Source organism: Paenibacillus zeirhizosphaerae, from assembly GCF_030705605.1.
Classification (GTDB): Bacteria; Bacillota; Bacilli; order Paenibacillales; family Paenibacillaceae; genus Paenibacillus; species Paenibacillus zeirhizosphaerae.
In genome coordinates, this window is the sequence record NZ_JAPCKK010000032.1 from 1 (window position 1) to 57,671 (window position 57,671).

The following is a 57,671-nucleotide window of genomic DNA, read 5'->3' on the forward strand; positions in this document are numbered from 1 at the left end:
CGAGGTAGATAGGCTGGGGGTGGAAGTGCAGCAATGCATGGAGCTGACCAGTACTAATCGGTCGAGGGCTTATCCTAAAGGTTCTAAAAGGCAATGAACGTTTCGGATCCAGTTTTCAGGGCGTAACCGCCTTGAAAGAAAGATGTTGTGAAGCAAGAATGTGGGTCCTTTCTGAGGATTGATATTTTCTTGTAGCGATTTCGAGAAGCGGAAGCTTCGAAAAATCATGTCTGGTGGCGATAGCGGAGGGGTTCCACACGTACCCATCCCGAACACGACCGTTAAGCCCTCCAGCGCCGATGGTACTTGGACCGAAGGGTCCTGGGAGAGTAGGACGTTGCCAGGCACGAAAAAAAACCACTATCATTTAACGATGGTGGTTTTTTTGTTTAAGACATACAATTTTTAGCTTACATTTTGGAGGTAACATTTTTGTTACGGAAAAGCTTGCTAAAACAGCTATAATTTACTGTGATTCAATTTGTTAACCACATTAGACGGTCAGTAATTTCGAACGTGAGAGAAAAATTGCTTGTTTAGTCAGGCCGAGAAGGAGGGAAGATCATGCGGCGGAATAGATGGCTTTTGATAACGATGCTATTGAGTGTCGCTGTAGCGATTCTTACCGGTTGTGGCTCAAACGAACCTTCTTGGACGGCATTTGAAGGTGCAGCTAATGCTAAGACATTCCCGGTACCCAAAGAAGCAAATAAAACAGAACGTGCGAGCAAAAGCTCTGAAATAGATTATGTTCGCTATACCCTTCCGGGTATTAAAGAGAACGATGATATTCCGGGACCTTATTTGCAGGAGATTGCCGCTTGGGGATGGAAGGAAGAGGCCTCCCAGTCCTCGGGGAGCCAGAAGGTGTTTTTAAGAGACGGTCAGATTGTTCAACTGTCAGTGCATGATGATTTTTTTACGGTATTGGTTCCAAAGGATAAAAAGTCTACCGTCAATGTGAAGACGATCGATACTGAATAATGCAAAGTCACTATTTTCACACAGGCAAATATATAAAAGAGAGCTTCTAATTAGGAGCTCTCTTTTATATATTTGTGTTGGGACAAGGGCACCCCATATCCATCGAGGCTTATTACTGCTGGTAGTAGGACATGTCCCGCTGATTAAATTTGATCATTCCATCTTTGCGTTCCCGCTTCAGCAGATACAGAGTCCACAAACGCGGTGTTGCCAGCCAAAGGTGCCAGAACAGCAAGGAGAAGGTAAAGACCGGAGGAGAAAAGAACAGAAAAACAATTGTAAAGCAAAAACCGATCCACATATTATGAAATTGTATACTGCTGAACGTAGGGTACCCAATGTACTGCTCCGGCATATAGCCCTGCCAAGGCAGCTTCCAACTATAGGCCCAGCGCTTACGGAATGGAGAGCCCTTAATCATGAGGAAAGAACGTGTAATCACAAAGTGAGTCCACATCATCACGGGAAGAGCAAGGGCAAAGAGAAAAATGCTTGTCCAGTGCAAAGCGACCGTTAGAAAAATAAGCATGATTATAGGCAGTGATAGATAGCTCCACAGCATGGGGCGGTGAATACTTACCTTTTTAATTAATTTGTAATGATAGTACGTGGCTTTAACATCGTTGTCTTCCGGCATTGGAAATAGTCATTCCCTTCGTTCTAGTTCAAGAGGTTCCTCTAGACGCTTTTCTTCTATTATCGGAAAAATTATGTTTTTTTTAAATGCCTTACGAGTACAAACACCTATTTAATCGTTACTGAATAAAGTATAGAAACAATGTGACTGCAGCTATGAAAAGGTATAAAATAATAGAAACTGCATCATACTGATAGTAAAGACTGATAGTAAATGATCAAGGTGGGATTCGATATGCATGAGGAACAGGGGCATCGGTGTATTATTTGTGGGCATCACAAGGCAGAAGGTATATTAATCTTGTCTGAATATATATGTGATGCTTGTGAGGCGGAGATGGTGCAGACGGATGCAACAGACGCCAAATATCATTTTTTTATTCATCAGCTAAAGCAGATTTGGATTGAGAAAAACGCTTAACAGAGGCCTTCTAAGGCCTTTTTTTATTGGATGTATTCCACAGTGGAATAGGATTTGCTCAAGGTATGCGTTAAAATGGGAGGCAGTACAACACTGTACAATCTGTTTATAGGCGGAAGGAATGCACGATGTCTAAATTCAATACACAATCAGCGCCGCTGATGGAGGCACTTATCCAATATAGGGAGCAGAGAAAGAAATCGTTTCATGTTCCTGGACATAAAAATGGTCATTTATATGCACAAACGGATATTGCGGGTTTATTGGCCAATGTTATGTCGATTGACGCTACGGAAATCTCAGGACTGGATGATCTCCATCATCCGGAAGGCGTAATTCGGCAGGCTCAGGAGCTGGCTGCGGATTGCTTCGGAGCCGAGGAAAGCTTTTTTCTCGTGGGTGGCAGCACCAGTGGAAATCTGGCCTTGATTTTGTCGGTATGTACAGAACCAGGCGATATTTTGCTTGTACAAAGAAATGTTCATAAATCCGTGTTGCATGGGTTAATGCTGGCGGCTGCGGATGCTGTTTTTCTTGAGCCTTATGTAGACGAGACAAGCGGATTATCCACGCTGCCTTCAGCAGAGACAGTAGCTGCTGCAATAGCTGCTTATCCGCAAGCCAAGGGCTTGCTCGTCACTTCACCGAACTATTACGGGATGGGAACTGATCTGGTACCGCTCGCTGAATTATGCCATCATGCCGGCATTCCACTTCTGGTGGATGAAGCCCATGGCGCACATTTCGGTCAGCATCCTGATCTTCCGCCTTCGGCGTTATCTTGCGGTGCGGATGGGGTCGTACAATCTACACATAAAATGTTATCCGCCATGACCATGGGGGCTATGCTGCATATTCAGGGGAAGCTCTTGCATCGGGAGGTTGTCCGTCAACGGCTCGCGATGATTCAAAGCTCCAGCCCATCCTATCCTATAATGGCATCGCTGGATCTTGCACGTCGTCATCTTCATATGAATGGTCCCTCCGCTTTTACAGAGGGTCTGGCGGCTGTTCAAGCCTTTAAGGAGGGGATCAGCAGGATATCAAGGTTTCAGCTTCTTCAGCCGGATGCCGGGCGGATCAATGAAGGTTACATCATACAGGATCCGTTTAAAATAGTTATTTATGATCGTTACGGTCGTTTAAGCGGATATGAGCTGCAGCGTCAGCTTGAGCAGCAGGGATGTGTGCCGGAGATGAGCGATGAACGATATGTTATCCTATTATTTACACTCGCTACGACTCAAGCGGATGCTATTCACCTGGTGCAGGCACTTGTGCATATACATAAACAGGAGATGAATCCGCTAATACCTAGTTCCTTTCCTGAAGTGCATTCCTTTGGAAAAGAGATTTCCACGTGGAACAATGCCCCAGTATTGGCAGTTTCAAAGCCTGTATCGTTCCGTTTGAAACCTGCATCTGCAGAAATAATAAAAACTATTCCAATAGAAGCTTGTGCAGGGTATATGGCTGCTGAAATGGTAATTCCTTATCCTCCGGGCATTCCGCTACTGTATCCAGGGGAGAAGATCGGGGAAGAAGTCGCGTTACGGCTTCAATTGTTGCGTGATCAGGGGGCCAAATGCCAAGGGGCAGCGGATGAAAAGTTGAACACAATCCGGGTATATCTGATGTAAGAGGAGACAGATGTGTACTATAATAAGAGCAAGCATGTCGCATTCTAAAAATGAACCGTAAGCAAAGCAGTACGGGGAGTGCTTTAGAGTTAAGTCAACTGAGATAAGGCCGAATAGATAAAGAAAGCAGGGAACATATGAAGGGCAGAGGCAGATTTATCACATTGGAAGGAGGCGAAGGCTCCGGAAAGACAACGATGATCCGACATCTTGACAAGTATCTGGAAAGTCGCGGACTGACTCATATGACGACAAGAGAACCGGGAGGTATTGAAATCGCTGAGAAAATCCGGTCTGTCATTCTAGACAAAGCACATACCTCCATGGATGCTCGCACTGAAGCACTGCTCTATGCGGCAGCCCGCCGTCAGCATCTGGTAGAGAAAGTCGCGCCTGCCATTGAAGCCGGAATGCTGGTGCTGTGTGACCGCTTTGTAGATAGCAGTCTGGTATACCAGGGTTACGCCCGGGGACTGGGCATGGAAGAGGTCGGTTCCATAAATCGTTTTGCCGTAGATTCCTGGCAGCCTGATTTGACATTTTACTTGGATATAGAACCGGAACAGGGGCTGGCCAGAATAGCCGCTCATCGGGAAAATGAAGTGAACCGGCTCGATATGGAGGACATATCGTTCCACCATAAAGTCAGAGAAGGTTATCTGCATTTGGTTCATCAGCATCCGGAACGCATCGTTGTGATTGACGCAGCACAGCAGCCTGAACAGGTCTTGCAGCAGATGATAGAGATTCTTGCGAAAAGGGTTTTGGAGGATTATTGAGTCTCATTGTTTAATATATAGATATAAGGGACAACATGCGGCTGATTCGTTCCTTTCAACGATATTAAGGAGGAAAACAGGATGAAACTGATCATTGCGATTGTACAGGATAAAGACAGCAACAGACTGTCCAGTGGACTGGTTAAAGCGAACTTCCGCGCGACCAAGCTGGCCAGCACCGGCGGCTTTCTGCGAGCTGGGAATACTACATTCATGATCGGGGTAGACGACAGCCAAGTCGAGGCTGTTATGGAGGTCATCCGCACTAGCTGTAAGGTTCGTGAGCAGCTTGTGACACCAGTGACGCCGATGAGCGGAACAACGGACTCCTATCTGCCGCTTCCTGTAGAAGTTCAGGTCGGAGGGGCCACTGTATTCGTTATGCCGGTGGATCGGTTCGAACATTTCTAATTTTTAAATTTATAGCTGTTACGCCGATAGGCTATCCATACAGCGTTATATGTATCCCGAGGCTGTTGATGCGGCTTCATTTTCAACTTTACATTGTTGATGCCCCATGAACGAAGCAAGGAGAAAGCAGGTCAATGATTATGAAGATCAATCCAGGTTACCGTCCATTGCAGAGCAGCCTGTCATCCAGCGACTCGATGTCCAAGCCTGTACAGAGCAAAAGATTTTCCGACATGATGCACCAGAATGGGGAGCAGGCCACGCAAGAAGAATTGAACCGGCGGTTCAAGGAAATACAGATGCAGGGCGACCGATTAGTCCGGTCTATGACGGTACGTGAACTGAAGGCATACAAGATGCTCGTCAAACGCTTTCTGGAGGATACGGTTCGGCGCGGCGTAGCGATGAAGGACACGCGTGGGTGGGACCGGCGCGGGCGCAGCAAGCGCTACAAATTGATTGATGAGGTTGACTCCATTTTATTACGTATGGCGGAAGAATTATTAGAGACGGAGCAAGGGAAAATTGATCTATTGCAGGGAGTCGGAGAAATTCGCGGGCTGCTGATTAATCTGGCCTTTTAGATTGAGGACTGGATTTTTCATCTGCATACGAGGTTAACTACTGCAATCTGCTTGCCTGATAGGTCAGCAGATTATTTTTTGCCGAGCATACCGGATCAGCGAATCTGTGCGCGGAAAGCGAGGAAATATGTCTTTTCAACAAATTGTCGGACAAGATGTGCCCAAACGGCTTTTGCAAAATGCCCTCCGCAGCGGGAAGGTGAGCCATGCCTATCTGTTCAGCGGTCTGCCGGGGAGCGGACAGATGCAGACAGCGGTTACCTTCGCTCAAGCTTTATTTTGCCAGGAGATCAAGGACGATGCTTGTGGGAAATGTCTGGAATGCAGGAAGGTTGAGCATGGTAATCATCCTGACCTTCATGTCGTAGAACCTGATGGTGCGAGCATAAAAATAGATCAGATACGTGAGCTTCAGCGGCTGTTCTCTTACCGTTCCGAGGCTAAAAATCCAAAGGTCTATATTATCCGTCAGGCGGATACGATGACCGTTCAGGCTGCCAACAGTCTGCTCAAATTCCTGGAGGAGCCTCAAGTGCCAGCGGTCGGTATTCTGATTTCAGATAATGGACAGGCTCTGCTTCCTACGATTCAATCGAGAACGCAGCGCGTGCCGTTTGCACCGCTGTCACCTGAAGTGCTAATGCAGGAGCTTACCCGGGAGGGGCATTCTGCAACGTTGGTGCGCAGTGCGGTGCATCTCGCTTCAGGAATGGATTCCTGCAGGGAGGTTATCCAACAGAATTGGTTTGCAGAAATTAGAAATGTAGTGTTACAATTAGTGAAGGAGTCCATGAGCAGAGGAGATTCAGCGATAATACTCGCTCAACAGAAAATTTTTAAAACAGGACTCTCCGAGCATCTGGACGCGTTTTTTCAGTTGGTTCATTTGCTATTCAAGGACATGCTGCACTTTCGGTACGGAAGGCATGAAAGCATTGTTTTCATAGATCACTTGGAGAGCATCTCCAAGTTGGCAATTACCCGCAGCACCGAACAATGGGTCTCGTATATGGATTTGGCAGCGGAATGCAGGAAGAAGCTCCGCTTCAATGTGAACGGTCAGTTGTGCGTAGAGCAGCTTCTGATCGGGATGTCGGATTCAGGCGGTACGATTACTGCCTAGAGACAGCGGACTCTTCGATGTATGTGACGGAGCTGGTTTATAAGGCATCGTTAAACTTTCCATGGCGGCCATTACGTTACGGCTTCAGATAAGGTTCTAGTGGCATACAAGGAGGTTTATTTTTGTATAGTGTAGTGGGCGTCCGCTTTAAAAAAGCGGGTAAGACGTATTATTTCGATCCGCTGGAGCTTCCTTTGGAAAAGGATAACTGTGTGATCGTAGAGACGGCACGCGGTATCGAATATGGTAAGGTGGTTGTAGGCAAGAAGGAAGTGAATGATTCAGACGTAGTGTTGCCACTCAAGAAAGTAATTCGTATTGCCGGAGAAGCAGATGCGCTGATCGTTGAAGAAAATAAACGAGCGGCACAGGAAGCATTCGGTATATGTTTAAATAAAATTAAAGACCATGGCCTTAAAATGAAGCTTGTTGACGTTGAATTTACATTTGACCGTAATAAGATCATCTTTTACTTTACAGCGGAGGGAAGAGTTGATTTCCGCGAGCTTGTGAAGGATTTAGCCAGCATTTTCCGTACGCGTATTGAACTTAGGCAGATCGGTGTTCGGGATGAGGCCAAGATGCTCGGAGGCATAGGCCCCTGTGGGCGCATTCTATGCTGCTCCTCCTGGTTGGGTGATTTTGAGCCCGTGTCTATAAAGATGGCTAAGGATCAGAGTTTGTCTCTGAATCCGACCAAAATTTCCGGCTTGTGTGGAAGGCTCATGTGCTGTCTCAAGTTTGAGCATGATAACTATGAGAGCGCGAAGGAAGAGCTGCCACAGGTTGGAAGGTTCGTCGTCACTTCGTTAGGAGAGGGCAAGGTTGTCGCTATCAATGCAGAACATCGTACGGTACACGTACAACTGTTCGAAATCAGCAAGGTCAAGGAACTTCCAATGGACGACGTTGTCGTCAAGTAAACCATTAGGTTGCTTCGGGGTGGAATCTTGGATAAAAAACTAAATGTTTTTGCGCGTATTCACGAAATGGAAACGCAAATGGGACAAATGCATAGCGATCTGGGCGAGCTAAAGCTTGCAATTAAGGAACTGCTGGAAGAAAATCAGCGACTTACGATTGAAAACGAACAGCTTCGCAAAATGCTCATTCGCGATAATGTAAGAGCGGATGAGCCGGAAACAGAGCCCGCACCCCTTTCCGCAAAGACCAAGGAGACAGAGCAGCCCGGGACAGGAGAGGTAGTAGGTGAAGGCTACGACAATCTGGCAAGGCTGTATCATGAAGGATTTCATATATGCAATGTGTATTACGGACATTTACGGACAGAGGGCGACTGCCTGTTTTGCTTATCATTTTTGAATAAATAAACACAAAGCCGTAGGAGCACGTGCCTGCGGCTTTTTTTTAGATTATAGAATGTTCTAGCATTAAGTTCAAAAGGATGGATAAACCAGAAATGATGGAAAAACAGTATGAATCCGAAAGGATCGATGATCTTTTAACCCACAATCTGCGCATTATACAAAGTGATGAAGTGTTCAGCTTTTCAATGGATGCTGTGCTCCTGGCCAGATTTGCAGGCATACCCGTGCGCGGCAAAATCCTTGATCTATGTACAGGCAATGGCGTGGTGCCTCTTCTGCTGACGACGAGAACCCGGGCTGCGATAGACGGAATTGAAATTCAACCCCGTCTGGCGGACATGGCGCGCCGCAGCGTAGCGATGAACGAATTGGAGGACAGGATTACGATCCGCGAAGGGGATCTGAGAAGCCTGTTTGAAGTGATCGGACATGGGGTATATGATGCGATAACGGTCAACCCGCCTTATATGCCCCTGAACGGCAGTGACATCAAGCTGAACCCGCATCAGGCTATAGCACGGCATGAATTGAACTGTACACTGGAAGAGGTAATTCTCGCCTGTACCCGCCTGATCCGGACCGGAGGCAAGGTTTCCATGGTGCACCGTCCGCAGCGCCTTGGCGAGATTATATCCCTTATGCGTTTGCACAGACTGGAGCCTAAACGCATTCGTTTTGTACATCCGCGCGCTCATCTGGAGGCCAATATGGTTCTTATTGAAGCTATTCGGGACGCTAAGCCGGATGTGCGGCTGCTGCCGCCGCTAATTGTATACGAAGGCGATGGACGGAATCAATACACGGCTGAAATGCAAGAGATATACTTTGGCACGGATGCTCTGACGCAAGCAGAAAATGAACCGGATGTTGAAGTGTAAGGCTGTCTCATTAATACATGGCAAGGAGAAGTGGATATGAAATTCGCTGTACAAAAAAGCTACTCGGACCGTACGAACGGATATGGAACATTGTATCTGGTAGGTACGCCGATTGGCAATCTGGAGGATATGACCTTCCGTGCGGTAAGAACGCTGCAGGAGTGCAGCATTATCGCCGCTGAGGATACTAGGCAGACCCGCAAATTGCTCACCCATTTCGACATTATGCCGGAGAAGCTCTTCAGCTACCATGAGCACAATAAGGCGGCAAGCGGGCCGGAATTGATACGCTATATAATGGAAGGAAAAAATTTGGCGCTGGTCAGCGACGCTGGCTTGCCGGCGATTTCAGACCCGGGGGCCGACCTCGTCCGGCTTGCGCTGGATGCAGGGGTTGCAGTAATTCCTATACCAGGAGCTAATGCGGCTCTGTCCGCGCTCATTGCCTCCGGGTTGAGTACGGAACGGTTCACTTTTGCAGGTTTTCCGCCAAGGGAACGCAAGGAGTTGCTTTCTCTTTTACATACCTTTGAAGCCTCGCACGGTACACTGTTGTTTTATGAATCCCCACACCGGATTGTCAAAACACTGACCGTCATTCAGGAGGCCTATGGAACTCGCCCAATTGTGCTTGCCAGGGAACTCACCAAGCTTCATGAGGAATGGGTGAGAGGAAGCGTCGAGGAGTGTCTGGCCTGGCTAGAGGAGCACCCCCCCCTTGGTGAATACTGCTTGTTAGTTGAAGGGAAAAGCGTACAGGAAGAAGCCGAAGAAAGACAAGCGTGGTGGAAATCCCTAACACTGGAAGAGCATGTGCAGCATTATGAGTCGGAGGGCCTCGGCAGGAAAGAGGCTATGAAACGCACGGCCGCTGATCGCTCGCTTTCAAAGCGGGATGTATATAATGCATTGTTGTCTTCTAATGACCAATAAATTCCATACATGTTATACAAAAAAAGGCCTTCCGACGGTAGGGATCAACCGCGGAAGGCAACAAGGAGATATGAAAAGGTTAGAATTAACAGTTGGTTTATTATTATTATATACTATAAATCTTATTTTGTCACAGGTGTTGGAATTTCGGAAATACATTCGTTGCAAACAATTTTACCTTTGAAATAAGTAACGTTTTCCGCATTGCCACAAAAGATGCAGGCAGGCTCGTATTTTTTGAGCATAATGCGCTCACCGTCAACGTAAATTTCAAGAGCGTCCTTCTCGCCAATGCCCAACGTGCGACGCAGCTCGATCGGAATAACTACACGTCCAAGCTCATCGACTTTTCTTACGATACCAGTAGATTTCATCATAATAAATCAGGCTCCTCTCGCCGTATAGAAAGTTTCAATTGTCATCATTCGACATTATTTTCTGTTTTCTGAATTTAACTATACCAACGATTCCCAAATCAGTCAACCTAAAAGTTAGGCATGAAACCTAATTTTTCAAAATATAGCCTACAATATGACGAGGAATCAACAATTATTATCAAAAAAATCGATTTAAATAGATTTGTCGATTTGGAAATCTATTAACCGTTTTAAATCGACTTATTTCGACAATTTGTGTCGAACGGTGTGCGATTATGCTCGATTACATATATAATTTTATCAAGGAGCTGAAGCCAGATGAATTACATGCAGCAGCCGCTTACCGAAGAAAAGGTATTTAAAGACCCAGTGCACAATTACATTCACGTTCAGGATGTGGTTATCTGGCGGTTGATTAATACTCCTGAATTTCAAAGACTGCGTCGGATTCGCCAGCTTGGAACTTCCTATTTAACATTTCATGGTGCTGAGCACAGTCGCTTCTCCCATTCCCTGGGGGTCTATGAGATTACACGGCGTATCATTTCCCAGTTTGAACGCGGTGAATATACGGACTGGCCCAAGGAAGAGAAATTAGTCGCTTTGTGTGCCGCCCTGCTGCATGATTTGGGACATGGCCCGTTCTCACATTCCATTGAAGAAGCCTTTGGCATGAATCATGAGGATTGGACCTGCCGCATTATTTTAGGAGACACGGAGATCAATACGGTCCTTCGTCAGGTTGAACGGGGATTTCCAGAGAAGGTTGCCGCGGTTATTTCTAAAACCTACGACAAACCGATTGTCGTCAACTTGGTAACGAGCCCGCTTGATGCGGACAGAATGGACTATCTGCTGCGGGATGCTTACCAAACGGGTGTTAATTACGGAACCATCGACCTTGACCGCATTTTACGTTTGCTCCGCCCTCATCAGGGCCGTATCGTCGTAAAGGATTCGGGTATGCATGCAGTGGAAGACTATTTGATGTCCCGCTACCAGATGTACTGGCAAATTTATTTTCATCCGGTGACACGCAGCTCGGAAATTATACTGCGGCTTATCTTCCGAAGAGCCAAGGAGCTTATGAACCAAGGTTATCGATTCGAATTTCTGCTGGATCCCCTCCCGGATTTAATCCAGGGTGACTTGACGGTCAGTCAGTATCTGATGTTGGACGAGTCATTGATACAAACTGTATTCAATCAATGGAAAAAGGAAGCAGACCCGATTTTGAGTGATCTGTGCTCGCGTTTTATGGATCGCAGGTTATATAAATATGTGCAAATTGATTCCATGGATATGGGCATGATTGATGATTTGCGGACTGCACTTGCCCAGGCCGGGCTTCACCCCGATTATGATCTGGAAATTGATTTTCCAACAGACCTTCCTTATGATGTGTTCCGGAAGGACGGATCGACAGAGAACCAGATTTTGCTGCTTGGGCGGGAAGGCAGTGTGCGTGAAATTTCCGAAGTATCGGATATCGTCCGTTCAATCAGCGGCATTCACCGTGGAAAGTATCATCTATATTACCCGCAAAATAAATTGGAAGAAATTAAGGATAAGCTTCCTGCCGATATCCAAAAATTGTTTGTGAAATAATGATGATTAGCTATACGTTTAAGTCTTAAACACCATCATATAAAAGGTTGCAAAAATAAGAAATTACCAAAAAAAATAATCTAAATAACACCATTTAAGGAGGAACAATCCTTGGAATTATTCGATACACATACCCATCTCGATTCGCCACAATTCAATGAGGACAGGGAACAAATCATAGCAAACGCCGTCGAAGCGGGAGTTACGAGAATGATCAATGTCGGCTTTAATAGAGAGACTATTCCTAGTACGATGGAGCTTGCCGAAACCTATGATTTTATTTATGCGGCCGTTGGATGGCACCCGGTGGATGCCATCACCATGCAGGATGGGGACTTAGAATGGATTGCATCGCTTTGCGAGCATGAAAAGGTCGTGGCTATCGGGGAAATCGGACTGGATTACCATTGGGATACTTCACCGAAAGATGTGCAACAGCGGGTGCTGCGCCGCCAAATCGGACTTGCCCGGGAGCTCGGGATGCCGATTGTAATTCATAACCGGGATGCACATGAAGACATCGTAAAAATTTTGCGTGAAGAGAAGGCGCATGAGGTTGGGGGGGTCATGCATTCGTTTTCAGGTAGCTGGGAGATTGCTAAATTATGTATTAATATGGGATTCCATTTATCTTTTGGAGGCCCGATTACGTTCAAAAATGCACGTCAGCCGAAAGAGGTGCTGGCACAGGTGCCAATGGACCGTTTACTGATTGAAACGGATTCGCCTTATTTGACTCCTCATCCCTTCAGAGGCAAACGAAACGAGTCAGCCTATGTAAAATTAGTGGCAGAGGCGGCTGCACAGATCAAGGGGATTTCCGTGGAGGAATTGGCGGCAATTACGACCCAAAATGGCCTGGAACGATTTTACATTAAGAGCAAACGGGAGATAAAACCTTAAAAAATCGAGGTAAGCGGAGTTAATCATAAAAATGTTGCGGAAAAATCGTGAATATTACATTTTTTTAACCGATTATTTAGGAAAAAGCACTTGAAACCTGCTTTACAACATGCATATAAACAGGATATCATCGTCTCAGTGAATTATTGATGCCGTGTAAAAGGGCAAAAAAATCAATAACTCATCTCATGAACCAGTCTCGCTTAATCTCCGAATGGAGAACGGGGGAACCGATATGGTGGCAGGCCGAAAGGGAGCCGCAATGGAAAGCGTACCAATGTAGACGCGCTGCCTTGTGTATGTTCCTTGGGTGCATCCGGGCACCATAGTTCGATTTCTTTTCTGGGTCTTAGGGGTGAATGTGAGGGCAGCCGCCATGAGCGGGTGACCGGAACTAGGGCGACTCTCTACGTCCGAACCCGACAGCTAACCCCGTAAGCGTATCAAGAGAGAAGCTACCTCGTGCATGGATTTTCCGCATATGTCATTGACGGAAGCCACGGAAGAGCTCTCTTAACTCTTTCCTGGCTTTTTGTGTTTGTGAATATGAGGGGATTCGCCCACATACTGTTACATAACAGAAGTTATGAACAATTAGGGGGGCACCATGCTGCGAAGACGGGAACATGATGCAGGGCAGGCTGCAGTTTGGCTTGTCTTGTAGAAAATCTGGTATAGTCGCGTCAATTTCAATCATGTATTACTCTAGACGGCGAGGCTATGAAGGAGGACGGAGAAGTGGGAATTTTCCAACAAGGGGAGACCCATGAGTCACGCTCATCCAGCATGTCTTACGCGTTGCGATGGAAGCATGAAAAATTGCGTCACGTATCATTGGTCGCTATTTTTCTAATCGCACTAACAATCATAATCTCTATACTGGTGTACACACAGCAGAAGAAACAAGTGTTTCTGGTTATCGATGGTCAGAGCAAGGCAATAGAGACCCGCGGAGAAAATTTACAGGATATCTTGGAAGAGCATTCCATTACACTGGCACCTCACGATACGATTTCTATGCCGGTGAGTGGAGCCATACAGGATGGTGACCGTGTAGTCATTAAACGGGCTACGCAAGTGAATGTATCTGCAGGCCATGAAACCAAGAAACTGTACACCACCGAAAATACAGTAGAAGACGCTATTCGAACCTTGGGATACGCATTGTCACCGGAAGACAAGGTTTCCCCCGCATTGGACACTGAGATCTCTTCTAGCATGGATATAAAAATTGTCCGTGTAACCAAACAGCAGGTTCAGCAAAAAGAAGAAATCCCTTACAGAGTCGTCAAGACGGCTGATCCAAGCCTGTACAAGGGGGATAACCGGGTACTGGTAAGCGGTAAGGACGGAGTCATGGTCCAAAATGTCGAGAAGGTGTATCATGATGGGAAGCTGGTTTCCAAGCGCATGGTAGACAAAGAGGTCGCCACAAACCGCGTTGATAAGGTTATTGCGGTAGGCACGAAGAAGAAGCCTGTTGTACTGGCGGCATCCATCGGACCTTCCGATTCCGCAACTACGGTCAGTGCCAATACGATTAGCCGGGCAGGAATAGATTTTAATTATAAAAAAGTATTAAGTAATGTATCCATGACGGCCTACTCCGCACAGCAGCCTGGCATTGGAACCCGGACTTCCTCCGGCACACGCGTAACCGAAGGACGGACGATTGCTGTGGATCCTGATGTTATTCCAATCGGCTGGTGGGTATATATTGAAGGCTTGGGCTTCCGCCGTGCGGAAGATACCGGAGGCGCCATCAAAGGCAACAAAATCGATGTGTATTATGAAACATTAAGCAAGGCAATGAACTTTGGCCGTAAATCAGGGATGACGGTGTATGTCATCGGACCGGTCAAACCCGAATTGAACTAACCGTCATCTAAATGTTGAAGGTTGTATTTCAGTCGCTGATTAGGATAGTATTAAGAACATAATGATGCATGCTAAGAAGAGGATGATGATCCTCTTCTTATTTTTTGTTTAGGAAGGAAGAACCATTCATGATTAAGGAAGTCATCGTAGTGGAGGGCCGTGATGATACGGTAGCTATCAAAAGGGCGGTTGACGCCGATACGATTGAGACCGGCGGATCGGCCATCAATGCCATGACGATTCGTAAGATTGCATTGGCGCAGAAACGGCGTGGTGTTATTATACTGACCGACCCGGACCATGCCGGGGAACGGATACGCAAAATCATTGCCTCTAAGGTACCAGGCTGCAAGCAAGCCTTTATTCCGGAGGCGGAAGCGACCCATAAAGGGGATATCGGTGTGGAGAATGCTTCTCCTGAGGCAATTCGTCACGCACTTGCCAGGGTTCATACTACGGTAGAGGGAGCTGTTCCTCTGCTCGACTGGGAAGACCTTATTAACGCGGGATTGATTACGCATCCCAGGGCGGCTTCCCGCAGGATGGCCGTTGGTAACATACTGGGTATTGGCTACTGCAACGGCAAGCAGCTTCATAAGCGTCTGACGATGTTCCAGATCAGCCGTGAGGAATTCGCGGAAGCATTACAGCAAATTGAAAGCGAAGGATTGTGATGGGCATGAAGGGTCTTGAAGATATTGCGACGCCTCGCCGTACCAAGGAGATTATTCAAAGGCACGGTTTTTCGTTCAAGAAGAGCCTGGGTCAGAATTTTCTGATTGATCAAAATATACTGCAAAAAATCGTATCTGCCGCCGGATTGGACGAGACCAAGGGGGCGCTTGAGATCGGTCCGGGTATCGGAGCACTGACGGAGCGGCTTGCCCGCACGGCTAAATGTGTGACGGCTGTCGAGATCGATCAGCGGCTCCTTCCCATTCTGGGGGAAGTACTGGCGCCGTACGAGCGGGTACGGGTGCGTCATGGAGATGTGCTGAAGCTGGATCTGAAGGAAGTGTTTGCAGAGGATTTCGCGGATGTGGAAAAGGTCAGCGTAGTAGCCAATTTGCCTTATTACGTGACAACCCCTATCTTGATGAAGCTGCTGGAGGACAAGCTGCCTTTGGAGAATATCGTTGTTATGATTCAAAAAGAGGTGGCTGAGCGAATGGCTGCATCACCGGGCTCCAAGGATTATGGCAGCTTAAGCATAGCGGTGCAGTATTACAGTGAACCAGAGCTGGTATGCATCGTGCCGCACACGGTCTTCATTCCGCAGCCTAATGTGGCATCGGCCGTCATCCGGCTGCGTGTAAGAACGGAGCCGCCGGTCCATGTACCGGACGAAAAGCATTTCTTTGAAGTCGTGCAGGCATCCTTTGCACAGCGTCGCAAAACGATCGCCAATAATCTGAAAAGCCGCTTTTTTACTAAAGAGAATAAGGATGCGTTAGAGCCGCTTTTGCAGTCCGCAGGCATTGAACCATCAAGAAGGGGAGAGACGCTCAGTATCGAGGAGTTCGCTCGTCTGAGCACCCTGTTGCTCGAAGCTGGTTATATATAAAATCAATCCTGCTGTACTTGATTCCAGACGGACGGAACCAAACCGGGGTATTGCCCATACGATGAAGTAGGGGTGATACACATTGATGATCATTGGAGACTTGGTCGTTCGTAAATCGTACGGCAGGGACGTGACATTTCGCGTAGAGGATGTCTGGCGCAATAATGCCATTATTAAAGGGATAGAGTTCCGGCTGCTCGCAGATTCCCCTATGAGCGATCTGGTCAAAGTGCCGGCTGATCCGATGAACGGTATAACCAAGCAGGCGCAAATTAAAGCTTATCAATCGCTTTCTTCCCTGAAGCAGGATCGGCTGCAGCAGGCGGAACGGGGGCATGCGCTGCTGGACCAAAGCAATGCTTCGAATGCATCCTATTTTGAAGTGCCTGGCAAGGTGCTCCATTTGGACGGAGATGTCAATTATCTGCATAAAAGCCTGAGGCTCTATGAACAGCTCAGGGTTCCGGCTGAGGGGTATTATATTCATGAGTCCGCGATGGCGGACTCTCTACGGAAGCTGCTGCCGCGCGTGCGCCCGGATATTCTCGTCATCACCGGGCATGACGGTGTGCTCAAAAATCGCCAGCCTTATGATCTGTACAGTCTGTCCAGCTATAAAAACTCGCAAAACTTCGTCTCTGCCATTCAAGTGGCCAGACAATACGAGAGGAATCTGGACTCGCTTACGATCGTGGCAGGGGCATGCCAGTCCCATTTTGAGGCCTTGCTCCGTGCAGGTGCTAATTTTGCCAGTTCTCCGGGCCGTATCTTGATCCATGCGCTGGATCCGGTGTATGTTGCTGCCAAGGCCTCCTTTACGTCCATCAAGGACACGGTCAGTATGGGGGATATATTTAATAATACGATCAGTGGAAGCCAGGGAGTCGGGGGGATTGAGACGCGGGGGAGCTATCGTATGGGTCTGCCGCGGCTGGAAAACCTTTCGACATTAAAAGTAACTCCATCCGCAATATAACAAGCGCACATACTGAAATGGCGTATGGCAGCCCCTGCTTGCAGGGGCTTTTTTGTGCATTAATTTCCGTGAAAAATTAAATTGACAACGCAATTTGACTGCTGATATAATATTTGTCTTTAATTTGACAATGATCACCAAATCCGCTATAATGGACAAGGAAAGAGGTGGTCGTTACAATGGCTAAAAATACGCTGTTGGATATCAAACGCAGTCTCGATGCACACGTAGGGCAAAAAATTTTGCTGAAGGCTAACGGCGGTCGCCGCAAGACCGTTGAACGAACTGGTGTATTGGAGGAAACGTACCCTTCTGTTTTTATTGTGAAGCTTGACCAAGAGCAGCAAAGCTGTAAGCGAGTTTCTTACAGTTATGCCGACATCCTTACGGAATCCGTGGAAGTTACCATTTATGATGCCGATGGCCCGATGGCTGTCGAGTATCAGTAATGTAGCGTTCCATATATGCTTTAATTTCACAAGCAAGCGGCGTGTCTACAACAGGCATCGCCGCTTTTTACTGTCCGCATGCTCAGGATAGGATATAGCAGCAGAGCACATACTATGACCGGAAATACTCACCCTGTTTCCATTCTCAAGGAGGCGTTAACGAATGAGCCGAAGAAGAAGAGGAGTCATGTCGGAGGAGCTGAAATATGAGCTCGCCAAGGATTTGGGATTCTACGACACCGTGCGCGAGGAAGGCTGGGGCGGTATTAAAGCCAAGGATGCCGGCAACATGGTGAAAAGAGCAATCCAATTGGCAGAACAGGCAGCTTCACGCAATCCGCAGCAGTAACAGAACAGCAGGCTCCTGAAGCGGGGGGATTTGGCAAATTGCCGGATTCCCCCGCTTTTTACCCGTTTCTATGCTTGACACGCTTGGTCTGATATAATATGTTAAATTGTCTTGAGCGACAGAGTAAGGATGGGTGAACTCCTTGAGAATATACGAGAAGGCTCCGGCTAAAATTAATTTAATGCTTGATGTGCTGCGTAAACGCCCAGACGGGTATCATGAGGTGGAAATGATCATGACCATGGTCGATCTTGCGGACAGGCTGGAAATGTCCGAGCTGCCACGTGATACCATTATCATATCAAGCCAGGTAGGTTATATACCGTTGGATGAGAAGAACCTGGCCTTTCAGGCTGCCCAATTGATTAAAGACCGATATAACGTAAATAAAGGTGTCTATATTCATCTTGATAAGAAAATCCCCGTTGCTGCGGGACTTGCAGGGGGCAGCAGCGATGCGGCTGCCACGCTGCGCGGGTTGAACCGTTTATGGAAGCTCGGCATTTCCGACGAAGAGCTGCGTGATCTTGGTGCCGAGCTGGGATCGGATGTACCTTTCTGTGTGACAGGAGGCACGGCGCTGGCGACCGGACGGGGTGAAGTGCTAACCCCGCTGCCTAATCCGCCACAATGCTGGGTTATCCTGGCCAAGCCCCCTATAAACGTATCCACTGCGGGTGTCTACGGAAGAGTACGAGCTGACAGGATACAGCAGCATCCCTCCGCTAAAAGAATGGAGGAGGCGATACGTGAGAACTCATTTGCGGGTGTCTGCAGAGAGCTCGGCAATGTGCTTGAGGACGTGACCTTGAAGCTGCATCCGGAAGTGCAGCGGTTAAAGGAGGCCATGATCCGTCTCGGAGCGGATGGTGTGCTGATGTCGGGAAGCGGCCCTACCGTTTTTGGATTGGTCTCGAAGGAGGCCAAAATTCCGCGCATCTACAACGGGCTACGCGGTTTTTGCAAAGAAGTGTATGCCATACGACTTTTAACATAACTAAAGCGGACCATAAGGTTTTATCTGGATCAACCTTGTGTATATACGTACAAAAATGGTATATTTTTTTGTAAATATTCGGTTTTTGGACGTAACAGATAGCGAGGAATTTGCCGTGAAAAAATTAAAACGAAGCGCACGCCTTGTCGAGATGACCCAATTTTTACTGGCAAGGCCGCATACACTTGTGCCCCTTACTTATTTCGCTGACCGTTATGGGGCTGCCAAATCTTCCATCAGCGAGGACTTGTCCATTATCAAGGAAGTATTTGAGGAAGACGGAACCGGAGAGCTGCAGACGCTGGCCGGAGCGGCCGGCGGGGTAAAGCTGATTCCCAGACTGTCCAAGGAGCATGCGCTGGCATTTGCCCAATCACTCTGCAAGCAACTGGAGCAGCCTGACCGGATTTTGCCGGGCGGGTATTTGTACATGTCCGACTTGCTCGGACAGCCTGCTACGATGAATGAAGCAGGCAAAATTTTTGCCACTGTTTTTGCGGATCGTGCCATTGATGTGGTCATGACAGTGGAAACCAAAGGAATCCCGCTGGCTTACGCAACAGGGGCACAGTTGAATCTTCCTGTCGTTCTGGTACGCCGCGATCATCAGGTGACAGAGGGCTCTGCGGTAAGCATTAATTATGTATCTGGATCACAGAAGAGCCTTCATACCATGTCGCTCTCCAGAAGGGCGCTTCCGGAGAAATCAAGAGTTCTGATCGTGGATGACTTCATGAAAGCGGGAGGAACTATCCAGGGGATGGTCGATTTACTCATCGAATTTAATGCGACTGTGGCAGGAGTAGGGGTGCTTGTGGAGTCTGGAGAGATTGACACAAATGAAAGGCTTTTGCATGATTATGTATCCCTTGCGAATTTAACTGCAGTCGACTCCAAAAGCAAACAGATTAAAGTCAAACTTGGGAACTACTTCGGCTGACAATAAGTTGTTTTATTTGAAAAAACCGCATGAATAAAGCAAAAATAATGGGTATTGAAAAATTTACCTTAATTCAGGATACAAATTGTACAAAAAAAGAAGGATTTTGATTTGTTGTGTGGAATTATACACCAAGTCCTCAATGGAAAAAGGTGGTGAATACACACATGCAGATTACGGATGTCCGACTCCGCCGAGTAAACTCCGAAGGGAGAATGAAGGCGATAGCCTCCATTACCATTGATAACGAATTTGTCGTACACGACATACGAGTGATCGATGGTAATAATGGAATGTTCGTAGCAATGCCGAGCAAGCGTACTCCGGATGGAGAGTTCCGCGACATTGCTCATCCGATTTCTTCAGGAACACGTGAGAAAATCCAGGATGCCGTACTCGCTGAGTACGAACGGGCTGCCGTTGAAGAAGAAGTGATTGAAGAAGGCGCTTAAGAGAGATCTTGGGACGCGATTGGGGTTTTAAAGAAAAGAGAGCCACTAACTGTGGCTCTCTTTTCTTTTTGTCTAGAATAAGATATATTCTTAATGGAGTTGTAAACTCTAATGTAAATTTCAATTATGCTGCAAGGCAGTGACGACATAGTGCCGCTGGCATCGAACAACGACACCGGCGGAAACGACAGCAGTCCGGCACATCAATGCGATTTCTTATTTAGCAGGAAGTCCAGCACAAAGCTGGTCTGAAAACGAGGCGTGCGCTGAACAAGAGATGCCGGTTGTTTTCAGAATAGGAGGGTAAGTCTTTTGAAAAGGTTGGCTGTGATTCTTGCCGCAGGGCAGGGAAAGCGTATGAAATCCAAACTCTACAAAGTGCTGCATCCGGTATGCGGCAAACCAATGGTAGGCCATGTCAGCGATACAATTCGTCAAGTGGGTGTATCCCGCAGTATTGCCGTTGTAGGCCATGGGGCGGAGGCCGTTCAGACTTATTTGGGTAATGCGGCCGAGTATGTTTTGCAAACAGAGCAGTTGGGGACCGGCCATGCAGTGAAGATGGCGAAAGACCTGTTGGCGCAGGAAAACGGAACGACGATCGTGATTTGCGGAGATACGCCGCTTGTAACGGCGGAGACACTGGAAAGCCTTATCCGTCTGCATGAGGAGCGCGGTGCCGCGGCAACGATTTTAACCGCACACCTGGATGCTCCTCAAGGCTATGGTCGGGTTATCCGTGATGCGGCCGGTTCGGTTACTAAAATTGTAGAGCAGAAGGACTGCTCTCCTGAAGAGGACCTCGTTCAGGAGATTAACACAGGAACCTACTGTTTCGACAATGCGAAGCTGTTCAGCGCCTTGGATCGAATCACCAACCAAAATGCACAGCAGGAATACTATCTGACCGATGTCATCGGCATTATGCGCGGCGATGGAGATAACGTCGAAGCTCATATGACGAATGACCCTGCAGAATCCATTGGTGTGAACGACCGGATTGCTCTCTCTGAAGCGGAGCGGTTAATGAAGGAACGCATCGTGCGCCGTCATATGCTGAACGGGGTAACCGTGATCGATCCGTCATCGACCTATATTGGTAGTGATGTAATCATCGGTTCGGATACCGTGCTCTATCCCGGAACGGTACTGGCGGGACATACGGAAATCGATGGGGACTGCAAAATTGGACCTAATGCGGAGCTTACGGACACGATTGTACACAGCGGAGCCGAGATCAAATACTCTGTTCTGCTGGAGGCTGAAGTCGGTGAAAACACCTCTGTGGGTCCCTTTGCGTATTTGCGTCCGGGAGCTAAGCTTGGAAATGATGTGAAGATCGGTGATTTTGTAGAAGTGAAAAACGCCACGATTGACGATCACTCCAAAGTTTCCCATTTAAGCTATATCGGTGATGCCAGAGTGGGTAAAAACGTGAATATAGGATGTGGAGCAATAACGGTCAATTATGATGGTTATAATAAATCCATTACCGAAATAGAGGACAATGCGTTTGTAGGCAGTAATGTGAATCTCATTGCGCCTGTCAAAATTGGTCAGGGAGCGTACGTCGTTGCAGGCTCAACCATCACAAACGATGTTCCTGACAACGACCTGGCGATTGCAAGACCCCGTCAGGAGAACAAGACGGGGTATGCCGACAAGATCAGGGCACGAGCCAAGGCGAAGAAGGATAGGCTGAACGGTAAGTAAGCTTAACATGAATCTTATCCATTTTATTCCCCCGGATTTCCCGGATATGCCGTCCACGAAGCGGTAATTAGGTTCCCATGGACGAACCAGCACGGAGGGTTTCTATTAATGACTTATTGTGATTCCAAACTCAAGATTTTCACCTGTAACTCTAATCCGAAATTAGCCCACCAGATTGCGGACTATATCGGAATCCCGATGGGGGAATCCCATACTACGTCGTTCAGCGACGGTGAAATTCAGGTTAAGCTGTCAGAGAGTGTGCGGGGCTGTCACGTATACATTATTCAGTCCACCTGCCTTCCGGTTAACGACAACCTGATGGAGCTTCTGGTTATGGTGGATGCGCTGAAGCGTGCATCCGCCAAAAGCATCAACGTAGTCATCCCGTATTATGGGTATGCGCGGCAGGACCGTAAAGCCCGCAGCCGTGACCCGATCACAGCTAAGCTGGTAGCGAACCTGATCGAGAAAGCAGGCGCGCACCGGGTCATTACAATGGATCTGCATGCGATGCAGATTCAGGGCTTTTTTGATATTCCCGTGGATCATCTGCTGGGGGTTCCGATTCTGGCTCAGTATTTCCGTTCCAAGCAGATCGAAAACCCAGTTGTTGTATCTCCTGACCACGGTGGTGTGGTACGCGCGCGGAAGCTGGCGGATTTCCTAAATGCGCCGCTGGCGATTATCGATAAGCGTCGTCCAGAGCCAAACGTCAGTGAAGTGATGAACATCATCGGTCACATTGAAGGCAAAACAGCGATCCTTATTGACGATATTATTGATACGGCAGGGACCATCGTGCTGGGTGCCAATGCATTGAAGGAAGGCGGCGTGAAGGAAGTATACGCATGCTGTACGCATCCTGTATTGTCAGGGCCAGCCATGGAACGCTTGGAGAAAGCGCCGTTGAAAGAGGTCGTTGTTACCGATACGATTCCTATCGTACACCCTAACCCGACCAGCAAGCTGAAGGTGCTGTCCGTAGCGCCTTTGATGGGTGAAGCAATCATTCGCGTCCATGAAGAACTGTCTATCAGCAAATTGTTTGAAATAGAATAACCAACCGGCCAACACGTAAAGAGGGGTTACCTTTTCCTTGAAGGAAAAAGTAACCCCTGTCGGCATGTCCGGCCTTCAATATCCCGGACGTGATACGAAGGTGAAGCGGAGTCGATTGTACAAGGTAGTATCGATTTCGACAAAATGCTCATTAAAACGGGCAACAAGCCCAATACCGACGTGCGCACCGGCCGGATCGTACACCTGCACAGGAACGGTCTCTTTTAAATGGTATAAAAAGTGGCTGTCGTAGATTAGTATATCTCCCTGATCATGCATAGATCGGTTTCACCTTCCTTGTTTCAGAACAGCGGCCATAGTTAGAGTGTCATTTTAATCATTATTTTAACAAAAAAATCAAAACTGCACAGAGAGGTGAAACCGTGATGAAATGGATTGTCGGTCTAGGCAACCCTGGTCCCCAGTATGAGAAGACGAGACATAATGTCGGATTTATGGCTCTCGATCAATTGGCTGCACGGCACGGGATTACCATCAATCAGAGCAAATGCAAGGCTTTGATCGGTGAAGGTGTCATTGGTGGTGTGAAAACAGTGCTGATTAAGCCGATGACCTTTATGAATTTATCGGGTGAATCGGTTCGCGCGTACATGGATTATTACAAAGCGGATTTAAATGATCTGATTGTAGTATATGATGATTTGGATACGGAAGTCGGGAAAATTCGTCTTCGCTATCAGGGCAGCGCCGGCGGTCACAATGGGATCAAATCGATTATTCAACATACAGGAACCCAGCAATTCAACCGGATTCGCATGGGGATATCCAGGCCTGAGCCCGGATACGCCATCGTGGACTATGTGCTGGGAGCTTTCCCGAAAATCGAGAAGGAAGCCCTGGAGAGCATGATTAGCGAAACATGTGATGCTTTGGAGTACAGTCTGGGACATACATTTGAAAGAACGATGGCCAAGTTTAATAAGTGATAGACTTCCTCCCGGACAGAATCTTCTCGGTAAAGGGCTAAATGCGTCTGATAGGGGCATACTGAGAGGAATAGAACACTTTCGGGAGGCATATAGATGGCAGTAAATTATGTGTGCAGGCACTGTCGGACCTTCATTGGCCGGATCGATTCAGATCAGATTAGCGAGGAAAAGCTCGGTTTTCATTTCTTGACCCCTGCCGAGCGGCGGGATATAATAGCCTATAATTCAGGTGGAGAGATTACGGTCCGGATCACTTGTGATTATTGCACGGAGGCGCTGGAGTCTCATCCGGAGCTCAGCCTGCTGGCAAATCCGCTTCAGTAAGCGAAGGCGGTAAATAGCGATATGGTTGGCCTTGTGGAGCCTTGGCAGCGTTGCTGAGGCTTCTTTTGCAGTTTGCACATAGAATAGCTTGAGCTGGATTTAATGGCGGCTGACATCTGTCATACGAAATCAAGAATGCAAAAGGGGTGCCTTTTTTTGTTACAAGCACTTATTCAAGAATTTTCCAAGGATGCGGATTTCGGTTCGATCACAGCGGGAATCGCATCGGGTATGAAGGAGCAGCTCATCTCAGGTTTGTCCGGTTCGGCACGTCAGATATTGATGGCCGCAATGGTAGAGCAGATGCAGCGGCCGCTCCTGGTGTTAACGCATAATATGTTTGCTGCCCAGAAAATAGCGGATGACTTGCAGGAAGCGCTTTCTTCGGATCGGGTGCTGCTCTATCCTGCGAATGAGCTGGTCGCCGCAGAGGCGGCGGTGTCCAGTCCTGAAACGCTGTCCCAGCGCATAGAGGTGCTGATCAAATGCGCACAGGGCTTTCGCGGCATCGTGGTTGCACCTTTTTCGGGTGTGCGACGTTATTTGCCGGACCCCCAAGTATTTGTTGACGGCCAGATTCGTCTGGAGACAGGGAAAACGATAGAGACAGAGCCCTTTTTGTTCCGTATGATCGAAATGGGCTATCAGCGGGTGGAGCGGGTCGAGTCCAGGGGGGAAATGAGCGTACGAGGCGGTATTATCGATTTCTACCCAATGACGACAGATCTTGCTTACCGTGTAGAGCTGTTTGACGACGAAATTGACTCCATCCGCACCTTTGATCCAGCGGATCAGCGTTCGGTTGAGAAGGTTACGGAGATTACAGTGACTCCTTGCAAGGAGCTGATTGCAGACAGCAGCCGTATGGATAAGGCGGCCGACGCGGCGGTCCAACTGCTGGAGGAACAGATCGCGAAGACTACCGATCGGCAGGCCAAGCTGCGGCTGAAGGAAGAAATTCAGCGTGAGATCGAAATGCTGCGCGAGCATGTTTATTTTGATGAGATCTATAAATATATCGGACTTTTATATCCTGAAGGCAGAACGTTAATGAACTACATGGCCGAGGATACGATTCTCGTCATCGACGAGCCTGCGCGGATGCAGGAGACGGCCAAGCAGCTTGAACGGGATGAATCGGAGTGGAATCTGCATCTCCTGCAGAACGGGAAAACACTGCCTCAGCTTATGCTTTCGGCCGATTCGGAGCAGATCCTGTATCAGCGTCCTTTTCAGACGTTATTTATGTCCCTTTTCCTGCGTCAGGTGCCCCATACTCAGCCGCAAAATATCCTGAATTTCATCAGCAGGGGAATGCAGGATTTTCACGGACAGATGAATGTGTTGAAATCGGAGATGGAGAGATGGGCCAAGGCTGGAACCAGGGTTATTATGCTGGCCAGCGGGGAAGAACGGCTTGATCGCATGCGGAGAGTTTTGCAGGACTACGATATTCCTGAGCCGACGATGATGATCGGCGGCCTGCAGGGCGGCTTCGAGCTGCCGTCTATTCATCTTGCCGTCATTACCGAAGGGGAGATGTTCTCGCAGAAGCAGCGCAGAACCCGCAAACAGGGACGGCATGTGGACAATGCGGAGCGGATCAAGAGCTATACGGAGCTCAAAGTCGGGGATTATGTCGTTCACCAGAATCATGGTATCGGCAAGTACATGGGGATCGGCACGCTTGAAGTGGCGGGAATCCATAAAGATTATATGCATATTTTGTATGCGGGTGGCGACAAGCTGTCTGTACCGATCGAACAAATTGATTTGATCCAGAAATATGTAGGCTCGGAAGAGAAGGAGCCGAAAATTTACAAGCTGGGTGGCAATGAATGGACGCGGGTGAAGAACAAGGTCCGCAGCTCGGTTCAGGATATTGCCGATGATTTGATCAAGCTCTATGCTGAGCGCCAATCCACACCTGGATTTAAATTTGAAAAGGACACCCCTGAGCAGTTGGAGTTTGAAGGGATGTTTCCTTATGAAGAAACGAGAGACCAGGTCCGTGCGATTGAAGAAATTAAGAAGGACATGGAAATGGCCCGTCCCATGGACCGTCTGCTCTGCGGAGACGTCGGGTACGGAAAGACAGAGGTTGCCATTCGCGCGGCGTTTAAGGCCGCTATCGAGGGCAAGCAGGTGGCTGTACTTGTTCCGACCACCATTTTGGCGCAGCAGCATTATGAGACGTTCCGTGAGCGATTTGCGGGGTATCCGTTCAACATCCAGGTATTAAGCCGTTTCCGCTCACGCAAGGAACAGAATGAAACCGCAAAGGGTCTCAAGCAGGGGACGGTCGATATCGTCATCGGTACCCATCGATTGCTGTCACAGGACCTGATTTTCAAGGATCTCGGTCTGCTGATTGTAGATGAAGAGCAGCGCTTTGGTGTTACTCATAAGGAAAAGCTAAAAAGGCTGAAAACGAATGTGGATGTGCTCACCCTGACGGCAACCCCGATTCCGCGCACGTTGCATATGTCCATGCTGGGTGTACGCGACCTGTCCGTGATCGAGACGCCGCCGGAAAACCGTTTTCCTGTGCAGACCTATGTCGTGGAGCACAGCCAAGCTCTTGTCAGAGAGGCGATTGAGCGGGAAATGGCGCGTGGAGGACAGGTATACTATTTATACAACAAGGTGCAGGGAATTCAGGAAATGGCGGCTGAAATCAACGGGCTTGTCCCTGATGCGAAGGTGGGTATCGGACACGGACAGATGACGGAATCGGAGCTAGAGAAGACGATTCTTGATTTTCTGGATGGCGAATACGATGTGCTTGTCAGCACCAGTATTATAGAAACTGGTGTGGATATTCCCAATGTCAACACGCTAATCGTTCATGACGCTGATAAAATGGGACTGTCCCAGTTGTATCAGCTACGTGGAAGGGTGGGGCGTTCCAACCGTATCGCTTATGCCTATTTCACGTATCAGCGGGATAAGGTATTGACCGAGGTGGCGGAGAAGCGTCTGCAATCCATTAAGGAATTTACGGAGCTGGGCTCCGGCTTCAAGATTGCAATGCGCGATTTGTCCATTCGCGGGGCGGGTAACCTGCTCGGTGCCGAACAGCACGGATTTATCGCTTCTGTCGGATTTGACCTGTATTCGCAAATGCTGGCCGAGGAGATCAACAAGCGGAAGATTACGATGTTTGGTGAAGGGGCGGTACCAGCTCAGCATTGGAAAACAACCATTGATATTAATTTTGACGCTTATCTTCCAGCAGATTACATCTATGACAGCATTCAAAAAATTGAAATTTATAAAAAGGTGGCATCTACCGGCTCTTTTGAAGAAGCAGCGGAGCTGGAGGAGGAGCTGATCGACCGATTCGGCGATCTTCCGGAGGCGGTGCGTAATCTGATGGCTGTGGCCCGGATGAAAGTATATGGTAAAATGTACGGAATCGAGTCGATCACCCAGCGCAAGGATGAAGTCATCATCCGCTTTTATGAAGGGCGGCAGCAGGCAGTGCAAATTTCCAAGCTCGCCCAGATTGGCAATCGTTTCGAAAGACGTGTACAATTTGAACAAGGGACACCAATAACAGCCCGTATCCAGGGTCGGGGTCTTCAAGATGCTCAGTTGGTGGAATTGCTTGAGCAATTCCTGGATGCATTGAAGGATGCTTTTAAATCGAAGGAGGAACTTCAGGATGTTGCCAAATAAAGCCGGGTCTTGGAAAACACTGCTGCTGAGCTTGGTGGTTGTGCTGACCGTATCTCTGCTCGCAGCGTGCGGCAAGGACGGCGAACAATCTGCGGACAAGACGCCAAAGGACACCAGCAAGGTGGTGGCCACTTATAACGGCGGAGAAATTACAGAAAATGAATTCAATCGGGAGATCAGCATGATGAAGCTCCTGTATCCTGACTATGCGCAAATGTTGGATACGAATGATGTCAGACAAACCATTGTGAAGCAGGAAATCGCATATGAATACCTGGCTTCCAAGGCGGATGAGAATGCCAAGACGGCAGGCGCGAAGAGCGGGCAGGAACAATTTGACCAGTTCAAAGGCTCAGTCGGGGCCGACCAGTTCAAAACGATGCTGGATGCACAAAAGCTGACGGAAGCCAACGTTAAGGATTACCTGACCAATATCATGACGGTTACGGAAAGTGAAAAGGCAAAAATAACGGACGAGCAGTTGAAATCTGAATTCGCGAAAAACGAGGATCAGTTTACGACGGCTTCGGTCCGTCACGTCCTGATCAACTTTACAGATCCGAAAACCAATAAAGAACGGACTAAGGAAGCAACGCTGAAGCTGGCGAAAGAGGTGCAGGCCAAGCTGAAGGACGGGGCGGACTTTGCTGAGATTGCCAAGAAATATTCCGAGGATCCGGGTTCTGCCGAGAATGGCGGTCTGTATGAAAATACCCCTGTCGGCCAATGGGTGGAAGCTTTTAAAGAGGCAGCCAAGACACAGCCGCTGAATGAAGTCGGTGATCCGATCGAAACCGAATACGGATATCATATTATTAAAGTGGAATCCCGTACGATGGCGGATTATGCGAAGCTGACAGCGGAGCAAAAGGATTCCCTGGTAAGTTCAGTCGTCTCCGAGAAGGTTTCGAATTTCATGACGAAAGATCTGGATGCCCTGATTACTAAAATCGAGCTTCCGGCGGCACCGACTGCACCGGCAGCACCGGCGGCCGAAAATGGCACGGATTCCGGTAAGGATGCATCAACCGGATCGACGGACCCTGCTAAAAGCGGTTCGGAAGGCGGCAGCACCGGCACAACGGACGGAAAATAATCTGTGATCACCGCACCAGGGAAGGGCGCCGATAGCGGCGCCTTTTTTTGGATCGTTCCCTGAAATGGATCTTTTGTAATATTAAGGAATTAACTTGTCCCAAAATCTCCCCGTTTTATGAATAAGGAACTGGCAGACGATGAATACTATGGACAGAAATCACAACTTGGTCTTGAGCAATACGTCCTTTTCCTCCATTGGAGGGCGGAACCATACTTCTTACCGGCGTTTATTTTACGGTCATAATACTCGCCGTTTTACGGTATATGGATGAAGCGAGTCCTTTCAATGACGCTGAGATGTATAGACCGGCTGGCGTTTTAAAGGGCTTTAGGAAGGATGTAATGGCTACAGAATCAGTAGTTTACCAAATCTTCCAGAGAAAGTGGGGCAACTTGTGCAATGAAAGCTACTGGTATTGTTCGCCGTATTGACGATCTTGGTCGCGTGGTTATCCCTAAAGAAATTCGCCGTACATTACGGATTCGTGAGGGAGATCCGCTGGAGATTTTTGTGGATCGGGATGGCGAGGTCATCTTGAAGAAATATTCGCCGATTGGCGAGTTGGGCGATTTTGCAAAGGAATATGCAGAATCCTTATTTGAAGGCACAGGCCATATTACGATGATTTCTGACCGCGATACCTTTATCGCGGTGGCCGGGGGCTCCAAAAAGGAATATCTCGACAAATCCATCGGCATGTTGATTGAGAGTTGTATGGACAACCGTAAAACGATCCTGGAGCCCAACAGCGGAAGTTATGAAATTACAAAGGATCATGCCGAGACGATCTCATCCTTTGTCTCTGCACCAATTATTTCGGGAGGAGACCCCATCGGCGCGGTCGTTCTTTTCAGCAAGGATGATCAGGTAACCATGTCTGAGCTGGAAACGAAAATGGCGGAAACCGCCGCTGCTTTCCTCGGTAAGCAAATGGAACAATAAGAAGTAAGTCCGCTCCTGGAGCGTCTGCAATGTGCTGAAAGCACGCAGGTGCCCGGGAGTTTTCTCGTCTCAGGGGACCGGTATAATAGGATAGGTTATAATGAACTGGACGGCCGGAAGAGAGGAAGATGGTCCGGTTTCGTACATACAGATAGGAAATCAGGTGGTTATTATAACAGACAGGGATACGGCAGGTAGGCTGCTGAAGGGTGCATTGATATTAAGCGCAGCCGCCGTCATCTCCAAGCTGATCGGCACATTGCAGAAAATTCCGATGCAGAACATTGGAGGAGACGGTGTATTCGGCATATATAACACCGTGTACCCTTTTTATACTGTACTTATTACCATTGCAGCAGCAGGTTTTCCCGTAGCGATTTCCAAATTTGTGGCAGAGTATGAAGCCGCAGGAGACCGGGAGGGGGGCCAAAGGGTCATTAGACTGTCCTCGCTGCTGCTTGGGGTCTTTGGTTTGCTGGTCGGTCTGCTTACTTACACAGGAGCACCGTTGCTGGGTAGCCTGATTGACAATACTCACGTGATTCCGTCCATTCGGGCCGCCGCCGCCGCTTTTTTGTTTGTTCCGGTGATGTCGGCGCTGCGCGGTTATTTTCAGGGACTGCAAAATATGGTGCCGACCGCTGTCTCTCAGGTATTGGAGCAGACGGTCAGGGTAGCGGTGATGATCATTCTGCTGTTGATGATGGTTAGGCAGGGCTGGGGGCCTGAGCGGATTGCGGCTGGAGCCATCCTTGGCTCGGCGGCTGGGGGAGCGGCTGGCCTGGTGGTGATGCTGATTTACTGGAAGCGTCATATCAGGACAGCAGGTCGAATGTCGGTCAATATCCATCAGGCGGCCGCATCCAGAGGAGGGTCTGTTGTAACACGGGCAGAAAAGGCAGACGCACTGGGGGAGATCCAGGCAGGGCAATTCGAGTCGGAATACAGCGCGCGTTCGCGTCTGCAGGGCCGCCGGCAGCTCGCCGCCGCTCTGCTCCGCTACGCGCTCCCGGTCTGCCTCAGCGCTTTGGCGGTACCGCTGATTAATCTGGTCGATACCTTTACCGTTCCTCGTCTTTTAAAGCGGGAAGGGCTGGATGAGGCGGGAGTTATGATTGTGTTCGGCATATACAACCGCGGCTTGCCTTTGGTGCAGTTGATCATGATGTTTGCGATGACACTGTCGGCGCTCTTTATCCCTTCGCTGGCGGAAGCCAAGCTCAAGGGAGAAACCGAGCTGGTCCGGAAGCAATGCGGGCTATCCTTGCGCTGGTTCTGGCTGCTTGGACTGGCGTCTGCGGTTGGGCTTGCCGTCCTGGCCGAGCCCATTAATATTATGCTCTACACCGACAATCGCGGCAGCACGGTGATGAGCTGGATGGCGCTGACCGCCGTAGGCGGCTCGGTCAGCATCATCTCGGCGGCGCTCCTGCAAGGGCTCGGCGCCGTCCGTGCGCCGGCGGTGCATATGCTCGCCGCCGCCGCAGCGAAAGCGGCGCTCAACTGGCTGCTCGTGCCCTCGCTGGGCACGACCGGCGCCGCCATCGCGGGCGCAGCCGCCTATCTGCTGGCGGCTGCGCTCAACATCGCGCTGCTCGCCCGCCTGGCGGGGCTGCGCCTCACCTGGAGCGCCGTCGTGCTGAAGCCGGCGCTCGCTCTCGCCGCCATGGCTGTGGCGGCGGCAGGCACGGCCTGGGGCACCGGCGCAACGCTCGGTGCCCTGGGGGCTGCGGACGGCGGGCGTACGTCCGCAGCGGCGGCCAGCCTGCTTGGCGTTGCCGCAGGGGCCGCTGTGTTCATGCTCGCAGCCATTAAGGCGCGGCTGCTCACGGAGGCGGAGCTGGCCGCCCTGCCGAAGCTGGGGCCGCCATTGGTGCGGCTGCTGCGCAGTATGCGCGTGCTGCGCTAGCGTCTCTTCCAGGCTCGACGCTCGGCCCCATTCGTTTAAAATTTTTCAATGTGTTATAGTAAAGCCGATGAACAGGCGGCGGATGAGCCGCAGAACGGAGGATACAGGATGAGTGCGTCCCTGACAGTGGTCGGTCTCGGTTCGGGAGATCCCGACCAGCTTACAGTCGGTATTTTAAATAAACTGCGGAGGGCAGATACGCTGTATTTGCGCACGAAGGAGCACCCGGTGCTCGCTATGCTGGAGGAGTACGGTGTAGAGGCCCGTTCCTTTGATGAAATCTATGAGGCCAAGGATTCCTTTCCTGAGGTGTATCAGGAGATCGCCGCTCGCCTGGTGGCTACGGCTTCGGCTGGACAACCTGGGCAGGAGATCGTTTATGCGGTCCCCGGGCACCCGATGGTGGCTGAAGCTACGGTAGGGCTGCTGAAGAAGCAGTGCAGCGAGCGGAGTATTCCCTTGAACATTCTGGGTGGAGAGAGCTTTCTTGATGAAGCGTTCGTCCGGCTCGGTTTTGACCCCATTGAAGGCTTTCAGTTGCTGGATGCTGGAGATATGCAGGCGGACTGGCTTCAGCCACAGCTTCATACGTTAATCGGTCAGGTATACGACAGCTTTACAGCCTCTGATGTGAAGCTCTGCCTGATGGAGCGTTACCCGGACGATTACGAGGTGATTGTAGGCCACGCCTTGGGCGTAGCCGGTGAAGAAGCTATCCATAAGGTGCCGCTGTACGAGCTGGATCGTGTCAAAGGCTATGGCAATCTCTCGCTGGTGTATGTCCCGCGAAGCGAGGACGAGCGGCTGCGCAGGCATTCATTCGCCCGTTTGCATGAGATCGTAGCGATTCTGCGCAGTCCGGAGGGCTGTCCCTGGGATCGTGAGCAGACGCATCAGTCGATCCGCAAAAACCTGATCGAAGAGACCTATGAAGTGCTTGAGACGATTGATGATGACGATCCGGACCACATGAAGGAGGAGCTCGGGGATTTACTTCTGCAAATTCTGCTCCATGCCCAAATGGAGGAGGAACTCGGCACCTTCAGTGTGTATGACATCATTGCAGGGTTGAATGACAAGCTCATTTTCCGGCATCCTCATGTCTTCGGGAACGAGCAAGCCGGAGATGCGGAAGCGGCTCTGCAAAATTGGGAGCAAATGAAGGCGGAGGAAAAGCGGCTCAAAGGGATTGAGCCTTCCATGCAATCGGCGCTGGATGGTGTACCGCGTGATCTGCCAGCCCTCATGAAGGCATATAAGCTGCAAAGGAAAGCGGCCAAGACGGGCTTTGACTGGGACAGCATTGACGGCGTTTTTGACAAAATTCGTGAGGAGCTGGATGAGCTGCAGGAGGCAGTACGGGAAGGGCATTCTACCGAGGAGCAAGTATTGGAGCTCGGAGATTTGCTGTTTGCTTCTGTGAATGCGGCCCGCTTCATCGGTGCTGATCCCGAAGAAGCGCTGACGCTGACCAACCGCAAATTTACGGGAAGGTTCCATTACATTGAGGATCGCTTGAGAGAGCAGGGGCGGGAGCTGGTGGACAGCAATCTTGATGAGATGGAGTCGTATTGGCAGGAGGCCAAAAAGGCGTTAGGGGATAATTGGAAGTGATGTCCGGGCCAGCGGCCGCCTTAGGATGTACCTTCTCCAAAAATATTTTATCTACCGCAGGTTTGAAATATTTACAACTGTATATGCTGTAAATAAGAGAAAAAGACCGTTTCTATTCTCTCAATTGCAAAAAAAGTATGGAATTTAGCAGGATTTTGTACAGACAGCAAGAATACAAGATTAATGATTTCGAATCATACCCCTTATGCTGAAGCAGCATGGCGGATATGGATCTAATCATTGCCCTTTAAGCTGCAGTGCCACAACTGAGCGCCAGCAGCACAGGTTGGACGGTGCATGTCGTTCCGCAAAACCTTATTTTTTGAATTCTAGGAGGCTTTTAATTTATGAACAAGACAGATCTGATCAACAACATTTCCAGCAAGAGCGGCCTGAGCAAGCGCGACGTGGAGAACGTGTTGAATGGTTTCATCGGTGAAATCACAGATGCTCTGGCCGGTGGAGACAAGGTTCAACTGATCGGCTTTGGCACATTCGAAACACGCAAGCGTTCCAGCCGTACAGGACGTAACCCGCAAACCGGCAACACCATTGAAATTCCGGAATCTACAGTACCGGCATTCAAAGCCGGCAACAAACTTAAAGAAGCCGTTAATTAATGCGTCTCGATAAATTTTTGAAAGTATCACGACTAATTAAGCGGCGTACGGTGGCCAAGGATGTTTCCGAGCAGGGAAGAGTCGTGGTCAATGGCCGTGAAGCCAAACCTAGCAGTACGGTTAAAGTGGGCGATGAAATTACAGTTCAGTTTGGTCAGAAGCTGGTAACGGTGCGGGTTGAGAAGCTTGCGGATACGACCCGGAAAGATGAGGCGGCAGGCATGTACACGCTTATCAAGGAAGAACCGATTCCCAAGGACAACGGGCTTGGGTGGTAAGACCTGTCCCTGAGCTATCATCCAAAGGGCATTCCTTCATTCCGGTGAAGGGATGCCCTTTTGAAGATTTATGTACTACTAATTGCTCCTCCCTTCATAAGCTAACTAACAGAAGGAGGGGTACATGCCATGACGGACTATGGGAAGCCGAAGCAGCATGATCTGCGCATGCAAAATCGCAAGCAATTGGATCTTAGCGGAGTCATCAATGTAGAGAGTTTCGACAGTGAAGAGTTTCTGCTGCAGACAGAGCTCGGTCATCTGACGATTCGCGGACAGAACTTACATATTAAAAATCTAAGTCTGGAAGAGGGGCTGCTTTCAATTGAAGGGGTAGTCGGCTCTCTTATTTATCTGGATCCCGGATCCCAGACCAAAAGCGGTAAAGGTCTACTGGGCAAGCTATTTAAATGAGTCCCAACAGCCAGTGGTTTACGCTGATGTACATGCTGTTCTCCGGGGCGGCTATGGGGGCGGTGTTTGACAGTTACCGGGTGCTGTCCTACCGTTTTCGGTTGACTCGTTGGTCCATCCATCTCATTGATCTGTTATATTGGGTACTTTCGGCGGTATTTATTTTCCGTATGTTATATGCCAGCAATCGCGGTGAGTTGCGGTTTTATGTATTTTTGGGGCTGGTTTTGGGAGCATTGCTCTATTTTTGGACTCTAAGTGTTACAGTACAGCTATTTGTGGTAAAGTTAATAGAGCTTGTACGTAAATTAACAACTATTGTTTATCATATATTCAGAGTTTTGGTCCTGCTGCCGCTCCTCGGGCTCTACCGCTTCATCTCCGCCATCCTTGTCGGAATCGGAACGGTTCTATTATATTTGGGGAAGATGGTCCTCGCCCTGTTAAAACCATTTGGCAGATTGATCCTGTGGATGCTCAGGCCAATCACCTCGCGTTGGAGAACACCCGCATGGGCTATTCGTACAGGAGCCTTTATCAAAGAAATTATGAAACGCTGGTTTGTAAGGAGGTAAATCATGCGATACTCGTCTGCAAAACACTCATCGGTCTCTTCATCGTCTAATCCGCAAGCCGGCGGGCGAAGACGGGTCATGATTTGGCTTATCATTGTGCTGTTGTTTTCCATCTGGTCCATTATCACCTTTTTCACACAGGCGACCAGTATGGCGGCACAGAATAAAGTACTTGCCGAAAAGGAAAAGGAAAGGCAAGCGGCTGATCAATCTCACAAGCAGCTTCAATACGAAGTCAGCCGTCTGCAGGATCCCGAGTATATCGGCGAGATGGCCCGCAGTAAATATGGACTCTACCTGCCGGAAGAAACACCAATTATTAGTGGTGATGAATAAAGCGGAATAGGGCATTTGGTTAGTTGACCTTATTTGCGCCTTTCTGTATAATCAAATCACCACAACGGGTTTTTTTGCAAAAAAATCGGGTTGTATATTTTTAAGGGAGGATCATTTTATTCTATGGCAATTGAAGTGGGCACCAAGTTAGAGGGCAAAGTGACAGGCATCACGCATTTTGGAGCATTTGTGGATTTGTCTGGAGGTGTCACGGGTCTCGTTCACATCTCGGAAATCGCCGATAATTACGTTAAAGATGTTAACGACCACCTGAAGATTAATGATGTAGTTACGGTTAAGGTCATTAATGTCGATAAAGACGGAAAGATTGGTCTTTCGATTAAGCAGGCTGTAGACAGACCGGCTTCGGAGGCTGCGGCACCACCGAGAGCACCACGGCCGGATCGCGGAGGAGAACGTTTTGGCAGCGGAGGTCCTAGCCAAGGACGCGGCGGATTTAACCGTGATCGTGGGGGTAGACCATTTAAGCCTGCAGCAAGTAAACCTTCATTTGAGGATAAAATGTCACGCTTCCTGAAAGATAGTGAGGAACGTATTTCTTCACTGAAGAAGAATACGGAAGGCAAACGTGGAGGCAGAGGTGCCAAACGCGTCTAAGCCCTTACAGATGTACTTTGTAACGGATGGTCGTCTTCTGTAACAAGGTGTCCCGATGAATATATAATGAAGAACCGCAGCGCCGAAAGGTAGCTGCGGTTTTTTTGTCGTGCTGTCTATTTCGTCCGACAACTTCCAACTGAATTCCAGTTAACTTGGGGCCAATCGCTAGCAATTATGATTTAAGAGAATCAGAGGATGGCCCATCGTTGTTTTGTTTTTATGAATGCTAGGCGTGATGAACACGGCAGCAGCAGTGCTTCGCCACGCTTTCTTCCTTGTTTCGCACACGCTGCTTTTTTGTCGGAATATTTTTGCTTGTGGCTACGGGGTTCTGACAAACTTTCTCAGTAAGGCAGGGTAAGATAGGAACCATCAAATTATATGAATGGGGTGCCTAACGATGGATAAGTGGAATGTCGTACAATTTCCCGGAATCAAATCGGACAAGCGTAAAGTGGGACATCGCGGAAGCGGATGGCTGAGCCGATTATCAGAGCGCATGAAATCCAATAAAGCGGTACAAGCAGTATACGCACAAAGATGGGTTTTCATGTTCTCTGTCATGGGATTTCTTCTCGGCAGAGCCACCATTTTGAATGAATTGGCCCCTTTTGCGGCTGCTTATTTTGGCGTCATTGCTTTTCTGCGCCGTGATCTTATGCTTCCCGTTGCGGCTTCTGTGCTGTTGGGTAGTGTATTTGCCCCGTACCCTGCCCTTTTTGTTATTGGAGGCGAGCTGCTGCTCTTTGCTCTGATTCATCGGGCGTTAAGCACCTACGGCAAGCTTGAGCTGTCCTATACACCTCTTATGGTGTTTGTCTCCGTATTTATAGTGAACTTGTTCCGGTTGGCGATCGGTCCGTCTTTTACCTGGTATTCCGTCCTGATGATGACCACCGATGCGGTGCTGAGCTTTATGCTTGCCCTGGTGTTCATTCAAGCCATCCCACTGCTTACGCATTCGAAGCGGTCGGGTCAGTTGAAGAACGAAGAGATTTTGTGCCTGATCATCCTGCTGGCCTCGATGATGACAGGGGCAGTGGGATGGACCCTCCAAGGCTTATCCGTAGATCATGTCCTGTCACGGTATCTCATTCTCGTATTTGCGCTTGTGGGAGGAGCGACGCTTGGTGCATCTGTTGGCGTCATTACCGGGCTTATTCTAAGCCTCGCCGACATGGGCGCCGTGGTGCAGATGAGCTTGCTGGCATTTTCCGGATTGCTGTCCGGCATGCTGCGTGACGGTCGTAAGCCTGCGGTGGCACTCGGGATGCTTCTTGGCTCATCCATTCTTTCCATTTATTTGGATGGAAGTGGGGACGTCATGCGATCCACCTGGGAGAGCTGTGCCGCAATCCTACTATTTCTGCTGACGCCTAAAAGTCTGTTTCACTGGATTGGAAGATTCATTCCGGGTACACAGGAGCATGCCCGTTCCCAGCATGAATATGCGAAGCGGATCCGGGATCTGACGGCCGAGCGTGTAAGCCGCTTTTCGGAGGTATTCCGGCAGTTGTCACGCAGCTTTCAACAGGTCTCGGCCAGAGAGGGTACTGCCGGTGACGGGGAAATGGGACATTTTATGAATGCTGTGGCGGAAAGCACCTGTGCCTCCTGCTTCAAGAGAGAGCAGTGCTGGGATAAAAAATTTATGCAAACCTATCAGTATATGACCGAAATGATGAGCTCCATCGAAGAAAACCCTGATCTTGAGCCGAAGGACATGCCCGCGCATTGGAGCAAGACCTGTGCCAAAACAGATGCGGTGCTGCATGTCATGAGGCAGCAGTACGGACTGCATCAGCATAATAACCAATGGAAGCGTCAGATTTATGACAGCCGTTTGCTGGTGGCGGAGCAGCTATCGGGCGTTTCTCAGGTAATGGACGACCTGGCCAGGGAAATTAAACGGGAGAACCGTGCCATGCACCGCCAAGAGGATCAGATTCGGGAAGCGCTCGAACGGCTCGGGCTGTCTATTTGCGGCATTGAAATTGTGAATCTTGACTCCGGTCAAGTAGAAATAGAGATTGTCCATGCTTATACGAAAGGATATGACGAATGCCGCAAGATTATAGCACCGCTGCTGTCAGATATTTTGGAGGAGCATATTACCGTCCTTCATGAAACGGCGACCGATTCGCGGCAAGGACTTGCGACGGTAACGTTCGGTTCAGCCAAAACCTATGAAATAAGCACCGGTGTATCTTATACCGCCAAAGGAGGGGATTTGCTATCCGGGGACAGCTTTAGTACGGTCGAGCTTGGAAACGGTACCTTTGCCGTATCCCTCAGCGACGGAATGGGAAATGGGGAACGGGCCCGGCAGGAGAGCAGCACTGCGCTCAATATATTAGAGCAGCTTCTTCAGTCTGGAATGGATGAGCGGCTTGCGATCAAATCCGTTAATTCCGTGCTGCTGCTGCGTTCGCCGGAAGAAATGTATGCCACCGTTGATATGGCCCTGATAGACCAGTATTCAGCGAAAACCACGTTTATGAAAATAGGCTCCACACCAAGCTTCATCAAGCGAGGGAATGAGGTGATACCGATATCGGCCAGCAACCTTCCGATCGGAATCATTCAGGATATCGATATTGATTTAATTACGATTCAACTTCAGCCGGGAGATATCCTGATTATGATGACGGATGGTGTATTTGATGCACCTGGACATGCTGTAAATAAAGAGCTGTGGATGAAGCGTTTGATTCTGGAGCTGGATGAGGATAGTCCGCAGGAAATGGCAGATGCCTTGCTGGAGAAGGTGCTTCGGGAGCAGCAGCATCAAATTCACGATGACATGACCGTGGTGGTGAGTCAGGTGGATCATTTCTTGCCAGAGTGGACAACCCTTCATATGCCAGGCCTCCAGCGGATGGAAAGACCGCGGACGGTAAGCTGACCTCCCCCGTCATCTTATGCCATTACCCGGGAAATGGTGAGCAGCCCGTTTGAAATCAGTTCAATCAGGCAATGATAGAATCATAGAGACAGAATTGAGCTCAAACGGGAGGCTGATCTGTATGAAACAGATATTAATTATCACTGATGGGTGCTCCAATGTGGGTACAAGTCCTGTGACAGCGGCGGCGCAGGCGTTTCAACAGGGCATCACGGTGAATGTGGCCGGTGTTATTGACTATGGAACGATCGGTGAATGGGGGAGCCGGGAAATCGAGGACATCGCCAAGGCGGGAGGCGGCTTCAGCCGCATTGTCGGCACACGTCAGTTGGCGCACACAATGCAGATGATGACACGGAAAACGGTGGTTCATACTATCCAGCAGGCGGTAAACAAAGAGCTAAAGAATATCCTTGGTAGCGATGGCGCGGGCACAATCGAAGAGCTTCCACCCCACGACCGGGCACGGGTGGTGGAAGCGGTTGACGAACTGACGGAGACCAGCGAATTGGACGTGGCGCTTGTCATAGATGCCAGTGCGAGCATGAGACCCAAGCTGCCTGCAGTGGAGGAGGCGATTAGGGATTTAATGCTTAGCCTACAAGCACGGACAGGACCGAGCCGTATTGCGGTATTTCATTTTCCAGGCTCCCCTAATGGAGAGGGCGCAGTCTGTGATCTAGAGTGGACAAATGATGTGGGGAAAATAAAATCCCTGTTCGGCAGGCTCCCTATGAGAGGGGCTACGCCAACAGGGCCCGCGATTTTGGAAGTGATTGATCATTTCCGATATGTTACACTAGAAAGAGAACAAAGATTGGCAGAAACTTATGGCAAAGGAGAAGGGATATCCGGTGACTACGTCGTCTGATCCCGGCCTGGCTCCCGGCACAGTCATTACGGGCAAATGGAAGCGGGGAAGCTATGTGATTCAGCGGCTGCTGGGACGCGGAGCCAACGGAACCGTATATCTGGTAAGGGATGCCGGACAAGGCCGGCAGTATGCGCTCAAGCTGGGGAAAGATGCCATCGATCTTCAATCTGAAATCAATGTGCTGACCACATTGCAGACACAAGGGAAGCAGGCTGCTTTTCGTACCAACGGAGTACCGTCCTATCTTTTTGAAGTTGACGATTTCAGGTTGAAGGACAAGGATGTACCTTTTTATGTAATGAAATATGTCAAAGGAGAACCACTCCATCTTTTTATCGCGCGAAATGGTATGCGGTGGTATGGCGTGGCCGGTCTTGCTGTTCTGAACCGGTTGGCGGAGCTTCATGAGAGCGACTGGGTGTTTGGAGACCTGAAACCGCAAAATATCATGGTGGCTTCTCTTGGCGAAACAGAGCTGATCGATTACGGAGGAGTTACAAAAAGGGGCTCCAGTGTAAAGCAATTTACAGAGTGGTATGACCGCGGGTATTGGAATGCGGGCGGGCGCAGCGCCGACCCTCAATATGACCTTTTCTCTTTCGCCTTGCTTACGATTCATATTCTTGAAGGCGATGCATTGAAGGCTGCAGCCGCCAAACTCCCGCAGTTGCGCAGCATCTCGGAATTGACGGGCATCATTGCCCGCAGCCGCGCCTTACGGCCTTACGCAGGCTGGCTGGTCTCAGCCTTGCGCGGTGAACATAAGAATACCCGGCGTGCTGCTCTGGCTTGGTCACATCTAGCCGAATCCGGAGGAGGGAAGGACACGGGGCGTAAGCATAAGTCGCGCTGGCTTGGCTACGCATTTACAGCTTCTCTGGTCATGCTCGCCGGGGCCATCTGGATGGCGCTGCGCTGACAGCGCTGAATACATAACCGATTGACAGAAATGAGGATTTAGGAATGGAAGGACGATCGTGGTACGGCATCATCGAGCATATGCTGAATACCTCAGCAGAGCATGTGATGTGGGCTCCTGGGGACAGCATCGTAGTCGCAGTTTCCGGCGGGCCGGATTCTGTGGCTCTTTTGTATGCCATGGAGGAAATCTCCCGGCTGCATACGCCGCTTCGTCTCATCTGCGCTCATGTCCATCATGGCTTCAGGCCGGAAGAATCGGACGCGGAGGCTGATCTGGTCCGGGATCTGGCTGCGAGGCTGAGCCTTCCATTTGAAATGGCACGTGTGGATGTTCCCCGCTATATGGAGGAAAGCGGCAAAGGACCGCAGGAAGCGGCGCGGGAGCTCAGGTACCGCTTTTTGCACGAGATCGCAGCACGCTACGAAGCCCGAAGCATCGCCCTTGCGCATCATGCGGATGATCAGGCGGAAACGGTGATGCTTCATCTGCTGCGGGGCAGTGGACCGGGAGGGCTGTCAGGCATGCGTTTTGTACGGCGTGAAAAAAAGGTGCAACTCATCCGGCCGCTGCTGCGTATGTACAAGACGGATTTGGTCCGGGCCTGTGAAGAGAAGCGGTTCCCCTATGCAATCGACAGCACTAACGACCAGCGGAAATATAGACGTAATGCGGTCCGTCTGGATGTACTCCCTTTTTTGGGGCAATATAATGAACAGTTGGTGTCTTCCCTAAACCGTATGGCTGAGATCCTGAGTGCAGAAGACGAACACATGGATGCCGAGGCCCATAAGACCTATGAAGAGCTTGTTCACAGAGAGGAAGGCCGTTCCGTAATCAAGGTACCAGCATTCCGGGAGTTAACCGTCGCTTTACAACGGAGGTTGATTAAACTAATATTAAACTACCTGCCTTCGGACAGTGAAAATGTGGATTTTCACAAGATTGAAGCGGTGAGGCGAGGGTTGATTCAGCATCACCCGACGACATGGAATCTTGATTTGGGAGGCACGACCGCAGCGGTAAGGGAATATGATACGGCGAGTTTTTTTACCCGGGAGAGAGAGCACCCCTCGATGGCTTCGGCCGGTTATCATCATGAAATCCATTGTTCTCTGGACAGTGGTTTCATCAGATTTCCTGAAGCCAAGGGCGCGATTTCCTGGAAGAAGCTCACAGACTTATCCGAAATCCGTATCCCTGCGGGTCCAGATGTGGCCTTGCTGGATGAAGAACATCTTACATTTCCGCTGATCGTACGAACGCGCACGCCGGGGGACATGATGCAATTGATGGGATTAAACGGCAGCAAAAAGGTGAAAGATATTTTTATTGATGACAAAATACCTCCCTCCCTGAGGCCATTTATCCCTTTGGTATGTGACGGTTCCGGAGCTGTATTGTGGATTCCGGGTATCCGGCGCTCGTCTCATGCCGCCGTGCAAGCAGACACATCTTCGGTTATATATATGTCATGGCATACCGATGGTGGGACGGTGACCGGTGATTGAGCGGTTGCGGATTTCATAGTATACACTTAGGAGGTTCACTCAGTTGGACAACGATATTCAGGAAATTCTAATCAGTGAGGAAGAAATACAGAGTAAAATCAAGGAGCTGGGCGTTGAACTCAGCAAACGGTACGAGGGCAAAAATCCTTTGGTCATTTGCGTGCTTAAAGGTGCGTTTATTTTCATGGCTGATTTGGTTAAAACCATTACTGTACCCCTTGAACTCGACTTTATGGCTGTGTCCAGCTATGGGGCTTCGACCAAATCATCGGGCGTCGTCAAAATCATCAAGGACCTGGATCAATCCGTTGAAGGACGCGATGTTTTGATTGTTGAAGATATTATCGATAGCGGGCTGACCCTTAGCCACTTGATCGAGCTGCTGAAGAACCGCAATGCCAGCTCGGTGACGGTGGTCACACTGTTTGACAAACCGGCCCGTCGGACGGTTCATTTGGAGGCTGACTTTACCGGATTCACCCTTCCGGATGCGTTTGTGGTCGGCTATGGGCTGGACTACAGCGAGAAATACCGTAACCTGCCCTACATAGGGGTTTTGAAACCGGAGATTTATAGCAGCTAAGCTAATCCCAGTCTGAGGTCCTAGGACCGGCAGGGAGTGTTTGTTGAGAAGCCCTGACAGGCTATGGTAAAATAACTTGAGCGCTTGAGAGGAGGTAGGGGATGAATCGGTTCATCCGGAATTCTGGTTTTTATTTAATTCTTTTTTTAGTCGTGGTGGGCATCGTACATTTTGTCAGCAATGGTAACGAAGCTGCCGATCTCCCTAGATATGACGAACTGCGGCAAGAGATTAAAGATAAGAACGTCAAGAGTGTCACAGTTCAATTTGACGGCAATGCCTATCTCGTAACCGGTACGTATAAACAAAAGCCGGCTGATGCTCCTTCCGAAAACTTTTCGGTATATATTCCTCCTACCGAAGCGGCAGTCAACGAAATGATTAGTTTGAGTGAACAAAACGACTTTAGTTTTGTGATGAAGCCGATGGAAGGACAGAGTATCTGGCTGACCTTTTTGACATCTATCATTCCGCTTATCATTATGTTCCTTCTCTTCTTTTTCCTGTTTAATCAGGCCCAGGGCGGCGGCGGCAAGGTCATGAATTTCGGCAAGAGCCGTGCCCGTCTGTATAACGAAGAGAAGAAAAAGATAACGTTCGAGGATGTTGCTGGAGCAGACGAAGAGAAGCAGGAGCTTGTCGAAGTCGTGGAGTTTCTGAAAGATCCGCGCAAATTCGCTGCGGTGGGTGCACGCATTCCGAAGGGCGTTCTGCTTGTGGGCCCTCCGGGTACCGGTAAAACGCTCCTTGCAAGAGCGGTTGCAGGTGAAGCGGGCGTACCTTTCTTCAGCATTTCGGGTTCTGACTTTGTCGAAATGTTTGTCGGTGTCGGCGCTTCACGTGTGCGTGACCTGTTCGAGAACGCCAAGAAGAACGCACCATGTATTATTTTTATTGACGAGATTGACGCTGTCGGACGCCAGCGGGGCGCAGGCCTCGGCGGCGGTCATGACGAGCGTGAACAGACGTTGAACCAGTTGCTTGTCGAAATGGATGGATTCGGAGCGAACGAGGGCATCATCATCGTTGCTGCTACCAACCGTCCTGACATTCTGGACCCTGCTTTGCTGCGTCCGGGACGTTTTGACCGTCAAATTACAGTGGACCGTCCGGATGTTAAGGGACGCGAAGCTGTATTGAAGGTTCATGCACGCAATAAACCGCTGACCAAAGACGTCAAGCTGGATGTCATTGCGAAGCGCACTACCGGCTTTACCGGAGCCGATCTGGAGAACCTTCTTAACGAAGCTGCGCTGCTGGCAGCCCGCCGTAACCGCAAGGATATCTCCATGATTGAAGTGGATGAAGCCATTGACCGTGTAATCGTTGGTACGGAGAAACGCAGCCGTGTCATCAGCGACCGCGAGAAACGGATTGTCGCTTATCACGAAGCGGGTCATACCATCGTCGGTTACTTCCTGGAGCATGCCGATATGGTACACAAAGTAACCATTATTCCACGTGGACGTGCCGGAGGATATGTCATTATGCTTCCGAAGGAAGACCGCATGCTGACAACGAAGCAGGAGTTGCTGGATAAGGTTACCGGACTCCTCGGCGGACGTGTATCCGAAGAGCTGTTCATCGGTGAAATCGGAACTGGCGCGTACAGCGACTTTCAGCAGGCAACCGCCATTGTCCGCAGCATGATTGTGGAATATGGTATGAGTGAGAAGCTCGGCCCGATGCAGTTCGGTACATCCCAAGGTCAGGTATTCCTGGGGCGGGATATCGGTCACGAGCAGAACTACAGTGATCAGATCGCTTATCAGATCGATCAGGAAATGAATCGTTTCGTTACGGAATCTTATGACCGCGCCAAAGAATTGCTGACTAAGCATTCCAAAGAGGTTCATTTGATTGCCCAGACCCTGCTTGAGCAAGAAACGCTGGAACTGGATCAAATCAAGCAACTGATTGAGACAGGTTCCCTGAACGGAAATGCAGATGCGGGTGGAACACCTGAGAGTGGGCAGCCAACCATCGACAGCATCGGAGATGTTCGTGTACGGATTCAAGGCCAGGATGACAAGGCCGAAGGAAATACGAACGACATCCTGAATGATCTGCCTAACCGTCAGGATCCTGACAACAACGGTAATTCGGGTGGCGGAACACCACCAACCAACGCATAAGACCAGGCTGTTTGGCCTGACGAACGAAGGGGGAGTCCCACAAGGTCCATTGACCTAGGGCTCCCCTTTTTTCTATTCTAAGGCGCTCTGAGAACAGAGCATTCTTTTCAATTGCTGTTGCCCCCCTGGGCCATCTCCAATCAAAAGGAAACTTATTGAGAACTGTAAAATTGACAGAGTTCGTAACGTTGTGTAAATTTGAAGGATGTTCAGGTTTGGATTTCTGAAATAGCATATAAATACTGTGGATAGAACGGGAAGAAAGAAGGGTGAGCCCTATTGATTCTTGTAGTTGATGTAGGAAATACCAATATCGTATTGGGTGTATATCGCGGCCGTGAGCTGCTCCATCATTATCGGATTAGTACGTCCAGACAATCAACGGAGGACGAGTACGGTGTGCTGATCTATAATTTGTTCCACATGAAGGGCATATCGGTCCACCAGATTGAAGGGGTTATTATTTCGTCCGTAGTGCCTCCATTGGTACGGGTGCTGGAACAAATGTGCGCAAAGTATATCGGAAAAAAACCGATTTTGGTGGGGCCCGGCATCAAGACAGGCCTGAATCTTCGGTACGAGAATCCTCGCGAGGTGGGTGCTGACCGGATTGTGAATGCGGTGGCGGCGGTGGACCAATTCAAGGGGCCACTCGTGGTCGTTGATTTCGGTACAGCAACAACCTTTGACTGTATTGACGGTCAGAGCAATTATTTGGGCGGAGTCATTGTTCCAGGCATTGGAATTTCCACCGAGGCGCTGTACCAGCGTGCATCGAAGCTGCCGCGCATTGAGCTGGAAAAGCCGAAGAAGGTGATCGGCCGTAATACTGTGCATGCTATGCAGGCTGGAATTATTTTCGGTTATGCTGGTCAGGTAGACGGCATCGTAGAGCGGATCAAGCAGGAAATGGGAGCAGAACTGAAGGTCATCGCGACCGGCGGGCTGGCCGAGTTGATCGCAGGCGAAACGAAATCCATACAGGAAATATGTCCGCTGCTGACCTTGGAAGGATTGCGCATCATTTACGAACGGAATCAGGATTAGTGCTGATGACAAGAAAGCGGGTGCCGCTCAAGCCTGCCGGCCTGTGTCCGGTTTGGATTGGCGGCGCTTTTCGTCTATAATTGGAAAAAGAACAAAAACACCCAAAAGTCTGATACGACTTTTCTAAGATTATAAAAGGAGCTGTAACACCTAATGGAGAAAAAACAAGACCGGTTGATCCGGGGCATAGCGATGGAAGGCCGTGTCAGAGCATTCGCGATCCGCACCACGGAACTGGTTGAAGAGCTGCGCCGAAGACACGATACATACCCTACGGCGACTGCCGCGATGGGCCGGACGCTGACGGCGGCTGCCATGATGGGAGCGATGCTGAAAGGCGAAGAGAAGCTGACGGTGCAGGTCAAAGGTGACGGTCCCATCGGCCAGATCGTAGCGGATGCGAATGCCAAGGGGGAAGTCCGCGGATATGTAACGGAGCCTCATGTGCATCTGCCTAGCAATAGTATGGGCAAGCTGGATGTTGCAGGCGCCGTGGGCACCAGTGGCTTCATCCATATCACGAAGGATTTGGGACTGAAGGAGCCTTACCGGGGCAGCATTCCTATTATCTCGGGTGAGCTTGGGGAAGATTTCACTTATTATTTTGCGAAATCGGAACAAACACCGTCTGCTGTAGGGCTTGGTGTTCTTGTGGATACCGACAACTCCGTGATTGTTGCTGGCGGATTTATCCTTCAGCTACTGCCGGGACTGAGTGATGATGAGATTACGGCAATTGAGAATGCAGTAGGAGCTATTCCCCCGGTAACTTCCCTGCTTGAACAGGGATTGGATCTGGAAGAAATGCTGCGCTGGATGCTGCCTGACGTTCAGATTATGGATAGCATAGATATTCGTTTCCAATGTCAGTGCTCTGAAGAACGGGTGGAGAAAACACTGATTAGTCTGGGGCAGCAAGAGCTGGAACAACTGATTGCTGAAGACGAAGAGGTGGAGGTTATTTGCCATTTCTGCAATGAGGCCTATCGTTTTAATAAAGATCATTTGCAGCGTCTTTTGGATCAAGCAACATCGTAAAAGTATAATAACTCGGGGAAGAGTGAGCGATTGGGATGACAAGACAGGAGAAGGGTTTATTGGCGGCTGTCGTTGTCTTGACCATCAGCGTTCTGGTGTTGGGCGGATTAATAGGTTACAGAGGACTGCAGCCCGCCCGGGATAACGGGGAGACTGGCGCGGATTCCACAGATGAGGAATCGCGTGCTGCTGCCATCATCGGTGACGACACGATATCTGAGCAGGAATGGGTCGAAGAACTGAAGAAGCGGTATGGAAAAAACACGCTTCTGGAGATGCTAAACCGCAAAGCAATCGCTTTGGAAGCCAAGTCTCGAGGAATTCAGGTTACACAACAAGAAATTCAGGAAAGATTGAAGAAACAGATGGAAGGGTACGTGTCGGAAGAAGCCTATTATGAAGAAATGCAAAACCAGTTTGGCCTTTCCCGGGACGATTTAATCGTTGAAGCCATGTACCGGATCAGCCTGGAGAAGATTGCGGTTCTGGGGATCAGCATCGATGATAAACAGGTGGACAGGTATATCAAGGAACATCTGGATGAGTACAACTCTCTTAAGCAAATGGATCTGGCGTGGATCACCGTTGATAACAAGTCTGAAGCCGAAGACATACTGGATCGCTTGGAAAGTGGCGGAGATTTCGCAGAACTGGCACACACCTATTCAACGGATGAATTCACCAGGGATAACGGAGGCTCTCTCGGATGGACAGACGAGAGTGATCCATTCCTCCCCGACACGGTTATGGAGACGGCCAGAACGTTAAATGTCGGCGAAAGCGCCGGACCTGTAGAAGTGCCCGATGGATATGTCATTGTGTATGTTCGCGATATACGAACGGAGAATACCGAGTCTCCGCAGGAAATCCGTCAAGAGGTGCGGAGAGAGCTTGCTCTGCAGCAAGCAGGGCCGCTTGATGATCTGGAGCAGAGCCTTCGATCCAAGTACGGAGCCCAGATCACCACGGATTTTCCGTCGTCCTGACTAATACATACTGCGGCAGGTTCAATACTGCTTGCAGTATGTTTTTTTAGCAGTAAGGTTGACAAAAACGGGTTGGGTTGATATGATTACGAGTAAAACCTACCTAATTACTCGGAAATCAGAAATGAAAATATAGCCATCTGCCAAGGAGGTACGTAACATGCCTAAAGTTGTCAATAACGTTACAGAACTTATCGGAGGAACGCCGCTTGTCCGTCTGAACCGCATCGTGCCGGAAGACAGTGCGGAAATTTATGTGAAGCTGGAATATCAGAACCCTGGATCCAGCGTAAAGGACCGTATCGCTCTCAGCATGGTCGATGAAGCGGAGAAGGAAGGGGTCCTGAAGCCCGGAGGAACGATTATTGAGGCAACCAGCGGCAATACGGGAATCGGCCTGGCGATGGTAGCAGCAGCTAGAGGGTATAAAGCTATTATTGTTATGCCTGAAACCATGAGCTTGGAACGTCGTAACCTGCTGCGTGCTTACGGGGCAGAGCTTGTATTGACTCCGGGATCTGAAGGCATGAATGGTGCGGTTAAGAAAGCGGAAGAGATTCTGCAGGAGAATCCGGACTACTTCGCCGCAGAGCAGTTCAAAAACAAGGCAAACGTAAAAATCCACCGGGAAACGACAGGTCCTGAAATTGTGGAGGCCATTCAATCCATCGGTGGGACACTGGATGCTTTTGTCGCTGGTATCGGAACTGGCGGTACGATTTCTGGTGCTGGCGAAGTGTTGAAGCAGGAATTTCCTAACATTAAAATTGTAGCGGTTGAGCCTGCGGCTTCTCCAATTCTGGCTGGCGGCAAACCGGGACCTCATAAGATCCAGGGAATCGGAGCGAACTTCATCCCTGAAATTCTGAATCAGGACATCTATAATGAAATTATTCATGTTGAGAATGAGGAAGCCTTTGAAATGGCTCGTAAAGTTGCCAAAGAGGAAGGGATCCTGTCCGGCATCTCCTCTGGGGCTGCGATTCACGCAGGCTTAAAGGTAGCAAAAGAACTCGGCAAAGGCAAACGTGTCGTTGTCATTGTACCAAGTAACGGCGAACGGTACCTCAGCACTCCTCTATATAATTTTGAAGCATAATCAGCATATACTATGGGCATCCCTCACTCCTGCAGGGCAGGGGAGAGGGATTTTTTTCGTAATAAGAATAATCAGAAGTAATGTAGAATAGGGGATTTATCTGAATGACAAAAAAAATAACCATTTCCATAACCGATTGGCAGGCTTGGCTGCAGGAAGGCTGGACCCAGCTTCCCCTGATTGCGGAAATCGATTGGCAGGAAGGGCTTCCCACGGAATGGACGGAGGCCTGGCAGACCGCTTCCCCATATTCTTTTGTGCTCGAAAGCGGCAAAGAGGGGCGTTACACTTATTTGGGCTTGAGCCCGGCGGCGGTTCTGACCGGTAAGGACGAGGAAGGGAAATGGAACGAGCTGGACAGTGGAACGGAAGGTACGCTGACGGGTCCACCTTTGGAGGTTCTTGAGGCATGGATGGCCTCTTTCAAAGCTCCACGTTTGCAGCAATTTCCGTTTTTTCATGGCGGCTTCGCAGGCTTTCTCGCCTACGATGTAGCCCGCTCCTTGGAGCGTCTGCCTGTATCCGCAGCGGACGATACTGGCTTGCCGGATTATTTGTGGCTGCGGATGGACGAGGTATGGATTTATGATCACGAAGAGCGGAAACTTTACTGTGCCATTCATATCCCGGTCTCGGACGACCTGCAGGAGAATCAGCAAGCAGTGCAGGGTTTGCTCCCGGTATTGTTTCACGAGGCGGAGCAGCATGCTGAACGGATGCTGAAATTGTGGACGGACCTATTCCAAAGCCCAAGCGGGGATCTGCGCAAAGCAATTCGTCTTGATCGGCTTCGCAGTGACCGGGATGCCGGTGGCCATGCCGGGCCGGAGGATTGGGAAGCGGCCTTTCCGCAGGATCAGTTTGAACGGGCGGTGCAGCGCATCCGGGAATACATCGGTCAGGGTGATGTATTCCAGGTGAATCTGTCGCTTCGCCAGCAGCGCAGGCTGATGGCCGCTCCCGAAGACGTGTACGAGTGGCTGCGTCTGCTGAACCCGTCTCCTTATATGGGGCTGCTGCGAACGCCCGCTTTCACACTGGCCAGCGGTTCGCCTGAGCTGTTGGTGAAGCTGGACGGAGGCCGGGTCACGGCCCGCCCGATTGCGGGAACAAGAAGGCGAGGGCGGACGCCTGCTGAGGATCGGGCGATGGCGGAGGAGCTGCTGAGCAGCGAGAAGGAGCGGGCCGAGCATATTATGCTCGTTGATCTGGAACGCAACGATATTGGGCGGATTGCCGAGTATGGCACAGTGCATGTTCCTGAACTGATGACCGTAGAATATTATTCACATGTCATGCATCTCGTTTCACAGGTGGAGGGACGGCTTGCGCAGGGTCGCAATGCGATAGATGTCATAGCGGCTGTGTTCCCGGGGGGAACCATTACGGGGGCCCCTAAGGTCCGCACGATGGAAATTATTGAAGAACTGGAGCCGGTCCGTCGCGGTCCGTATACTGGATCTATGGGATGGATTGACTATAACGGCGATATGGAATTAAATATTATTATTAGAACACTCGCCGTCAAGGACGGCATGTCTTATATACAAGCCGGCGCAGGGATTGTTATCGATTCTGATCCATACCGGGAATACAAGGAATCGCGCAATAAAGCCAAAGCCGTCATGAAGGCTGTACAGTACTGTGAAGAAGAAACCGCCTTAAGCAAGCGGAACGAACAGGAGGAGGACGGAACATGATATTGGTGATCGACAATTACGATTCCTTTACGTACAATCTGGTGCAGTATCTGGGTGAGCTGGGCGAGGAAGTTACTGTAAAACGCAACGATGAGATCGATCTGCAGGGGATTGAGGAAATGGCCCCAGATCATATTCTGCTGTCTCCGGGACCGTGTACGCCTAATGAGGCGGGGATTACGCTGGATGTCATTTCGCACTTTAAAGGCAAAATCCCAATCTTTGGCGTATGCCTTGGACACCAGGCCATTGGACAGGCATTTGGCGGTAATGTCATCCGGGCGGAACGGCTTATGCACGGCAAGACCTCTCCCATTGTGCATAAGGGCGTCTCCGTATTCGAAGGCCTTCCGTCTCCGTTTACCGCTACTCGTTACCACTCACTGCTGGTGGAAAGAAGCAGCCTGCCGGATTGTCTGGAGATCACTGCCGAAACGGCTGAAGGTGAGATTATGGGCTTGCGGCATAAAGAATATGAGGTGGAAGGCGTGCAATTCCACCCGGAATCGATCATTACCGATTACGGCCATCATATTCTGCGCAATTTCCTGAAGCGTAAAGTGGGCGCTTGAATGAAATATATCGGGATGAATGGCGTTTTGACCGATGCTGCTGCTGCCGTGGTTCACGTAAGTGATCACGGTTTTTTATACGGTATGGGCCTGTTCGAAACCTTCCGTACCTATAACGGCCTGCCTTTTCTGCTCGATCGGCATCTGCGCAGAATGTCCGAAGGCTGCAGAATGCTGGGCATTCCTTTTCAAATGAATGAAGAGGAATGGACAGAGTTGATCAGCCGCCTGATGGAGGCTAACGGATTGAAGGAGGCCTATATAAGGTATACTGTCTCTGCGGGCGAGGAGGCATTTGGCCTGCCTGTGGGGGGTTACAGCCGCCCTAATCACGTTCTGTTCGCCAGGGCGCTGCCCACGCTTTCTCCTGACCCGGCCAAGCGCAGCAAAGCGCTGTACCTGCTTCATACCCGCCGTAGTACCCCGGAAAGTGGTGTTCGGTTGAAATCGCTGCATTATATGAATAATATTGTGGCCAAAAGAGAGCTTGCCGGATATGAGGAGGCCTCGCCGCTCCCGGCGGAGGGTCTGATGCTCACCAGCGACGGATACATATGTGAAGGAATCGTAAGCAACGTCTTTTTTGTCAAAGATGGAGTATTGCATACACCGGATCTATCGACAGGAGCACTTGGCGGCATCACCCGCGAATTCGTTATGGAGCTGTCGCGCGGCCTGGGAATCCGTGCTTTGGAGGGAATGTATACGTGGAACGATCTCAAGCAGGCCGATGAAGTGTTTTTGACAGGCTCCGTTCAGGAAATTACCCCCGTGACAAGGCTGATTGAACCAGATAGACAATCCCGGAGGGTCGGAAGCGGGTCCCATGGTCCGGTTACGGAGCGGCTTCTTAGGCTCTATCATCAGAAAGCAGGGGTTAAAGAATGAATCCAATTGTGTACAAGCGTAACTATGTATGTGGTGAAATTCAGTTGCCATTAGGTGATTCAACATTGATTATGGGCATTCTCAACGTCACGCCGGACTCTTTTTCCGACGGGGGGCGCCACAATACTGTAGAACTGGCAGTTCAGCATGCGTTACAGTTGATGGAAGACGGGGCTGATCTGATTGATATTGGAGGTGAATCGACGCGTCCGGGACATGAATCGGTCAGTCTGGACGAGGAGTTGTCGCGCGTTATTCCTGTCGTGGAGGCTCTACGTCGCGAAGCGCCGCATATTCCGCTGTCCATCGATACCTATAAAGCGGAAGTGGCCAGGCAGTCGCTTGAAGCGGGGGCACATATCATTAATGATGTATGGGGCTTTAAAGCGGATCCTGATATGGCGGGAGTGGCTGCTGCCCATGATTGCCCGGTCATTTTGATGCATAATCGCAGCAATCGGGATTACATAGATTTAATGGCCGACATTCAATCCGACCTGCTGGAGAGTGTCCGCATCGCAGTGGAAGCTGGGGTACGGCAAGAACAGATTATTCTGGACCCGGGAATCGGATTTGCTAAAGATCACGCCGAGAATCTGCAGACGATGGCTTCTCTTCATAAGCTGGGCGGGATGGGATACCCGTTGCTGCTGGGGACATCCCGTAAAAGATTTATCCGTACCGTTCTGGATCTCCCAGTTGATGATGTCGTTGAAGGAACAGCCGCCACGGTCGCCTTCGGCATTGCACAAGGCTGCCAGATCGTCAGAGTACATGATGTGCGTCTGATCCGGCGTACGGCCCGGATGTGTGATGCGATGCTGTACGCGTCTCCTGACCTGCAGAGAAGATAGCATGAAATCCGTATTTACGATCATGATGGAGGTATTGTTATGGATAAGATGATATTGCAAGGCATGGAATATTACGGCTACCACGGTGTGTTCCCCGAAGAACGGAAATTGGGTCAACGTTTTTATATTGATTTAGAGCTGAGCTTGGATCTGCGGGAAGCAGGTGAGCATGACGATCTGAACAAAACCGTGAACTATGCCGAAGTGCATGAGTTGGTCAAAGGAATCGTGGAAAATCAATCGTTCCAATTAATTGAAGCCCTAGGAGAACGTATTGCATCTTCCCTATTGGACACTTATACTAGTGTCAATGCACTGACAGTTAGAGTCACGAAGCCTCATCCGCCTTTTGATATTCATTTCAAGGGTGTAACTGTGGAGCTCCATCGAACAAGAAAGTGAAGGTGGACGACATGAACGCTCATTCGACCTCTGAGTCATCAGAGGCTTATATTGCTTTGGGGGCCAATTTAGGAGATCGGGAGCATACCCTGCTCGAAGCGATCAGTCGCCTAGATGCCCATCCGGATACCCAGGTGCTGAGATGCTCCGATCTTTATGAGACGGAACCAGTAGGGTATGTAGATCAACCACCTTTTGTAAATATGGCCATTGCCGTAAGGACCACCTTAAGCCCGCTGGAGTTGCTCCATTACATGCTGCATATCGAGCAGGAGCTAGGCCGTGTGCGCAGCATTCGCTGGGGTCCCCGGACAATTGACCTGGATCTGCTGTTTATGGAGGGTGTGGCACTTCAGACCCCGGAGCTGGAGCTGCCACATCCCCGTATGGAGGAGCGGGCCTTTGTCCTGCTCCCTTTGTCCGATATTTTGATTGAGAACGATCTGTCTGGTTTAACAGATATCGTACAGTCAGCATTGAGAAAACTGGATGGAAAGGACGGCATACAGCGTTGGAAAACATGCAATTGGCGCAGCGCCTCCGCGCCTTCCGGAAGCTGAAAGGCTATACCCAGCAGGATTTGGCTCACAAAACAGGCATCTCCCTAGCAGTGCTGGGGTCCATTGAGCGCGGTAACCGGACGGCAGGACAAGATATATTAAATACGATTGCACGGGCTCTGGGAGTGACTGCCCAGGAGCTTCAACCTCATACAGACTATGAGAAAAGGAGTGAATATTGAATCATGTTGAAGATCGGCGATGTAGAAATGAAAAATCAAGTCGTGCTTGCACCGATGGCGGGTGTATGCAACCCGGCCTTCCGCCTGATCGCCAAGGAATTCGGAGCCGGTCTTGTTTGCGCAGAGATGGTGAGCGACAAGGCTATCGTTCATGGCAACAAGCGGACCCGCGAGATGTTGTTCGTGGATGAGCGGGAAAAACCGCTTAGCCTGCAAATTTTCGGCGGAGACCGGGAGTCGCTTGTGGAAGCGGCCAAAGTGGTTGATCAGGAGACCAATGCTGATATTATCGATATTAATATGGGCTGCCCTGTTCCCAAGGTTACTAAATGTGATGCAGGTGCGCGTTGGCTTCTGGACCCGAATAAAATTTACGAAATGGTATCCGCAGTAGTGGATGCCGTTGATAAGCCCGTATCCGTTAAAATGCGGATTGGCTGGGATAGCGAGCATATTTATGTGGTGGACAATGCCAAAGCGGTAGAGCGTGCGGGCGGAAAGGCTGTCAGTGTGCATGGGCGTACCCGTGAGCAGCTATACACTGGACATGCGGATTGGAGCTATATCAAGCAGGTGAAGGAGGCAGTTTCCATTCCGGTCATTGGTAACGGTGACGTGGTTACACCTGAGGATGCCCGGCGCATGCTCGATGAAACCGGATGCGACGGTGTTATGATCGGACGCGGTGCTCTGGGCAACCCTTGGATGCTGTACCGCACAATTCAATACCTTGAGACTGGGGAATTGCTGTCTGATCCAACAGCGGAGGAGAAAATCCGTGTAGCCATTCTGCACATGGACCGGCTCGTCGCACTGAAGGGTGAAGCCGTGGCTGTACGCGAAATGCGCAAGCATTTGGCCTGGTATCTTAAGGGGCTGAAGGGTTCGGCACGGGTTAAGGATATGGTCATGGAAGGGACCAAACGCGACGAAATGGTTCGAATTTTGGAAAGCTTCGTTGCAGAGCTCGCTGACCAGGCAACCCTTGTATCCTAATGGAAGAGCATTTCAGGTAAGGGAAGCTGTTCCCATTGATTATCGATTACGTTTTTGCTTTGGGTGACAATGGAGAGCGGTTATCTGGGTTTAATTGACTTTTCTATATGCTTGCCATATAATCTTTCAGTATAAAATTCTGATCGCGTTGCTTCAGGCGCATAGATCACCCCATCAACAGGAGAGAATGTTCTCATTCTCTTAGAGCGGCATATAGTGTGTAAACGGCGTGCATCCTTATGCACATTTAACTTATTCCATGACAGGAGAATCGGTTGAGATGAGCGATAAAGAAGTCATTCTGACACAGGAAGGTCTCAAGAAGCTTGAAGATGAGCTTGAGAACTTGAAATCGGTTAAGCGCCGCGAAGTCGCGGAGCGGATCAAAATAGCCATCGGTTACGGTGACATCAGCGAGAACTCCGAGTATGAAGATGCCAAGAATGAGCAGGCGTTTATCGAAGGCCGCATTATTACGTTGGAGAAAATGCTGCGCAACGCACGCATTATTAACAGCGATGAGATTGATACCGATACGGTAGGGGTTGGCGCGATCGTTACGGTTGAAGATCTGGAGTTTGGGGATATCGTGGAGTATACGATTGTCGGCACCGCAGAATCCAACCCGCTGCAAAATAAAATTTCGAATGAAAGTCCCGTTGGTAAGGCCATTTTGGGCAAGAAAAAAGGAACCGTCGTTGATGTGAACGTGCCTGCAGGCGTCATCCAATATAAAATTGTCGATATTAAAAAATAAGGCAACTGACTTTAGTTAACACAAAAAGCTTCCTTAGGGAAGCTTTTTTCTCTAGGATATATAGTGGATTGCTCCGCTACTCATAAGAAGGAGATGAAAGCTTACAATGTCGGACGAAAACATGAACCAAGAATCGCAGGAGAGCCGTGAGGAATTAAGTGAACTGCTGCAGATCCGCCGTGCCAAATTGGACGAGCTGCGTGCGCTCGGGATGGACCCGTTTGGCCGCAAATACATTAGAACCGATGAAGCCGGAGGGCTTCTGGGCAAATACGACGGCTTGACCAAGGAAGAGCTTGATGAGAAGCATGTTGAAGTTAGCATCGCGGGCCGTATTATGGCCAAACGCGGCATGGGTAAAGCCAGCTTTGCGCATATTCAGGACTTGAGCGGACGCATTCAAATTTATGTTCGTCAAGATACCGTTGTCGAGGAACAGTATAAAGCGTTCAGCATTCTGGATCTGGGCGACATTGTCGGTGTTAAAGGGGTCCTCTTTAAAACCAAAACCGGTGAAACGACCGTGAAGGTACAGGATCTGGAGGTCCTCTCCAAGTCCCTCTATCCTTTGCCGGAGAAATACCATGGTTTGAAGGATGTCGAGCTGCGCTACCGCCAGCGTTACGTCGATTTGATTATGAATCCTGAGGTGCAAAAGACGTTTATTACCCGTTCGCGGATTATTCAGTCCATGCGCCGCTACCTGGATTCCCTCGGTTATCTGGAGGTAGAAACGCCTACATTGCATGCTATCGCAGGTGGTGCGGCTGCGAAGCCATTTATTACCCACCACAATGCGCTGGACATGCAGTTGTATATGCGTATTGCTATTGAGCTGCATCTCAAACGTCTGATCGTGGGCGGCTTGGAGAAAGTGTATGAAATTGGCCGGGTATACCGGAACGAAGGGATTTCCACGCGCCATAATCCGGAATTCACCATGATTGAGCTTTATGAAGCTTATGCAGACTATAAGGATATTATGGAACTGACCGAAAATCTGGTGGCCCATATTGCGAAAGAAGTACTCGGCACATATAAGGTTGTTTATCAAGGTCAAGAGGTCGACTTGACTCCGCAGTGGCGCCGGGTATCGATGGTTGACGCGGTTAAAGAAGTAACAGGTGTTGATTTCAGCGTGCATATGACCAATGAAGAGGCGCACCGTCTGGCTAAGGAACACAAAGTCGGGGGTGTGGAGCCGCATATGACCTTTGGCCATATTCTGAACGCTTTCTTCGAGCAATTTGTAGAGGAAACGCTAATTCAGCCGACTTTTGTCACAGGACATCCTGTGGAGATTTCTCCGCTTGCG

At 49.6% G+C, this 57,671-nt stretch carries 60 protein-coding genes, 2 rRNA genes and 1 riboswitch (1 of these 63 running past the window's edge); of the genes, 59 read left to right on the forward strand and 3 right to left on the reverse strand.

Annotated features, from left to right (window positions below):
• The 3 genes from OIN60_RS20720 to OIN60_RS20730 all read left to right on the forward strand — a co-directional run.
• Nucleotides 1-77: ribosomal RNA gene (locus OIN60_RS20720) — 23S ribosomal RNA — on the forward strand; the annotation flags it as partial.
• A gap of 152 nt (nt 78-229) precedes the next feature.
• A 5S ribosomal RNA gene (gene rrf / locus OIN60_RS20725) occupies nt 230-346 on the forward strand.
• A 218-nt stretch (nt 347-564) separates the two neighbouring features.
• The gene (locus tag OIN60_RS20730; RefSeq protein ID WP_305756773.1) at nt 565-984 is read left to right on the forward strand and encodes a hypothetical protein; all 420 of its coding nucleotides are present in this window, start codon (nt 565-567) and stop codon (nt 982-984) included.
• A gap of 112 nt (nt 985-1,096) precedes the next feature.
• Here the strand turns inward: OIN60_RS20730 and OIN60_RS20735 are convergent, their stop codons facing one another.
• The gene (locus tag OIN60_RS20735) at nt 1,097-1,621 is read right to left on the reverse strand and encodes a hypothetical protein (protein WP_305756774.1); all 525 of its coding nucleotides are present in this window, start codon (nt 1,619-1,621) and stop codon (nt 1,097-1,099) included.
• A 234-nt stretch (nt 1,622-1,855) separates the two neighbouring features.
• On the opposite strand from OIN60_RS20735, the gene OIN60_RS20740 reads away from it, so the two are divergent.
• The 10 genes from OIN60_RS20740 (at nt 1,856) to rsmI (ending at nt 9,717) form a co-directional block, all read left to right on the forward strand.
• Nucleotides 1,856-2,041, forward strand: coding sequence for a sigma factor G inhibitor Gin (locus tag OIN60_RS20740; protein ID WP_305756775.1), 186 nt, complete (start codon nt 1,856-1,858; stop codon nt 2,039-2,041).
• A 128-nt stretch (nt 2,042-2,169) separates the two neighbouring features.
• Nucleotides 2,170-3,681, forward strand: coding sequence for an aminotransferase class I/II-fold pyridoxal phosphate-dependent enzyme (locus tag OIN60_RS20745; protein ID WP_305756776.1), 1,512 nt, complete (start codon nt 2,170-2,172; stop codon nt 3,679-3,681).
• A 137-nt stretch (nt 3,682-3,818) separates the two neighbouring features.
• Nucleotides 3,819-4,460: a dTMP kinase gene (gene tmk / locus OIN60_RS20750; protein ID WP_305756777.1), complete on the forward strand. Its 642-nt coding sequence runs from the start codon at nt 3,819-3,821 to the stop codon at nt 4,458-4,460.
• 81 nt (nt 4,461-4,541) lie between these two features.
• Complete coding sequence (gene darA / locus OIN60_RS20755; protein ID WP_305756778.1) at nt 4,542-4,871, forward strand: cyclic di-AMP receptor DarA; 330 nt, start codon at nt 4,542-4,544, stop codon at nt 4,869-4,871.
• A 140-nt stretch (nt 4,872-5,011) separates the two neighbouring features.
• Nucleotides 5,012-5,455 carry a YaaR family protein gene (locus OIN60_RS20760; protein ID WP_305756828.1) on the forward strand — a complete coding sequence of 148 codons (444 nt, stop codon included), beginning with the start codon at nt 5,012-5,014 and terminating at the stop codon, nt 5,453-5,455.
• A 127-nt stretch (nt 5,456-5,582) separates the two neighbouring features.
• Complete coding sequence (gene holB, locus OIN60_RS20765; RefSeq protein ID WP_305756779.1) at nt 5,583-6,578, forward strand: DNA polymerase III subunit delta'; 996 nt, start codon at nt 5,583-5,585, stop codon at nt 6,576-6,578.
• A 122-nt stretch (nt 6,579-6,700) separates the two neighbouring features.
• Complete coding sequence (locus OIN60_RS20770; RefSeq protein WP_305756780.1) at nt 6,701-7,501, forward strand: PSP1 domain-containing protein; 801 nt, start codon at nt 6,701-6,703, stop codon at nt 7,499-7,501.
• Nucleotides 7,502-7,567: 66 nt separating this feature from the next.
• Nucleotides 7,568-7,909, forward strand: coding sequence for an initiation-control protein YabA (locus OIN60_RS20775; protein WP_370872578.1), 342 nt, complete (start codon nt 7,568-7,570; stop codon nt 7,907-7,909).
• A gap of 89 nt (nt 7,910-7,998) precedes the next feature.
• Nucleotides 7,999-8,784 (forward strand): tRNA1(Val) (adenine(37)-N6)-methyltransferase, encoded by a 786-nt coding sequence (locus OIN60_RS20780; protein WP_305756782.1) that lies wholly within the window; start codon nt 7,999-8,001, stop codon nt 8,782-8,784.
• Between the two features lie 36 nt (nt 8,785-8,820).
• Nucleotides 8,821-9,717, forward strand: a complete 897-nt coding sequence (gene rsmI, locus OIN60_RS20785; RefSeq protein WP_305756783.1) for a 16S rRNA (cytidine(1402)-2'-O)-methyltransferase — start codon at nt 8,821-8,823, stop codon at nt 9,715-9,717.
• A 122-nt stretch (nt 9,718-9,839) separates the two neighbouring features.
• Here rsmI and OIN60_RS20790 read toward each other — a convergent pair whose 3' ends face one another.
• Nucleotides 9,840-10,094: an AbrB/MazE/SpoVT family DNA-binding domain-containing protein gene (locus OIN60_RS20790; protein ID WP_018888060.1), complete on the reverse strand. Its 255-nt coding sequence runs from the start codon at nt 10,092-10,094 to the stop codon at nt 9,840-9,842.
• Nucleotides 10,095-10,421: 327 nt separating this feature from the next.
• On the opposite strand from OIN60_RS20790, the gene OIN60_RS20795 reads away from it, so the two are divergent.
• The 13 genes from OIN60_RS20795 to OIN60_RS20855 all read left to right on the forward strand — a co-directional run bounded on the left by OIN60_RS20795 (nt 10,422) and on the right by OIN60_RS20855 (nt 22,985).
• A complete protein-coding gene (locus OIN60_RS20795; RefSeq protein ID WP_305756829.1) occupies nt 10,422-11,702 on the forward strand; it encodes an HD domain-containing protein in 1,281 nt (426 codons plus the stop codon).
• 111 nt (nt 11,703-11,813) lie between these two features.
• On the forward strand, nt 11,814-12,605 hold the full coding sequence (locus OIN60_RS20800) for a TatD family hydrolase (protein WP_305756784.1): 792 nt from the start codon (nt 11,814-11,816) through the stop codon (nt 12,603-12,605).
• A gap of 190 nt (nt 12,606-12,795) precedes the next feature.
• A riboswitch (cyclic di-AMP (ydaO/yuaA leader) is annotated at nt 12,796-13,062 on the forward strand.
• Between the two features lie 281 nt (nt 13,063-13,343).
• Complete coding sequence (locus tag OIN60_RS20805) at nt 13,344-14,483, forward strand: resuscitation-promoting factor (protein WP_305756785.1); 1,140 nt, start codon at nt 13,344-13,346, stop codon at nt 14,481-14,483.
• Nucleotides 14,484-14,611: 128 nt separating this feature from the next.
• Complete coding sequence (gene rnmV, locus OIN60_RS20810) at nt 14,612-15,157, forward strand: ribonuclease M5 (RefSeq protein WP_305756786.1); 546 nt, start codon at nt 14,612-14,614, stop codon at nt 15,155-15,157.
• A gap of 5 nt (nt 15,158-15,162) precedes the next feature.
• On the forward strand, nt 15,163-16,047 hold the full coding sequence (rsmA, locus tag OIN60_RS20815) for a 16S rRNA (adenine(1518)-N(6)/adenine(1519)-N(6))-dimethyltransferase RsmA (RefSeq protein WP_305756787.1): 885 nt from the start codon (nt 15,163-15,165) through the stop codon (nt 16,045-16,047).
• Nucleotides 16,048-16,132: 85 nt separating this feature from the next.
• On the forward strand, nt 16,133-17,023 hold the full coding sequence (yabG, locus tag OIN60_RS20820; protein WP_305756830.1) for a sporulation peptidase YabG: 891 nt from the start codon (nt 16,133-16,135) through the stop codon (nt 17,021-17,023).
• 179 nt (nt 17,024-17,202) lie between these two features.
• Complete coding sequence (veg, locus tag OIN60_RS20825; protein ID WP_305756788.1) at nt 17,203-17,472, forward strand: biofilm formation stimulator Veg; 270 nt, start codon at nt 17,203-17,205, stop codon at nt 17,470-17,472.
• A gap of 163 nt (nt 17,473-17,635) precedes the next feature.
• Nucleotides 17,636-17,821, forward strand: a complete 186-nt coding sequence (locus tag OIN60_RS20830; RefSeq protein ID WP_305756789.1) for a small, acid-soluble spore protein, alpha/beta type — start codon at nt 17,636-17,638, stop codon at nt 17,819-17,821.
• Between the two features lie 142 nt (nt 17,822-17,963).
• Nucleotides 17,964-18,818 (forward strand): 4-(cytidine 5'-diphospho)-2-C-methyl-D-erythritol kinase, encoded by an 855-nt coding sequence (ispE, locus tag OIN60_RS20835; protein WP_305756790.1) that lies wholly within the window; start codon nt 17,964-17,966, stop codon nt 18,816-18,818.
• Nucleotides 18,819-18,933: 115 nt separating this feature from the next.
• Nucleotides 18,934-19,758: a pur operon repressor gene (purR, locus tag OIN60_RS20840; RefSeq protein ID WP_305756791.1), complete on the forward strand. Its 825-nt coding sequence runs from the start codon at nt 18,934-18,936 to the stop codon at nt 19,756-19,758.
• 167 nt (nt 19,759-19,925) lie between these two features.
• Nucleotides 19,926-20,210 (forward strand): septation regulator SpoVG, encoded by a 285-nt coding sequence (gene spoVG, locus OIN60_RS20845; protein WP_305756792.1) that lies wholly within the window; start codon nt 19,926-19,928, stop codon nt 20,208-20,210.
• 312 nt (nt 20,211-20,522) lie between these two features.
• A complete protein-coding gene (glmU, locus tag OIN60_RS20850) occupies nt 20,523-21,923 on the forward strand; it encodes a bifunctional UDP-N-acetylglucosamine diphosphorylase/glucosamine-1-phosphate N-acetyltransferase GlmU (protein ID WP_305756793.1) in 1,401 nt (466 codons plus the stop codon).
• 108 nt (nt 21,924-22,031) lie between these two features.
• Entirely contained in the window at nt 22,032-22,985 is a 954-nt protein-coding gene (locus OIN60_RS20855; RefSeq protein ID WP_305756794.1) for a ribose-phosphate diphosphokinase, read from the forward strand.
• A gap of 75 nt (nt 22,986-23,060) precedes the next feature.
• Here the strand turns inward: OIN60_RS20855 and OIN60_RS20860 are convergent, their stop codons facing one another.
• Nucleotides 23,061-23,264: a hypothetical protein gene (locus OIN60_RS20860; RefSeq protein ID WP_305756795.1), complete on the reverse strand. Its 204-nt coding sequence runs from the start codon at nt 23,262-23,264 to the stop codon at nt 23,061-23,063.
• Nucleotides 23,265-23,371: 107 nt separating this feature from the next.
• Here OIN60_RS20860 and pth point away from each other — a divergent pair, with 107 nt between their 5' ends.
• From pth to lysS, 33 genes are all read left to right on the forward strand, one after another.
• Complete coding sequence (pth, locus tag OIN60_RS20865; RefSeq protein ID WP_305756831.1) at nt 23,372-23,932, forward strand: aminoacyl-tRNA hydrolase; 561 nt, start codon at nt 23,372-23,374, stop codon at nt 23,930-23,932.
• Between the two features lie 96 nt (nt 23,933-24,028).
• Entirely contained in the window at nt 24,029-24,259 is a 231-nt protein-coding gene (fin, locus tag OIN60_RS20870; protein WP_305756796.1) for an anti-sigma-F factor Fin, read from the forward strand.
• A gap of 156 nt (nt 24,260-24,415) precedes the next feature.
• On the forward strand, nt 24,416-27,940 hold the full coding sequence (mfd, locus tag OIN60_RS20875) for a transcription-repair coupling factor (RefSeq protein WP_305756797.1): 3,525 nt from the start codon (nt 24,416-24,418) through the stop codon (nt 27,938-27,940).
• Entirely contained in the window at nt 27,927-29,036 is a 1,110-nt protein-coding gene (locus tag OIN60_RS20880; protein WP_305756798.1) for a peptidylprolyl isomerase, read from the forward strand. Before mfd ends, OIN60_RS20880 begins: the two co-directional genes overlap by 14 nt.
• 402 nt (nt 29,037-29,438) lie before the next feature.
• A complete protein-coding gene (gene spoVT, locus OIN60_RS20885; protein WP_305756799.1) occupies nt 29,439-29,981 on the forward strand; it encodes a stage V sporulation protein T in 543 nt (180 codons plus the stop codon).
• Between the two features lie 100 nt (nt 29,982-30,081).
• Complete coding sequence (locus OIN60_RS20890) at nt 30,082-31,890, forward strand: putative polysaccharide biosynthesis protein (protein ID WP_305756800.1); 1,809 nt, start codon at nt 30,082-30,084, stop codon at nt 31,888-31,890.
• Nucleotides 31,891-31,998: 108 nt separating this feature from the next.
• Nucleotides 31,999-33,504: a bifunctional methyltransferase/pyrophosphohydrolase YabN gene (gene yabN / locus OIN60_RS20895; RefSeq protein WP_305756801.1), complete on the forward strand. Its 1,506-nt coding sequence runs from the start codon at nt 31,999-32,001 to the stop codon at nt 33,502-33,504.
• A gap of 347 nt (nt 33,505-33,851) precedes the next feature.
• Complete coding sequence (locus tag OIN60_RS20900; RefSeq protein ID WP_305756802.1) at nt 33,852-34,124, forward strand: HU family DNA-binding protein; 273 nt, start codon at nt 33,852-33,854, stop codon at nt 34,122-34,124.
• On the forward strand, nt 34,124-34,402 hold the full coding sequence (locus OIN60_RS20905; RefSeq protein ID WP_305756803.1) for an RNA-binding S4 domain-containing protein: 279 nt from the start codon (nt 34,124-34,126) through the stop codon (nt 34,400-34,402). Before OIN60_RS20900 ends, OIN60_RS20905 begins: the two co-directional genes overlap by 1 nt.
• Nucleotides 34,403-34,531: 129 nt before the next feature.
• Nucleotides 34,532-34,816 (forward strand): sporulation protein YabP, encoded by a 285-nt coding sequence (gene yabP / locus OIN60_RS20910; RefSeq protein ID WP_305756804.1) that lies wholly within the window; start codon nt 34,532-34,534, stop codon nt 34,814-34,816.
• Nucleotides 34,813-35,391 carry a spore cortex biosynthesis protein YabQ gene (gene yabQ / locus OIN60_RS20915; protein ID WP_305756805.1) on the forward strand — a complete coding sequence of 193 codons (579 nt, stop codon included), beginning with the start codon at nt 34,813-34,815 and terminating at the stop codon, nt 35,389-35,391. Before yabP ends, yabQ begins: the two co-directional genes overlap by 4 nt.
• Nucleotides 35,392-35,394: 3 nt before the next feature.
• A complete protein-coding gene (locus tag OIN60_RS20920; protein WP_305756806.1) occupies nt 35,395-35,727 on the forward strand; it encodes an FtsB family cell division protein in 333 nt (110 codons plus the stop codon).
• A 123-nt stretch (nt 35,728-35,850) separates the two neighbouring features.
• The gene (locus OIN60_RS20925; RefSeq protein ID WP_305756807.1) at nt 35,851-36,345 is read left to right on the forward strand and encodes a S1 domain-containing RNA-binding protein; all 495 of its coding nucleotides are present in this window, start codon (nt 35,851-35,853) and stop codon (nt 36,343-36,345) included.
• A 403-nt stretch (nt 36,346-36,748) separates the two neighbouring features.
• Entirely contained in the window at nt 36,749-39,253 is a 2,505-nt protein-coding gene (gene spoIIE / locus OIN60_RS20930; RefSeq protein WP_305756808.1) for a stage II sporulation protein E, read from the forward strand.
• A 121-nt stretch (nt 39,254-39,374) separates the two neighbouring features.
• Nucleotides 39,375-40,124, forward strand: a complete 750-nt coding sequence (locus tag OIN60_RS20935) for a vWA domain-containing protein (RefSeq protein ID WP_305756809.1) — start codon at nt 39,375-39,377, stop codon at nt 40,122-40,124.
• Entirely contained in the window at nt 40,108-41,046 is a 939-nt protein-coding gene (locus tag OIN60_RS20940; protein WP_305756810.1) for a protein kinase domain-containing protein, read from the forward strand. Before OIN60_RS20935 ends, OIN60_RS20940 begins: the two co-directional genes overlap by 17 nt.
• A 44-nt stretch (nt 41,047-41,090) precedes the next feature.
• Entirely contained in the window at nt 41,091-42,557 is a 1,467-nt protein-coding gene (tilS, locus tag OIN60_RS20945) for a tRNA lysidine(34) synthetase TilS (protein WP_305756811.1), read from the forward strand.
• A 43-nt stretch (nt 42,558-42,600) separates the two neighbouring features.
• Nucleotides 42,601-43,140: a hypoxanthine phosphoribosyltransferase gene (gene hpt / locus OIN60_RS20950; protein WP_305756812.1), complete on the forward strand. Its 540-nt coding sequence runs from the start codon at nt 42,601-42,603 to the stop codon at nt 43,138-43,140.
• Nucleotides 43,141-43,241: 101 nt separating this feature from the next.
• Nucleotides 43,242-45,275 carry an ATP-dependent zinc metalloprotease FtsH gene (gene ftsH / locus OIN60_RS20955; RefSeq protein WP_305756813.1) on the forward strand — a complete coding sequence of 678 codons (2,034 nt, stop codon included), beginning with the start codon at nt 43,242-43,244 and terminating at the stop codon, nt 45,273-45,275.
• Between the two features lie 279 nt (nt 45,276-45,554).
• Nucleotides 45,555-46,322: a type III pantothenate kinase gene (locus tag OIN60_RS20960; RefSeq protein WP_305756814.1), complete on the forward strand. Its 768-nt coding sequence runs from the start codon at nt 45,555-45,557 to the stop codon at nt 46,320-46,322.
• Between the two features lie 153 nt (nt 46,323-46,475).
• Nucleotides 46,476-47,360 carry an Hsp33 family molecular chaperone HslO gene (gene hslO / locus OIN60_RS20965; protein WP_305756815.1) on the forward strand — a complete coding sequence of 295 codons (885 nt, stop codon included), beginning with the start codon at nt 46,476-46,478 and terminating at the stop codon, nt 47,358-47,360.
• Between the two features lie 35 nt (nt 47,361-47,395).
• Nucleotides 47,396-48,346, forward strand: a complete 951-nt coding sequence (locus OIN60_RS20970; protein WP_305756816.1) for a peptidylprolyl isomerase — start codon at nt 47,396-47,398, stop codon at nt 48,344-48,346.
• 160 nt (nt 48,347-48,506) lie between these two features.
• On the forward strand, nt 48,507-49,445 hold the full coding sequence (cysK, locus tag OIN60_RS20975; protein WP_305756817.1) for a cysteine synthase A: 939 nt from the start codon (nt 48,507-48,509) through the stop codon (nt 49,443-49,445).
• A 104-nt stretch (nt 49,446-49,549) separates the two neighbouring features.
• Nucleotides 49,550-51,145, forward strand: coding sequence for an anthranilate synthase component I family protein (locus OIN60_RS20980; RefSeq protein WP_305756818.1), 1,596 nt, complete (start codon nt 49,550-49,552; stop codon nt 51,143-51,145).
• Nucleotides 51,142-51,717 carry an aminodeoxychorismate/anthranilate synthase component II gene (gene pabA, locus OIN60_RS20985; RefSeq protein ID WP_305756819.1) on the forward strand — a complete coding sequence of 192 codons (576 nt, stop codon included), beginning with the start codon at nt 51,142-51,144 and terminating at the stop codon, nt 51,715-51,717. The genes OIN60_RS20980 and pabA overlap by 4 nt, the downstream gene beginning before the upstream one ends.
• Complete coding sequence (locus OIN60_RS20990) at nt 51,718-52,605, forward strand: aminotransferase class IV (RefSeq protein ID WP_305756820.1); 888 nt, start codon at nt 51,718-51,720, stop codon at nt 52,603-52,605.
• A complete protein-coding gene (gene folP, locus OIN60_RS20995) occupies nt 52,602-53,459 on the forward strand; it encodes a dihydropteroate synthase (protein WP_305756821.1) in 858 nt (285 codons plus the stop codon). The genes OIN60_RS20990 and folP overlap by 4 nt, the downstream gene beginning before the upstream one ends.
• 39 nt (nt 53,460-53,498) lie before the next feature.
• The gene (folB, locus tag OIN60_RS21000; RefSeq protein ID WP_305756822.1) at nt 53,499-53,861 is read left to right on the forward strand and encodes a dihydroneopterin aldolase; all 363 of its coding nucleotides are present in this window, start codon (nt 53,499-53,501) and stop codon (nt 53,859-53,861) included.
• Between the two features lie 11 nt (nt 53,862-53,872).
• Nucleotides 53,873-54,421 (forward strand): 2-amino-4-hydroxy-6-hydroxymethyldihydropteridine diphosphokinase, encoded by a 549-nt coding sequence (gene folK, locus OIN60_RS21005; RefSeq protein ID WP_305756823.1) that lies wholly within the window; start codon nt 53,873-53,875, stop codon nt 54,419-54,421.
• Nucleotides 54,373-54,603, forward strand: a complete 231-nt coding sequence (locus OIN60_RS21010) for a helix-turn-helix domain-containing protein (RefSeq protein WP_305756824.1) — start codon at nt 54,373-54,375, stop codon at nt 54,601-54,603. The genes folK and OIN60_RS21010 overlap by 49 nt, the downstream gene beginning before the upstream one ends.
• A gap of 3 nt (nt 54,604-54,606) precedes the next feature.
• Nucleotides 54,607-55,599 (forward strand): tRNA dihydrouridine synthase DusB, encoded by a 993-nt coding sequence (dusB, locus tag OIN60_RS21015; RefSeq protein WP_305756825.1) that lies wholly within the window; start codon nt 54,607-54,609, stop codon nt 55,597-55,599.
• Between the two features lie 280 nt (nt 55,600-55,879).
• A complete protein-coding gene (gene greA, locus OIN60_RS21020; protein ID WP_305756826.1) occupies nt 55,880-56,356 on the forward strand; it encodes a transcription elongation factor GreA in 477 nt (158 codons plus the stop codon).
• A gap of 106 nt (nt 56,357-56,462) precedes the next feature.
• Nucleotides 56,463-57,671 carry the 5' portion of a lysine--tRNA ligase gene (lysS, locus tag OIN60_RS21025; RefSeq protein WP_305756827.1) on the forward strand. 321 nt of this gene lie beyond the right edge of the window, so the window shows 1,209 of its 1,530 coding nt (coding positions 1-1,209); the start codon lies at nt 56,463-56,465; its stop codon lies beyond the right edge, outside the window.

What these genes read in the sequence shown, in the direction of transcription:
- OIN60_RS20730 (WP_305756773.1), top strand. Translation starts at nt 565, where the DNA reads ATGCGGCGGAATAGATGGCTTTTGATAACGATGCTATTGAGTGTCGCT.
- OIN60_RS20735 (WP_305756774.1), bottom strand. Translation starts at nt 1,621, where the DNA reads ATGCCGGAAGACAACGATGTTAAAGCCACGTACTATCATTACAAATTA.
- OIN60_RS20740 (WP_305756775.1), top strand. Translation starts at nt 1,856, where the DNA reads ATGCATGAGGAACAGGGGCATCGGTGTATTATTTGTGGGCATCACAAG.
- OIN60_RS20745 (WP_305756776.1), top strand. Translation starts at nt 2,170, where the DNA reads ATGTCTAAATTCAATACACAATCAGCGCCGCTGATGGAGGCACTTATC.
- tmk (WP_305756777.1), top strand. Translation starts at nt 3,819, where the DNA reads ATGAAGGGCAGAGGCAGATTTATCACATTGGAAGGAGGCGAAGGCTCC.
- darA (WP_305756778.1), top strand. Translation starts at nt 4,542, where the DNA reads ATGAAACTGATCATTGCGATTGTACAGGATAAAGACAGCAACAGACTG.
- OIN60_RS20760 (WP_305756828.1), top strand. Translation starts at nt 5,012, where the DNA reads ATGAAGATCAATCCAGGTTACCGTCCATTGCAGAGCAGCCTGTCATCC.
- holB (WP_305756779.1), top strand. Translation starts at nt 5,583, where the DNA reads ATGTCTTTTCAACAAATTGTCGGACAAGATGTGCCCAAACGGCTTTTG.
- OIN60_RS20775 (WP_370872578.1), top strand. Translation starts at nt 7,568, where the DNA reads ATGGAAACGCAAATGGGACAAATGCATAGCGATCTGGGCGAGCTAAAG.
- OIN60_RS20780 (WP_305756782.1), top strand. Translation starts at nt 7,999, where the DNA reads ATGATGGAAAAACAGTATGAATCCGAAAGGATCGATGATCTTTTAACC.
- rsmI (WP_305756783.1), top strand. Translation starts at nt 8,821, where the DNA reads ATGAAATTCGCTGTACAAAAAAGCTACTCGGACCGTACGAACGGATAT.
- OIN60_RS20790 (WP_018888060.1), bottom strand. Translation starts at nt 10,094, where the DNA reads ATGATGAAATCTACTGGTATCGTAAGAAAAGTCGATGAGCTTGGACGT.
- OIN60_RS20795 (WP_305756829.1), top strand. Translation starts at nt 10,422, where the DNA reads ATGCAGCAGCCGCTTACCGAAGAAAAGGTATTTAAAGACCCAGTGCAC.
- rnmV (WP_305756786.1), top strand. Translation starts at nt 14,612, where the DNA reads ATGATTAAGGAAGTCATCGTAGTGGAGGGCCGTGATGATACGGTAGCT.
- rsmA (WP_305756787.1), top strand. Translation starts at nt 15,163, where the DNA reads ATGAAGGGTCTTGAAGATATTGCGACGCCTCGCCGTACCAAGGAGATT.
- yabG (WP_305756830.1), top strand. Translation starts at nt 16,133, where the DNA reads ATGATCATTGGAGACTTGGTCGTTCGTAAATCGTACGGCAGGGACGTG.
- veg (WP_305756788.1), top strand. Translation starts at nt 17,203, where the DNA reads ATGGCTAAAAATACGCTGTTGGATATCAAACGCAGTCTCGATGCACAC.
- OIN60_RS20830 (WP_305756789.1), top strand. Translation starts at nt 17,636, where the DNA reads ATGAGCCGAAGAAGAAGAGGAGTCATGTCGGAGGAGCTGAAATATGAG.
- spoVG (WP_305756792.1), top strand. Translation starts at nt 19,926, where the DNA reads ATGCAGATTACGGATGTCCGACTCCGCCGAGTAAACTCCGAAGGGAGA.
- OIN60_RS20855 (WP_305756794.1), top strand. Translation starts at nt 22,032, where the DNA reads ATGACTTATTGTGATTCCAAACTCAAGATTTTCACCTGTAACTCTAAT.
- OIN60_RS20860 (WP_305756795.1), bottom strand. Translation starts at nt 23,264, where the DNA reads ATGCATGATCAGGGAGATATACTAATCTACGACAGCCACTTTTTATAC.
- pth (WP_305756831.1), top strand. Translation starts at nt 23,372, where the DNA reads ATGAAATGGATTGTCGGTCTAGGCAACCCTGGTCCCCAGTATGAGAAG.
- fin (WP_305756796.1), top strand. Translation starts at nt 24,029, where the DNA reads ATGGCAGTAAATTATGTGTGCAGGCACTGTCGGACCTTCATTGGCCGG.
- OIN60_RS20880 (WP_305756798.1), top strand. Translation starts at nt 27,927, where the DNA reads ATGTTGCCAAATAAAGCCGGGTCTTGGAAAACACTGCTGCTGAGCTTG.
- spoVT (WP_305756799.1), top strand. Translation starts at nt 29,439, where the DNA reads ATGAAAGCTACTGGTATTGTTCGCCGTATTGACGATCTTGGTCGCGTG.
- OIN60_RS20890 (WP_305756800.1), top strand. Translation starts at nt 30,082, where the DNA reads ATGAACTGGACGGCCGGAAGAGAGGAAGATGGTCCGGTTTCGTACATA.
- yabN (WP_305756801.1), top strand. Translation starts at nt 31,999, where the DNA reads ATGAGTGCGTCCCTGACAGTGGTCGGTCTCGGTTCGGGAGATCCCGAC.
- OIN60_RS20900 (WP_305756802.1), top strand. Translation starts at nt 33,852, where the DNA reads ATGAACAAGACAGATCTGATCAACAACATTTCCAGCAAGAGCGGCCTG.
- OIN60_RS20905 (WP_305756803.1), top strand. Translation starts at nt 34,124, where the DNA reads ATGCGTCTCGATAAATTTTTGAAAGTATCACGACTAATTAAGCGGCGT.
- yabP (WP_305756804.1), top strand. Translation starts at nt 34,532, where the DNA reads ATGACGGACTATGGGAAGCCGAAGCAGCATGATCTGCGCATGCAAAAT.
- yabQ (WP_305756805.1), top strand. Translation starts at nt 34,813, where the DNA reads ATGAGTCCCAACAGCCAGTGGTTTACGCTGATGTACATGCTGTTCTCC.
- OIN60_RS20920 (WP_305756806.1), top strand. Translation starts at nt 35,395, where the DNA reads ATGCGATACTCGTCTGCAAAACACTCATCGGTCTCTTCATCGTCTAAT.
- OIN60_RS20925 (WP_305756807.1), top strand. Translation starts at nt 35,851, where the DNA reads ATGGCAATTGAAGTGGGCACCAAGTTAGAGGGCAAAGTGACAGGCATC.
- spoIIE (WP_305756808.1), top strand. Translation starts at nt 36,749, where the DNA reads ATGGATAAGTGGAATGTCGTACAATTTCCCGGAATCAAATCGGACAAG.
- OIN60_RS20935 (WP_305756809.1), top strand. Translation starts at nt 39,375, where the DNA reads ATGAAACAGATATTAATTATCACTGATGGGTGCTCCAATGTGGGTACA.
- tilS (WP_305756811.1), top strand. Translation starts at nt 41,091, where the DNA reads ATGGAAGGACGATCGTGGTACGGCATCATCGAGCATATGCTGAATACC.
- ftsH (WP_305756813.1), top strand. Translation starts at nt 43,242, where the DNA reads ATGAATCGGTTCATCCGGAATTCTGGTTTTTATTTAATTCTTTTTTTA.
- hslO (WP_305756815.1), top strand. Translation starts at nt 46,476, where the DNA reads ATGGAGAAAAAACAAGACCGGTTGATCCGGGGCATAGCGATGGAAGGC.
- OIN60_RS20970 (WP_305756816.1), top strand. Translation starts at nt 47,396, where the DNA reads ATGACAAGACAGGAGAAGGGTTTATTGGCGGCTGTCGTTGTCTTGACC.
- cysK (WP_305756817.1), top strand. Translation starts at nt 48,507, where the DNA reads ATGCCTAAAGTTGTCAATAACGTTACAGAACTTATCGGAGGAACGCCG.
- OIN60_RS20980 (WP_305756818.1), top strand. Translation starts at nt 49,550, where the DNA reads ATGACAAAAAAAATAACCATTTCCATAACCGATTGGCAGGCTTGGCTG.
- pabA (WP_305756819.1), top strand. Translation starts at nt 51,142, where the DNA reads ATGATATTGGTGATCGACAATTACGATTCCTTTACGTACAATCTGGTG.
- OIN60_RS20990 (WP_305756820.1), top strand. Translation starts at nt 51,718, where the DNA reads ATGAAATATATCGGGATGAATGGCGTTTTGACCGATGCTGCTGCTGCC.
- folP (WP_305756821.1), top strand. Translation starts at nt 52,602, where the DNA reads ATGAATCCAATTGTGTACAAGCGTAACTATGTATGTGGTGAAATTCAG.
- folB (WP_305756822.1), top strand. Translation starts at nt 53,499, where the DNA reads ATGGATAAGATGATATTGCAAGGCATGGAATATTACGGCTACCACGGT.
- folK (WP_305756823.1), top strand. Translation starts at nt 53,873, where the DNA reads ATGAACGCTCATTCGACCTCTGAGTCATCAGAGGCTTATATTGCTTTG.
- dusB (WP_305756825.1), top strand. Translation starts at nt 54,607, where the DNA reads ATGTTGAAGATCGGCGATGTAGAAATGAAAAATCAAGTCGTGCTTGCA.
- greA (WP_305756826.1), top strand. Translation starts at nt 55,880, where the DNA reads ATGAGCGATAAAGAAGTCATTCTGACACAGGAAGGTCTCAAGAAGCTT.